Raw genomic sequence first — 57,671 nt, forward strand, 5'->3', positions numbered from 1 at the left:
ACGAATTTAATGTGTCGATTGAGCAATCACAAGCTGTATTGTTACTAGATAATAATAAATCATTAACTTTATCAGAGATTACAGAAAAACAAGGGGTCAATAAAGCGGCAATCAGCCGACGTGTGAAAAAATTGATTAAACTCGAAATGATTCAGTGGGAGAAACAAAATGCGAGTGTAGATCAGCGTTTGAAATATGTGCGTCTGACAGATAAGGGGCGCGAATATGTGGCACGTTCAAAAGCGATTATTAATGATGTAGCGACATATTTGCTGCAAGATTTGACAGAATCACAAGTTGAGGCGACTGCAGAAAATTTAGAAATTGTGGATCGCCGTATTAAAGAATACATTCAAAAAATTCAATAAGAGGAACAACTTTAAAAATCGGTGCATTGTGGTGATGCGCCGATTTTTAATATATATGAGGATAATGTTAAGCGCTAGGTCTAATTACTGATATAATAAAAAGGTCGAGTCTACTATAATAGAAGTATTCTAAATTTAAACCAACAAATTTGCAGATATAATTTTACATTTATGTAAATTACGTGTAAAATTTGTGCGGGTAAAATATTAAGCAATCAATTTGGACATTTCCTAGGAAATAATAGTATAGAGAATAAACGAAAAGCGAGGTGAACGATAAATGGAGCAATCCGATAAAACTGAGACGTCAGAAAGCAGAAGCTGCGAACAGCGTATGAAGACCAATCAGAGTCTGCGTAAAATTGTGCCATGGGGTATCGGCATCTTTATTGTTATTTTATTAATCATATTGTTTTTCTTATTAAGAAATTTCAATACGCCAGAAGCACAAGCCAAGATTTTAGCGAATGCGATTAAAAATAATGATACGCAGCGCATTGCGACCATTTTAAGTACTCGCGATAATAAAGTAGGCACTGATGAGGCAGAAACATATATCAAATATATTAAAAGCGAAATCGGGATGAAGAAGTTTGATAAGGAGCTGCAAAAGACGGTGGACGAATTAGAACGTAATGAAAAAGACGCCAGCTATATTAAAACGCCTGATGGCAATAAAGTGCTGCGGATTACTAAAAACGGCCGTCGTTTTATCTTCTTTGATAATATCAGTTTCCAAACAATTACGAAAAAGCCGATTATCAAACCTAAAACAAAGACAACTTATATCTTCAGAGCAGATGATAAGAAGCGAAAAGTCATTGCTGAAGCGAATGAATCGACAATGCTGGGTAATTTCATTCCAGGAAATTATAAACTTCCGGCAACGAAAGAAAATTCAAATGGGAAATTCAACGGCTATTTAACGTTCTCATTCAAAAACAGCAACAGCGAAACAGTGGATGTACATGAAAACTTCCCTGAAGCCAACTTGAATATTAAGTTGGATGGTGCGGATAAATTAGATGATAAACATACAAAAGTGAAGATTAACGGCAAGACGTATAATTATGATAATTCACGTTTATACGGTCCGTATCCGGTAACGGCTAACATTGAGGTTTCAGCTGAAGGAAAAGCGAAAGGCAAAACATTTAAATCAGATTCGGTGAAATTGTATCCGAACGATTTGAAATCTAATACACCTGTTACGCTGCGCTTTGAGAAAGATAAGATCAACAAATATGTAGAAGAAAAGGAAAAAGAAGAAAACAGCTTGAAAAATAAACTTTCTCGTTTCTTTAATAAGTATACTTCTGCATTGAACGAGGCATCATTCGGCAATAATTTTGCGAGTGTGTCAAAGTATCTTACACCCGGCACCAAAAACTATGACAACATCAGATATCAAATCCAAACAGGACAAGGCGTACAAAATTGGTACCAAAGTCCGCAAGTCATGGATGTTTCTACTGAAGGCGTGCATGTTTATGCCAAAGTGCTGAATTTAAACAGCCAAGGTGTCTGGGTGACTTCTACGTATAAATTACAAGATGTTAACCATAAATCAGGTCAAATACCTGAAGAAGATGATTTGAAAATCATCAGTTATAAAGAATAATAGAGAAGAATTCGAAATACCCTTGCAAATGGGATACGATGTAGCGTATCGCTGATGCAAGGGTGTTTATTTTATCTGTGCCGGTGTTTCAAACGTTGTATTATTTTGATACTAAGTATAATATGAGATTATCAGCTTAATCGAAAGAGAGAAAGAGGTGATTGGGTGAAGCAGAATCATACATACCAAAAAAAGCTGCCCATCTTTTTAATTATAATATTAGGTGCACTGACCGCAATCGGCGCACTTTCTATAGATATGTTCTTGCCTGGACTGCCGCAAATCAGAGCAGACTTTAATACAACCGCATCTGCATCGCAATTAACCTTAACTTTATTTATGGTGGGGTTGGCCTTCGGCAACCTGATCATGGGACCTTTATCAGATGCTTACGGCCGCAAACAGCCTTTAGTCATTGTAATGGTGATTTATACCATCGCAAGTATCGGCATTGTCTTTGCCACGAATATCACCATGATGATCAGTTTAAGATTAGTTCAAGGTTTATGTGCAGGTGCAGCAGCAGTGATTTCACGTGCGATTGCGAGTGATATGTATCACGGCAAAGCACTGACAAAGTTCTTAGCAGTATTAATGCTGGTGAACGGTGTCGCACCGGTCATCGCGCCTGCAATCGGCGGGGTAGTCTTGATGTTTTCAACGTGGCATATGGTCTTTATTTTAATGACGATTTTCGGTGCTTTTATGATATTTTGTACCACAGTGCGTGTACCGGAATCTTTAAGCAGACAGTCTCGTCAATCTGCAGATATCCGCAGTATCTTAGCACAATTTAAAGTGCTGCTCAAACAGCCGCGTTTTGTGCTGCCGATGCTGCTGCAAGGTATGACGTTCGTTATATTATTCAGTTATATTTCAGCTTCGCCTTTTATTACACAAAGGATCTACGATTTGTCTCCGCAAGCATTCAGTATTATGTTTGCGGTCAATGGTATCGGTTTGATTATTTCATCGCAGCTTTCAGGAAAGCTTGTAGATTACTTTTCACCGCTGTCTATTATGCGCGGCTTTACGTGGGTGCAGCTTGCCGGTGTTATCATGATTACAATCGTATTGACACTGCATTTGCCGATAGTGTTTTTATTTATCGCCTTCTTTGTTTTGGTCAGTCCTGTTACAGGGATTGCGACACTCGGCTTCTCAGTTGCTATGGATGAACGTACCGGAGGCGGCGGCAGTGCGTCGAGTTTATTAGGTTTGGTTCAAACATTAATCGGCGGCATCAGTACTCCTTTAGTGGGATTGATGGGGGAGAAGAGTTATATTCCGTATTTGATGATTATTATGACTGCGGCTGTTGTGCTGATTATTCTGCATATCATTACAGTGAAGGCCTTTAGAAATAAGGCAGCAAATTGACATCAGCGTATACAATGTAAAAAGGAAATGTCCTCATGTATTGGACATTTCCTTTTTTAAATTCAAAATTATTTTCTCATTTTTATAAAGACATCCCAAATGTGGAATGTCTGATGGGTTATTTAATGCGCACACGGCGGTTTCTAAAGAATAAGCTGATAAATAAGAGTGCAAAACAACAAGCGAGTAAGATTGTCGCATTGTTTAATGCATCGCCGGCAATTAAGATTTTATCGGGTTCTACAGTAATGAAATATTGTTTCAGAGTTTCTGAAATACGTTGTGCTGTTTCATTCACAATGTAAGTTAACCCAAATGGGATGACAAACATAATCGCGATTAAAACCATATTTACAATTTTAATTGCGGTACGGTTGAAAATCAGTGTCAAAATCGTAAGCAATATACTGATTAAGCCGACAAAGAAGAAAGCGATGAATGCGAATTTGATTTTGCTGATGTTGTCTTGCAGCTGATGCAGCTGTGTTAAATCAAAGTTCTGGCTCGAGATATTCTGTAATGTTTCTTGGAAGTTTAAGAGCTGTGAAAAGTGAATCGGTTCATTAACCAAAACAATCGTGAATATGGATTCTTTAAACATGCTGTATAGTGAAATAACAGTAAGAATCAATACGATAATTTGAATAATCAAGCTCACATAGGAGCGTTTTCTTTTTTTAGCGAAATATTTTCCGCGCTGCAAAGTACCGCGTTCTAATGGTTCCTTCGCATAAGGTGCTGCCGCAGTGTCATAGTTTTGAGGCATGGTGATACAATTCTCCCTTCAAAATAAGCATCATTCATAAGTTGTGCTTATCATCTATCTTCAGACTGTATTGCTTTTATTTTAGCACCAATACTTTGAATTATATAGGCTTTTCCCTGTGTTTCATAAAAGTCGGCTAAAGCTAAGGCTTCATGATAATAATCATGTTGTGCTGTATGTTGCGGCTTTAAACTTTGTACAGCAGCTGCGATGTCCTCTTGGTGGGCTGCGACAGTTTCAAGCAAAGCTGCATCAGAAGGTGCTGCTTGCACCTCGATTTCAAGCGCATGTATCATTTGGCGTTTGCCTTGAATGACAGCAAGTTGAATTCCTCGTTCGAATAATTTATAGTCAGGTCCTTTAGTGACATTTTCTTTTTGCTGATTAAGTTCACTGAGTTCTGCTTTGACTTCATCTGATAGATCCAAAAGGTGTATTAAAAGCGGTGATTGTAAAGATTGAGACATAGTTATTCTCCTTTTTGCGGGATATCGATACGATGTCCTAATTGTTTCGGCCATTCTATATCAGGTTGAATGCGATAGTAATGGGCCACATTGTCTTTGTAGGTGTCTGGGAAAGGGGCGGATTTTTCAGTGCTGCGATCTATGCCCATCATCATTTGTTCATTCGTTGCGACCATATCGCCGTCTGCATTGCGCATAATTAAAAAGAAATGGACACGTTTATAATCATAGTTGTAAATATAAATATCGACTTGATACGTATCATCCAGTTTAAGCTGTTTCATAAATGTTGTATGTTCTTCTAAAGTGAAGATAGTATAATTTAATTCATTTCGTTCTTCTAATGACAAACCGCTTTGATAATTGAATTGATTCGTTGCTTGACTGAAAGCTTCGTTGTATTCAGAATCATGCATGTGCTGATTGTGGTCAATCATAGAAGCTTCGACTTTGCCGTGAACTGTAAATAAATGTTCCATAAAACAAAACTCCTTTAAATAGATAAGTCTATCATACTAAAAAAATCTATAGGCGACATGGAATTGAAACATGGTAAAATAAGCGTATGTTGAAAAAGGGAGGAAAGCCGCATGAGCATGTCGATTTATTATCAAACGAAGTCGCAAGGCCTGACAAAGGCACCAACAAGTCAGGCAGTGCCGAAAGATGCGACAGTTGTTTGGTATGACATTAATGAACCGACAAAAGAAGATAACCAATGTTTATTAAATGATTTTGATTTTAACCCGTTGGAAGTGGATGATACGATTCATGCAAATCCGCGGGCAAAATATAAAAACTACCAAAGTTATCAAAACGTTGTCTTTCATCGTATCAACGCTGATGACTTTAAAATTCAAGTCCTGAATATTTTCATTAAAGACAACTTGTTAATTACGTATCATCATCATAAAATCGAAGAGATTGATACTGTATTGAAACAAGTTAAAGCCCATTATGATCAAGATTTAGATTGTGAAGATATTGTATTGTATATTTTAGATCATATCGTAGATAACTATTTCAAATATGTGGATGACCTTTCTGACAAGGTATTTACATTTGAGGATGAACACGGTACAGATCGTTCTAATAAATATATGATGGACCATTTGTTTGATTTGCGTTCCGATATGATTAAGATGAATCGTGTAATCATGCCGATGAAAGAACTGATAGATACATTAGAATATTCAAGCGGTTTAGTCCAAGATAAACGACATAAGATGTATATTCAGCATATTAAAGATCATATTGCTAAAGAGGAAAGTATGTTAAAGACGGCACAAGATATCACAAGAGAAATCAGGGATAATTTCGAATCCTATACGACATATCGTATGAACCGTGTCATGCAGATTTTGACAATTGTATCTATGATCTTTATGCCGTTAACTTTATTAGCTGGCATTTATGGAATGAACTTTGAATTCATGCCGGAATTGAAAAGGCATTACGGCTACTTTATGTGCCTCGGACTCATGGTCATTATCACGCTTTGGTGCATCTGGTTCTTCAAACGAAAGAATATGTTATAAAGAAGTGTGAAAATGAACGTAATAACTGGAACGTTTGTAGTGAGATTGATACACTTACACTAATATACGATAGAAAAGAAAGTAGGAAAGATGATGAGTGATTCTAAAAGAGAACAACGAAAAGATGATCATGTTAAAATTGCGATGGCACAATCAGACGCACAATTAACTGATTTCGATCGCATCAGATTTGTACACCACTCCATTCCAAGTGTGGATGTGGATCAAGTAGACCTTTCTGTTGAATTACCCGACTTCAAATTGAATTCACCGCTTTATATCAATGCGATGACTGGCGGCAGCGAATGGACAAAACAAATCAATGAGAAGCTTGCGATTGTCGCAAAGGAAACAGGACTTGCGATGGCAGTCGGCTCTACACATGCCGCATTGCGCAATCCTAAAATGGAATCTACCTTTACAGTTGCAAGAGAAATGAATCCGGATGGTATTATTTTCAGTAATGTCGGTGCTGATGTACCTGCAGATCTTGCGAAACAATCTGTAGAGATGCTCAAAGCTGATGCACTACAAGTGCATGTGAATGCGCCGCAAGAATTAGTAATGCCTGAAGGCAACCGTACTTTTTCTAACTGGATGGATAATTTAAACCGTATTGTAAAGACAGTGGATGTTCCAGTGATTGTAAAAGAAGTCGGCTTTGGTATGAGCAGAGAAACAATGGAAGCGTTGAATGAAATCGGTGTACATTACGTTGATGTCAGCGGCCGCGGAGGTACTAACTTCGTCAGTATCGAAAATGAACGCCGTGATTTAAAAGATATGTCTTATCTTCAAAATTGGGGACAATCTACAGTGGAATCTTTGCTTGAAAGCAAAATCGTTCAAAGTCATATGTCTGTATTTGCGAGCGGCGGTGTACGCAACCCGTTTGACGCAATAAAATGTTTAGCATTAGGGGCAGATGCGGTAGGCATGTCTCGTCCGTTCTTAGAACAAGTTGAAAACAACGGTGTAGAACAAACAATTGAGTATGTCGAAGCATTTATTGAACAAATGAAGAAAATTGCGGTAATGGCAAATGTGCCGAATATCGAAGCCATTCATAATTTAGAAGTAATTTATGATCAAAGTCTGCAAAATTGGATACAGCAGCGCAACTTAAATCAATAAGCACAACTTTTCGTTTAAACATAAGGAGAGCGGTTCAACTGGTAGAGGGTTGAACCGCTTTTTAAGTAACAAATTGGTTTTAGTATGGGCAATCACGAAGAGCAAGACAATGGTTTGCTCTGGTAACGCTTACACTAATTATAAGACATTATTTTGCGTAAAGCAATTAGAACATAAAAAATAAATTGAAAATATGAAATAAAAACACTGTAAAATAACTTAAAGGATAAATGCTTCAAAATAGTACAAAGTGGAAACATTTGGATATATTAAAGGTGAAAACTGACATTCAAATTCGTGAAAATCCATGTTAATTTTATGACATATATGATTTCTATGTCGTAAAGGAGGAGTTGAAGTGGGGCCGAGTTATTCACAATTAAAAGAAACTGTATCAGCCAAACCATTGTCTAAAGAGGAGGCACCTTTTCTGCACTACTATGATTTTAATGTGTCCGATCCAAGACGGGGTATCTGTGCAGAAAAGTTATTAAATAATTGGAACACAGCAGTTGGTGTCAATATCAACACAAATATTATTACGGCTGAACAGTACTTTTCTTTAGATAAGTTAGAAGATAATGTGAAATATCATTTAGTTGTTATAACACCTAAGACGAACACCGCTATGATTATTGACTTGAACAAAGAAATACGTTTTGAACTCGCAAATGCTGGGGAAAAATATATTTATGATGTTTCAGATTATCTTAAATGCGGTGAGAATCATATATATGCTGCATTTTTAAGCCGTCAACTTACGGACATTAAAATTAGAGATAAAGAAATAACAAACATAGATTGTTACATCTTAAAAGAATATTTAGGCCGATACGAAGAAGCACACCCATGTTAACAAGCGATGGCCTATATTATTGAACGTGACCCACTTCATGTCCGTAATTATTAACACATGTGTTTTCATGTAATTTGACAGTATAAAAAGATACAGCACTGCCGATTTATCGGGAAATAGGAGGTGATTGCTTACTGAAGCGGTCATCTCTTTTTTGTAAAACAAAATCCTGAAATAAATAGAATGGATGAAAATATAACCTTCATAATTAAGCCATAACATTTTGACATCTCTGTTAACAGTCATATTAAAACCTCCTAATTTCTACATATTGTGGTAATTTAGTATTTAGAACACAATATATAGTGAAGAAGGGGCGTTAATATGTTGAAGTTAGAAGAAAGCTTAAGTCGCTTAATCGATAAAGATCCGACTGTGGTGAATGAAAATGCGAATAAAGATAGTGCAACCTTTACAACGATGCGGGATTTGACTGCCGGGGTAGTTTCTAAATCTTATGCTTTAGAACATCTATTGCCAAAACATGTTGCAGAGGCGCACTTAAGCGGTGATATTCACTTCCATGATTTAGATTATCATCCATTTCAACCTTTGACGAATTGCTGCTTGATTGATATTAAAGGCATGTTGGATAAAGGCTTTGAAATCGGCAATGCGCAAGTAGATCCGCCGAAGTCTATCCAAACAGCGACTGCTCAAATTGTGCAGATTATCGCAAACGTCTCAAGCAGTCAATATGGCGGCTGTACAGTTGATCGTATTGATGAAGTATTGAGCCGATATGCAAAATGCAATGCAGACAAACATCGCAAAATCGGAGAAGCATTTGTTTATCCGGACAAATTAGAGGCTTATGTCCAAAAACAAACAGAAAAAGATATTAAAGATGCGATGCAAAGTTTAGAATATGAAATTAATACATTATATACCTCAAATGGGCAAACACCTTTTGTCACATTAGGATTTGGTTTAGGCACGGATACATATAGCCGTATGATTCAAAAAGCGATTTTAAAAACGCGTATCCAAGGTTTAGGACATCATCACGTGACTGCTATTTTCCCTAAACTCGTATTCTCGATTAAAAAAGGTGTCAACTTTGCGCCTGAAGATAAGAACTATGATATTAAACAATTAGCTTTAGAATGTTCAACGAAACGTATGTATCCGGACATTTTAAATTATGATAAAACAGTAGAAATTTTAGGCGACTTCAAAGCACCGATGGGCTGCCGTTCATTTTTACCGGCATGGCGCAATGAAGAGGGCGAACTTGAAAACAGCGGCCGATGCAACTTAGGTGTTGTGACGTTGAATATTCCGCGTATTGCGTTAGAAACAAAAGGCGATATGGCTGCGTTTTGGCGTTTATTAGATGAACGTATGGCACTCGTACATGATGCTTTAGTTTATCGCATTGAACGTATTCGTTCCGTAATTCCTAATAACGCACCGATATTATATAAAAGCGGCGCATTCCATCGACGTTTGACTGAAGATGGAAATGTCATGGATTTATTTACAAAGCAGCGTGCAACTATTTCAATAGGTTATATCGGTTTATATGAAGCCGCAACAGTATTCTATGGACCGAATTGGGAAACAAATCCAGAAGCGAAAACATTCACATTGGATATTTTGCGCCGAATGAAAGATTTCCAATATCAATGGACAGAAGAGAATGATATCTTCTTCAGTCTGTACAGCACACCAAGCGAATCATTGACAGATCGTTTCTGTCGTTTAGATACAGAGCGCTTCGGATTGATTCCTGATATTACCGGTAAAGGATATTATCAAAACTCTTTCCATTATGATGTCCGTAAAGCTGTATCACCGTTTGAAAAACTAGATTTTGAAAAAGACTATCCGTTCTTAGCGAGCGGAGGTTATATTCATTATTGCGAGTATCCTAAATTAACACATAATACCAAAGCACTAGAAGCAGTATGGGATTATGCTTATGATAAAGTCAGCTATTTAGGTACGAATGCGCCGATAGATAAATGCTACGAATGCGGTTTTGAAGGTGAATTCGACACTACAGCACACGGTTTTGAATGTCCGCACTGCCAAAACCATAATCCAGATACAGTAGATGTAGTTAAAAGAACGTGCGGCTATTTAGGCAATCCGGTTCAAAGACCTACGATTGAAGGCAGACATAAAGAAATTGCGGCACGTGTCAAACATATGAAAGGTACAGAGTAACAATGCTGTATGCACAAGTTGAAACAGGAAAAGGGTACATTGCTAAGATTGAAAAAGAGTCTTTTGTCGATGGCGAAGGAGTGCGATGCAGTGTTTATGTTTCCGGCTGTCCATTTGCATGCGAAGGTTGTTATAACAAAGCAGCACAGAACTTTACTTATGGTACGCCGTATTCAGAAACAACACTTGAAACTATCCTTGATTACTGTGAACCGGAGTATATTTCAGGCTTAAGTATTTTAGGCGGCGAGCCTTTCTGCAATATGGACATTGTTCTGCCGCTGATTGAAGCGTTCAGAGCACGTTTTCAGCATAGTAAGAGTATTTGGGTTTGGACAGGTTTTATGTATGAAAATTTAAAAGAAAATACAGAACAGCGAAAGAAAGCATTAAGTATGATTGATGTTTTAGTAGATGGTCCGTTTGTTCAATCACTTTATCAGCCTGGCCTTGCATTTAAAGGGTCTTATAACCAAAGAGTGATTGATGTACAAGCTTCGTTAAAAACACACTCTATCCGAACACTCGAAGCTTAAACTATTCAGTACAGCGAAGTTATTTTATGCAACTTAGGAAATACAAATACTAAAAACACAAAAGAAGCGGTCTTGCTCGATATTTGGGCAAGACCGCTTTTATTCGTTGTGGATTAAGATTGCCATGTCGTTTCAGAAGGGCGCATCTCTGATTTCTTCATGCGGGAGACATAAGGATTGCCTTCCACTGTAAAACGTAAAGGTTTATGTGTCCATTCGCCTTTATTAGGAATACCGATACGCGGACTTTCGACAATATGTTTAGGATATTTGCGTTCTTTTAAATTGATGGACAGAGGACCTTCATTTAATTTGAATCCATCTAAGGCCATGGTCATATTAAAGGCACGTGTCCATTTACCTGGACCATTGGTTAAATCAATGCCGTCTTTGCCGTTTCTGTTTTCAACCATCTGATCCGTAACAAATTCAGGTTCCACCGCACGAATAAGAACGCCTTGCGGCTCACCTGCAAGCTGTGTTACAAAATTGATAAGTAAATGGGTATGCATGACATGGGCGTAAATCGTGCCTCCTTCTTTATACATGGATTGTACGCGCGGGGTATTACGGCGGTTATAGCTGTGAGCAGCTTGGTCTATTGCGCCTAAGTAAGCTTCTGTTTCAACGATGTAACCAGAAAATTGATGTGTACCATCATCAAATTCAATTTTTACCCCAAGTAAATCTCGCGCAATTTCTGGTGTTGTACGATGAACAAAATCCATGTTCTGCCTCCTTGATTTGTGAATGTAGTACTTCTTATTGTACGAGAAGTGAACAAGGAAAGACAATGTTTCAGTTCAAAAATAGGTTTTGTAAAATTTGTAAAGTTATCTAAAAGGAATTTTTATTTTTAATCAACTCTGTTATGATAAAAAAGACTAGTTTTAGTTAACTATTAGTTTTTAAAATGCTTAATAGTAAAGTAATGTAATACATAAATCGTAACCGTAATAAAAAATAAGAGGGGGTAAATGTAATGATAAAACGTGTGGGATTCAAAGAAGCTTTTAAACGCTTTTGGAAGAATTATGTCAATTTCAAAGGAAGGGCAACACGTTCTGAGTATTGGTATATGGCACTCTGGATATTAATTATGTATATTCCAGCCTTTGTCCTAGGGTTCTTTGCATTTATTTTTATATTTTCAGGGGCAATTGGAGATTCTGGCGGTATTGCATTGACAGGCTTTATCTTCTTAATCATTGCGCTGATTTTATATATAGGGCTGGCACTCGCTTTATTTATTCCATCCTATGCACTGTTAACCAGACGCTTCCATGATACAGGAAGAACAATGGTAATACCGATTATCTTTTTTGTGATGAGTATCATCATTAATTTTGTAAATTATTTTGATAGTTCATCAGCGCAGTCATCAGATTTTACGGCGGGTACAATTTTTTATTTGATATTTACAGTGGTTTACTTAGGTATTTCAATTTATGTGCTTGTAATTGCATGTTTACCAAGTAAAGAACAAGATAATAAATATGGCCGCAGTCCTTATATTCGACCAAATCATGTACCTCAAAACGAATCTGATCAAGCACATACTCGCAGCAATACATCAGATTTATAAGATTTATATATTTGAGCTGCCAGTTGTTTCAAGCTGTAAAGGGAACAATAAATAGAGCTTTGAACCGATTGGACAGTGATGCACCAGTATGATAAACCTATAACATACAATGACATAAGGCGATGTTTTCGATGAAAACGTCGTCTTTTTGTTCATAAATATATTTAGGAGGCTAATAATGGAAGAACAAGCAAGTAAACGTGTAGTCTTCGTTGAAGCCTTTAAATTATTTTTGCAAAACTATTTTAATTTTCAAGGCAGATCACGCAGATCTGAATATTGGTTTTGGATATTATGGATGTTAATATTCGAGCTGGTACTTGGCGGTATTGATGGGGTGCTCATCGCTGCTAAAATAGTAGAATCAGGTTCTGGTTTAAGTGTGGTATTGATTTTTGAACTTATTACATTGATTCCGCTGTTTGCGCTGACGACAAGACGCTTTCATGATACAGGAAGAAATATTGTTGTACCGGCAATCTATTTTGTTGTATGGCTGATTTCATTATTGATACAACTCTTTTTCCAAGGCCAAGTGAATGTTGTGATTGATCGTATTATTGATATTATAATGATTATCTTTGGTATCTATATTTTAGTAGTATCATTCCTTCAAAGCGATAAGGGACAAAACAAATATGGCTCTGAGCCGGTAGGACAAGGTTACCGCAAACCTTCACATCAATAATTAAATACAATGATGAACTATAGACGGTGTTCTCTTCGGAGAATAGCGTCTATTTTTAATGTTTTTGATTACTATTGATGTCATTTTGACTAATATAGTTGTTAAAATGACCAATATCATATAGTATTTAATGTGACGGAGGTAAAGTAAATGAAAACAAGAGTAAAAGAGTTGCGGGCGCGAGAGGGGTTGAATCAAACCCAACTAGCGAAAAAAGCAGGTATTTCTCGTCAAACAGTATCTTTGATTGAGCGAAATGAGTTCATGCCTTCCGTACTTACAGCAGCTAAGATTGCACGGATATTCGGTGAAAGTATTGAAGACATATTTATTTTTGAGGAGGATTATGAGTAAACACACTAACACATTAATCAATGCGCTTAAGTTCATATTTGGTGGTGTCATGGGATTTTTTGTAGTTTATTATTTTGAGTATTTAAGTAGGCAATCTAGAACACAAATGTTCGATTTTAAATGGACGATTATTTTAACTATTGTGACAATTCTGATTGTCTTAGTTTTAGGGAGTTTGATGATTAAACAATTACATCAAGCGCGAAAATATAAACAGTTAACGGTCGATGAGGAAGAGCGTGCAGATCAATATGATTCACTTTTTAATCGTACATTCTATAATACATCTATTTCTTATTATACAGGTTTAATTATTTCACTCATCAATTTGATTTTAGCAACTGCTTTAAAAAGCGAAGATATGGGGTGGCAATTTTCAGTTATTCCTTTTATAATCCTATCGATATTTATTACTTATTATCAATCTTATATCCCTAAAATAGATGATAGATTTCCAAAAGGAAATGATAAGAATTATATGGATAAATTAATCAACATTATGGATGAAGGAGAACGTCATATAACATTTGGTGTATTGTTTAAATTATTTCACTTTAATATCAGTGCACTCGTCATTATTATTATCGTACTTTCCATTTATACGGCAATGACAGGTGATAATCAGACGTTGGCACTCATTATATTAATGGGTCTATTGTTATTTAACATATTCTTTTATTATTCAAAGGTAAAAAAATATTATAAATAAAACGAAGTTAAGTCATAATCATATTGATTTGAAGTGTAAATACCAGTATTTGTAAAATCTTCATGTATTTTTTGAAAATAAATGATAATGTTCAAATAATAGATTGTATAATCATTTTAATCATATCAAACGCTAGGAGTGACTGTTATGTCTTTAGAATTAAAAGATGTCACGAAACAGTATGGTGATAAAACTGTTGTGAATAATATCTCTTTGTCTTTAGAAAATGGAAAAATGTTAGGTTTTTTAGGACGAAACGGTGCAGGCAAGACGACGACGTTTCGTATGATATTAGGTTTAACCCCTTTAACACAAGGAGAAGTGACGTATAATGGCCGTAAAATGGGAGAGCATATGTTTAATAAAGTGGGCTATCTTCCGGAAGAACGCGGACTGCATCCGAAAATGAAAGTAGCGGATGAATTACGCTATCTTGCGACACTAAAAGGAATGTCGAAAAAAGATTTTAATCAAGCATTGGATTATTGGCTGAATCGTTTTGAGATTACAGAGAACAGAGATAAGAAAATCGAATCGCTTTCTAAAGGGAATCAGCAAAAGATTCAATTGCTTGCGAGTTTGATACATCAGCCTGAACTATTAATATTGGATGAACCTTTCAGCGGTTTGGATCCAGTGAATGTAGAATTATTAAAATCAGCTGTAAAAGATTTGAATCAAAAAGGGACGACGATTATCTTTAGTTCGCATCGCATGGAACATGTGGAAGAATTATGCGATGACATTTGTATTTTGAATCAAGGCAATCTTGTATTGCAAGGCGATATTCAAACGATTAAAGACAGTTTTGATTTGAAGAAGATTGTGATTGAAACAGAAAAGCCTTTAGAAGTCTTAGATACCATTGAAGGTGTAACACATATTGAACGTGCAAAACGTATGATTACATTATCTGTTGAGGATGAAGCAGCTGTAGAACGTGTCTTCAACGCAGTGGCGCAAAGCGGATTTGTGAAACGGTTCCAAGTTTTAGAACCTTCTATTCAAGATATCTTTATTCAGCAAGTAGGTGAAATTCATGGATAAATTCTTAGCGACTTTTAAATTAACGTATAAAAATAAAGTGACATCTCGTGCATTTATTATTATGACAGCTATTTTAGCTATTATTATAGTTGCTGCGGTGAATGCGAATAAAATTATAGATTTATTTGACGACGGACCTGACAAGATCGGGATTGCGGCCAATGAACCTAAAATAGCGCAAATGGTTCAAGCACAAAGCAAGCAAATGGAAGAAAAAGGAACAGAATTTAAAATTTTATCTGAAGACCAAGCAATCAAAGAAGTGAAAAAAGGAAAATTAGATAAAGCCTATCTCGTTCACTTAAAAGGGCAGCAGCTTGAAGGTGAAATTGTCAGCAAAGATACACCTTCTGAAGAAGCAAAACAAAAGCTTGAAAGTATGTTAACACCGATTCAAACACAAGCGATTGCTAAGAAGATTAATTTGAATCCTAAAGATTTAGCCGCTATCCAGCAAAAAAGCAAAGTATCAGGCAAATCAGTAGGAAAAGATACAGCAGAGCAATCAGAGAGTAATAAAGTGTTGAATATGATTATTTTATATGCCGGTATCATGCTAATGTTTATTGTCATCATGAATTATGCGAATCAAGTTGCAATGGAGGTTGCGACTGAAAAGACATCGCGTGTGATTGAAATGGTCATCACTAGTATTTCGCCGGTTAAACATATTTTAGCAAAGATACTGGCGATTATCTGTGCAGCATTTACACAGGTGTTTGTCTTAGCATTGATTACTGCTGTCGCAATCTATTTCTCAGATGCGAAAGATTTAATGAGCAAATTCGACATTACTATTACACCGCTGACAACGCAATTGATTGTAGTAGGTATTATCTGCATCATTATCGGAATTATTACTTATACTGTGTTAGGTACTATTCTTGGTGCTTTAGCAACACGAATTGAAGATTTGAACCAAGCATTGATGCCGATGACTATTATCAGTTTTATTGCCTTCTATATTGCAATTTTCAGTTTGTCTGCACCGAATACGACATTAACTAAAATTACAAGCTTTATCCCGCTGCTTTCACCATATGTGTTATTCTTGCGTGCTTCGACACCAGAGCTTCAAATGTGGGAAATTGTTGTCAGCTTATTATTGTCGCTTGTTGTCTTAGTCCTATTAGTTTGGATAGCAGTCAGAAGCTATCGCGACTCTGTACTTACGTTTGAAAAGGGAATTTTCAAAGCGTTGAAACGTACATTCAGAAAACAATAATACAATATTATAAAAATATTTATAAATGGCGCACCTTTACTCCTTTTCCATCTAGTAAAGCGTGCGCCTTATTGTTAAAATATAGAGTAAGGAAAGTAATATAGATATATAGGTGGCAATCCAAATATGATGTATCCAATCGTAATTTTTATTTTAGCAGGGCTGTGTGAAATCGGCGGCGGTTATTTGATTTGGTTGTGGTTAAGAGATGCGCAATCACCGTTACTGGGGTTGCTTGGAGGTATCCTTTTAATTGCATATGGGATCATCGCAACATTCCAAGCATTTCCGACATTCAGCCGAGTATATGCGGCATATGGCGGTGTATTTATCGTCATGAGTATAATATGGGGGTACGTTTTTGATAAACAAGTACCGGATAAGTATGATGTCATAGGAGGCATTGTATGTATCATCGGTGTCTTGATTATGTTGCTGCCTGACAGAGGTTGATTCTGGCTGAATCAACGAGGAAAGGGTGTATTGAAATGATGTTTACAGAAGTGGAGCACCAAAGAAACGGTTTAGATTTAATTAAAATTGACAATGATCGCGCAAAAATTGTCTTTTCAAACTATGGAGCACGTATTGTGTCTTGGAAATATGAGGATAATAATATTGTACTCGGTAATGTGGTAGAAGCGGATGAGTTTTATTTTGAAAATCCATTTTACTTCGGTGCGAGTGTAGGACGCTACGGCGGCCGTATTGAAGAGGGACGATTTGAACTTGACGGCCAATCATATCAATTAGAACAAAATGACCCGCCGCACCATTTGCATGGCGGTCCGCAAGGAATGAACCGACATTTCTTCGACTATGAAATTAAAGATGATAATGGCGGATTTATCCAAATTATTTTCACTACGACACTTAAAGCAGCAGAAGACCATTACCCTGGAGATATTAAAGTAAAGATAATACATACGTATGATATCGACAATAGATGGACGATTGAATATGCTGCAGAAGCAACAGAAACAACTTTATTTAATCCAACGAATCATGTCTATTTCAACTTGAATCGGGATAATAAAGAAATAGATAATCATTATTTATCAAGTTCAGATTTGAAAGTGCATCTCTTGAATGATAAAAACTTGCCGAGTGTCGATGATGTTGTAGATTTAAATGCATTATCTGATCATCAACCCATCAGTTTCAAAGAAATCTTCGATAACGAGGAGACACCTTTGCACGCACAAATCGAAAAGTATCAAGGATTAGATCATCCGTTTACAATCGGTGATAAACTGATTGTTGAAAACAAACAATTTTTGTTGAAAATGGAGACGGATATGCCGAATGTGGTAGTCTTTACGTTTAATGAAACAAACAACTGGGATAGCGATATGAATATATATAAACCCCACTCAGGTTTTACTTTGGAAGCGCAAAGCTTGCCGAATGATATCAACTTGTTAGGGGAAGAAGCACCCTCGATTTTACGCAAAGGCGATGCTTTCTTCTCTAAAACAACGTATCAAATCATAGAAAAATCAGAGTAATACGATGACAAGGAGTATTCAGCATGGATGTTAGAGAGTTAAAATTACAAACAGTAAAAGATGCAGTATCAGAAATTAAAGATGGTATGGTTGTAGGCATTGGTACAGGCAGTACGATTGAATTATTATTACCGCATATTGCAGCGCTGCTGGAAGATGGGACCACAAAGATTACAGGTGTTTGTACATCCAATAAAACAGGATTAGCTGCGAAAGAATTAGGAATTACGATTGTAGATGTAAATGATGTGGATCATATCGATGTCGCAATCGACGGTGCTGATGAGTTCGATCCTGATTTGAATCTTATTAAAGGCGGAGGCGGCGCATTGTTTCGAGAAAAAGTAATTGATGAAATGGCTGAACGTTTTGTGGTTATTGCTGATGAAACGAAACAAGTAGATTATTTAGGCCAAACGTTTAAATTGCCGGTTGAAGTCGATCGCTTCAATTGGATGCTTGTCGCAAAGAAAATCGAAGCACAAACGAAAGCGAAAGTGACACGCCGAAATGTTGAAGACATTACGTTCGTGACAGATAACGGCAACTATATTTTAGATATAGAATTACCGCCGAACACAGATCCATACGATATGCATAACTATTTAATCAACTTAACAGGTGTATTAGAAACTGGATACTTCTTAGATCTTGCAGATCGTGTCATAGTAGGCAAGCAGCAAGGTGTAGAAATTATCGATAAAGCGTAAATAACATAGATAAAATAAAGGCTCTTTAATAAATTCGGTTGATGAGATAACTGATTGGTTATTTCTCAATCGAATTTTTTGCATCAGGTGAATTTGATGTAGAGTTAAAATAAGAAGCGCACTGGCTAACAGTCAAATGACCGTATGAACTGCTCCCTGTCAAGTAGACAGGAAAAAAACAAAAAATAATTTATTGGGAATCTGATAAACAAATTTTAAGTTACTGTACAAATGAGTTGATAAATCTCGTTTGTACAGTTTTTTTATTCTCCTAGCGCACTATCGTTTGCTTGATCTGGTAAAAAAGTGGTGCGCTACGCACACTACTTCTTTTACCAGATTATTTAGGGTAGACATTAGTTAGAAGTTAAGCAATTAATCTTTCCATTTCCAAAGTAATTCTCTCATTGTTGTAAAAATCAATGTATTCTTTAAACTGCGAGCGTGCAGTTTTTATATCCTTGAATTTATAATGTCTATTACCGCGATAAATTTCTGATTTCATTATTCCCCAAAATGATTCCATTGGACTATTATCTATGCATCGTCCGACTCGTGACATGCTTTGAATAACACCTTGCTCATCGAGCAAGAATTTAAAATGTTTGCTTGTATATTGAAAACCTCTGTCGCTATGTAGTATTAAGCCGCTTATATTTTTCACTTTCTTTAACGCTTTATTGAAAGTATTAAAAACCAGCTGATTGTTATTTGAGTAACTTATATCATAGCTTACAATTTTACCTGTTCCGAGATCTCTGATAGCGCTTAAATAAAATTTCCTTCCATTTTCTAAAATAAGTTCTGTCACATCTGTTACCCATTTTTTGTTAGCTTCCGTTTCACTAAATTCTCTATCTAATAAATTCTCGGCAGTAATAGTAGGTGTTGAGGGTCTATATCTTTTTCTTGCAGCACGTATGCAAGATTTTAGACCTAATTTTTTCATTAAACGATATACTCGTTTACGACTTACTTTTTTATCCAGTCTTAAACAGATATATATACGAATACGACGATAACCATATATACCGTTGTATTTATTGAAAATCCACAAGATTTCTTTCATTAATATTTCATCTTCAATTTCACGCTGTGTTTTAAATTCTCTTCTCTTTCTCCACTTATAATAACTGGCTCTAGAAATTCCAACCACCTTACATAACAGAGTTATTGGATATTCATTTTTTAAGTCTTCTATTACAAGGTACTCAACTATTTGTCTAAACGGCGATTGATCAGCTCTCTTTCTTTCTCCTTCAACTTTTTTAAAATCTTGTTTTCCATTTCTAAGTATTTGATTCTTTCTTCAAGAGCTTTTGTTTTAGCTAATGCTTGTTCTTCATCAGTCATTGTCTGAGTTGGCTTACCTTTACCTCTTCCGTCTACAAGACCGGCACTTCCAAATTGTTCATATTTTTTAACCCAACTATATACTTGGCCATAAATAACATTATATTTTAAAGCTGTTTTCTTATAATCGTTTTCTGACTCAATACATGCTTCTACTATTTCTACACGTTCTTCGAACGTTGTTTTTCTCGCTTTCATTGAATACACCCCCTAGTAATGGAGAATATGAAACATTCTCTTTTCCTAAAGTATATCGTTTTATCCAATCCCTAACAGTAGAATATGCTGGAATATTATATTTTATTGCTAAATCAACAGCAGAAACACCTTCAGTTAAGTATTCCTGAACAATTGTTTCTTTAAATGCTTTACTATAAGTATTATTGCTTTTCTTTGGTAATAGTACCTCAACGCCATGTACTTTATATTGGTGATATTTAAACATCACCTGTTTACGATTTAATTCTATACCACTCTTTTCTATAGCTTCATTACAACTATAACCTTCATCTATTAAACTAAATGTTAAGAGAAATAATTTAATGTCACTTTCGAGATATTTAGACATAAGAATGCTCCCCCTATAGTTTTGTTTTTTTAGTGTCTACTATAGGGGGAGCATATCAGTATTGCCAGTGCGCTTTCTTTAACTTATTCTTTATGTTCTCTATCTTCTTTTGTATCCTTTAATTCGTTGTGTGTATCTGTATCGTTAATGTTCTTGTCTTCAGGATGTATGTCATCTTCTTTTGTTTCTGTAACAGGTGCGTCTGCATCTGTTTCGTCTTCATGTTTCGGATAATCGAAGTAGTTATTCGGTTCTACTTCTTCAAGGGTATCTTTGGTGAAGAAATAGAAACATGCTCTGATAATCAGACTCAGTATAATGAAGATTGCGCCGACAAGTGTCGTACTTAAAGCAATGACTTTCATTGAGAAGACATCGCCTAATTCTTCGCTGAAGAAGAAGACAAGTCCAAATGACATAATGGCATGGAAGACTACTGCGATATAAATCGTACGGCCTTTAGTACCTCTAATCAACTCACCGATAATCATTGAGAAAGCAAAATGATAAAGCAAGTTATAGAGTGTATATTCCATACTGAATGAAGCATTTGCACTCCATAGTGCATATAAAATACCTACGATAATAGAGGCAAACAATGTGTTGGTTTTATTTTCTACCACATTTTGCAAATAAGAACGAAAACCGAACTCTACAAAGAATGCCATTATAATATGTCCAATCAGAATAGAAATGACTGACACAGATAAGTTTTTAGATTGTAAAATAATAAAGCTGTCCGCGTATGTATTAAAGGCATACATACAAATAATACAAATTACTGACGGCAATATTGCGGCTAATAATATTCTCTCAATGACTTTAAAACTGATTGAGAGTTTTAAACCGGCAATTTGTGCACGTTTATTTCTAAATACAATTAAGCAGATCACAGCTGCGATAAATGGCGCAAGTGTGCTTAAGTCGAAGACAAAGCGTTTAAATGGTACTTGGCCTTGAAAATCTTTCAGGATCAATGGGAGCGCATATGCGAGTACATAAAAGACGAAAATTGTCATAGCCCATTGGAAACCAGATATGCGTTTCGTGTTCATTGAGAAACCTCCAATAATTACGGCAATATCCATACAGTTGTAATTAAACTACTATCATATAATACATATGGTTTTACGTGAACCCTTATTATGTATTGCGTATCTTAATTCTTATTAATCGTATGGACATACATAATAACCTAATAGTATTATACATCTCCATAATAAAGAAATAAATTACTTCCCCTGAAATGACTCATAAATGAAATATCATTGTAAAGGTTGCATGCGATAATCTTAAGTGAAAGCGTTTTAATATTTTTAAGAAAGGGGTATGTAAAAAGCACATGCAATGTTTAGTATGCATATATAAATTGCATGCTGGCATATGACAACTTTAAGGAGGATGTTGTGAGATGTATAAGCAAGCCAACAAAGATTTATGGACAGGCAGAGTAGATAGTGAATCGGATGAAACACAATTTAGACATTTCCAAACTATTGAACTAAAAGATATCAATGAAACAAAATTGGATAAAAAAGAAGGTACAGGTATTTTAGGCTACGCTGTAGACAAAGGGGTAGAACTGAACAACGGCCGTGTAGGTGCACAAGAAGGACCGGATGCAATCCGTAAAGCATTCGCTAACTTGTCTGTGCTAACACCATGTCCAGTTTATGATTACGGCAATGTTTATCATGACCACGATCATTTAATCGATACACAAGAAGAGTATGCGGATTTAGCAGCACAAATGTTTAACAATCATTCTTATTCATTGTTAATCGGCGGCGGTCATGATATTGCTTATGCACAATATCTTGCGATGCGCAAAGCCTATCCGAATGAATCTATCGGTGTCATTAATATTGATGCGCACTTTGATACAAGAGAAGCAGAATCTTCTACATCAGGTACAAGTTTCAGACAGATTTTAGAAGGCGATGATAATGCGAATTACTTCGTATTAGGTATTCAACCTGCCAGCAATACGAAGCATTTATTTGATTACGCAGAACAGCGCGGTGTTGAATTTGTGACGGTAGATGAAATTCTGCATGAAATATCACCGACTATCAAAGATAAAGTCGACCATTTTATCAACAGACATGACATTATCATGCTGACAATTTGTATGGATGTTGTAGACAGTGCATTTGCACCGGGTGTCAGTGCACCTGCTGTGAACGGTCTCACACCGCATATCATTTTAGAATTGACGAGACGTATAGTCGGACATGAGAAATTAGTATCAGTCAGTGTCGCAGAAACGAATCCGCTGCATGATGTGGATAATCGTACTGCCAAACTGGTTGCCTTGTTCTTGCATAACTTTATTCATTAATCAATCGAAAGCAGAAACGGATACCTCCATTTTGTTGGAAGTATCCGTTTCTTTTGCTTTATGGCTTTTCCGTTTTCCAATAATTGATGCATTCATTAATCAGTGCATTGGCAGGTTCTGATAATTTACGATGGTCGATATAATTAATGTACAGTGTACGTTCGATTCCCGGCTGCAGTTTGACAGCATTTAAATCGTTGGCAGAAAAGGATTGGTAGTAGAAGCGGGGGATAATAGTGTGCCCTAAACCGCGATGTACTAATGTGGTCGCGGTTTCAAAACGATCCACTTCTAATATAATGTTCGGGTGAATATTCATATGCTTAAAGTATTCATCAACGTGCTTTCTGACTTGATATTGCCGGTTAGGCAGAATAAGCGGCAAATGCTGCAAAGTTTCTGCTTTGACACGCTGTCTATTTGTAAATTCATCTTTAGGAGTAATCAATACATATGGTTCTTGATACAGTGGTACCGAGGTAATGCCTTCTCGTTGAATTTCTTCGTTGGATAAAGCAAATTGAACATCGAAGTTCAGCAAGCTTGAAATAATATGGCGCAAACTGTGCTGCTCGACAATCTGGTAGCGCTGATTATTGAATTTTAAGTGGTGATGCTGAATGACCATTGCCATCCATGCACTGGTAGATTCTAAGATTGAAAGTTTAATGCGCGGTTCATCACTGATATTCAAGTCATACATTTGATCTAAAGTCCGGTGGTACGTATCGACTAAATCTTTAGCATACTTATAAAATTGAATCCCTTTTTCAGTGATTTTCAATTCTTTTGTGGTTCTGATAAACAATAAATAGCCTAAATCACTTTCTATTTTTTTAATCGCAGTAGTTAAGGAAGGCTGACTGATATGTAAAAATTGTGCAGCTTTGGTAAAACTATTGTACTTAACCACAGCTAAAAAATACTCTAATTGTAATATTTTCAACGTCTCATCCCCTTGTTTAAGATTTCGAAAACCATTGAAGTTAAAGCATTCCTACACATTTATAGCTTCAAGCTATGAGTAGTTAGTTTATTTATATTTGAAGTTTATAGCAATGACCCCTTATACTTAATGTGTAATGCAAGTTATTCCTCAACAATTTTTGTTGTTATTTTTTTGACATAGAATATTTAGAATTTTCAAGAAATGGTAAATATTCGATTAATCATTTAACAATTTCTTGAACACTTAATTTATTATAGCATGATGAGAAGTGTTTAACTTGCGAGTTTATTGAAGGAGGACTTTCATTCAAACAAAGGGGCGGCAATTAAATGGTGAAGGGGACATCGTCAATCAATTGTCGCAATTTTACAAAAACTTCATAAAAATGAGAACGGTATGATACGAAGCTTAAGTCATCGAGATCTAGTCAGAATCAAAACAGCTTTGATGTACTTGTTAAACAAAGGGGTGTACCAAGTATGAAAACTGAAGCAAATTTGTTATCTGGAGAGATGGAATTCCAGCCCGACGGAAAGCCGAACAAAATCACAGGGGTAAAAATGTGGCGGTTTTACGTTTTCAGTATTATCGGGATTCTGTGTTTCTTCGTACCGGTGACAATTAACGGCACAAACACGATTATTGTCGACCACGTTCATTTATGGATTCGCGCAGCACTTGGACCAGCAATGCCTTATGTGGCATTACTATTAATTCTTGCCGGAGCAGGCTTGCCTGTAATTCGACAAGATTTTAAAAAGTCAGTAACTGACTTTATCATTGTACTCTTTAAAGTCGTTGGGGCAGTGATCGGTATCATGTATGTATTTAAGATTGGACCAGGATTATTATTCAATCCGAATTACGGCCCATTTTTATTCGATAAATTATTAACACCATTAAGTATTTTGATTCCGGTCGGTGCAGTCGCATTGTCATTACTAGTCGGCTACGGCTTATTGGAATACATCGGTGTCATTATGCAGCCGATTATGCGACCTGTCTTTAAGACACCAGGCAAATCAGCAGTCGATGCGGTAGCTTCTTTCGTAGGAAGTTATTCACTCGGATTATTGATTACTAACCGTGTTTATAAAGACGGCATGTACAACAAAAAAGAAGCAGTGATTATCGCAACAGGATTCTCAACTGTTTCAGCAACATTTATGGTAATTGTCGCAAATACATTAGATTTAATGGGACACTGGAACTTATTCTTCTGGAGTACCTTAGTCATAACATTTGTAGTTACAGCAATTTCAGCACACTTGCCTCCGATTCGCAATGAGTCGGAAGAATATTATCAAGGTCAAGAAGGACAAAAAGAAGTTGAAGTTGAGGGGAACCGCATTGTCGCTGCATATGATGAAGCGAAACGTCAATCTCATGATTCTTTACCATTATTAAAGAATATCTGGGTGAACGTTAAAGATGGATTAGAAATGACGATGGCGATTTTACCATCTATTTTATCTATCGGATTCTTCGGATTGATTTTAGCTAACTTCACACCGATTATTGATTGGTTAAGTTACATTTTCTATCCGTTTATCTATATCTTCCCGATAGCAGATAAACCATTGCTTGCGAAAGCATCAGCAATTTCATTGATTGAAATGTTCTTACCTTCATTATTAGTTGTGAAGTCGACAATGGCAGTGAAGCTGGTAACTGCAATTACTAGTATTTCAGCAATTATCTTCTTCTCAGCATTAGTACCATGTATTCTTGCTACGGATATCAAGATTCCGATTTGGAAATTGGCATTGATTTGGTTCATCCGTGTGGCATTAACATTATTGATCGCAATTCCATTTGCATTGCTTATCTTCGGGAATTAAAGTTAAGCAAACAATGGACCAAGGGGTAATTTCAAGTTTTAAATTTCATAATTAAACAAAGGAGAGATTTATTATGACTAAAGATGTAACAGAACAAGGCAGACAAATCCGCGCTAAAAAAGGTTTAGAAATCGAATGTAAAGGATGGGAACAAGAAGCAGTACTTCGAATGTTATACAACAACCTAGATCCAGAAGTCGCAGAACATCCTGAAAAGTTAGTCGTGTACGGCGGTATTGGTAAAGCAGCACGCAACTGGGAAGCATTTGATGCAATTGTAGATACATTGCGCCGTTTAGAAAGCGACGAAACAATGTTAGTACAATCAGGTAAACCTGTCGCAGTCTTTAAAACACATGAAGAAGCACCGCGTGTATTATTATCTAACTCTGTATTAGTACCTAAATGGGCTAATTGGGAACACTTCCATGAATTAGATAAAAAAGGCTTGATGATGTATGGCCAAATGACTGCTGGAAGCTGGATTTACATCGGCTCTCAAGGGATTGTACAAGGGACTTACGAAACATTTGCGGAACTTGCGAATCAGCATTACAACGGTTCATTAAAAGGTACAATCACATTAACAGCAGGTTTAGGCGGCATGGGCGGTGCGCAGCCATTAGCTGTTACTATGAACGAGGGTGTAGTCATCGGGGTAGATGTTGACCCGTCTCGTATCGAGAAACGTATCGATACACGTTATTGCGACATTATCACTGATTCTTTAGATGATGCTTTAGAAAAAGCACAAGCAGCTAAAGAAGCAGGCGAAGCACTAGCAATCGGTTTAGTCGGCAATGCGGCTGAAGTACACCATGAAATTTTAAAACGTGATTTCAAAATTGATATCGTAACAGACCAAACATCAGCGCATGACCCGTTAAACGGTTATGTTCCTGAAGGTTATTCTTTAGAAGAAGCTGAAGAATTACGCGAACAAGATCCTGAACGCTACGTGGTACTTTCTAAACAGTCAATGAAAAAACATGTTGAAGCGATGTTAAAATTCCAAAAACGCGGTGCAGTCGCATTCGACTATGGTAATAACATCCGCCAAGTGGCATTTGATGAAGGTTTAGACAATGCCTTCGATTTCCCAGGTTTCGTACCTGCATATATCCGACCATTATTCTGTGAAGGTAAAGGGCCTTTCCGTTTCGCAGCATTAAGCGGCGACCCTAAAGATATCGAAGTTGCAGATAAAGCAATGCGCGAACTGTTCCCTGAAGATGAGAAGTTATTGCGCTGGTTAGATATGGCAAGCGAGAAAATCGCATTCCAAGGTTTACCATCTCGTATCGCATGGTTAGGTTATGGCGACCGTGCAAAAATGGGCTTGAAACTTAACGAATTAGTACGTACAGGCGAAATCTCAGCACCGATTGTTATCGGACGCGACCACTTAGACTCTGGTTCAGTGGCTTCACCTAACCGTGAAACAGAATCAATGAAAGACGGATCAGAAGCAGTGGGCGACTGGGCAATCTTAAACGCATTAGTGAATACAGCTGCAGGCGGTTCATGGATTTCAGTGCACCATGGCGGCGGTGTAGGTATGGGTTATTCATTACATGCCGGTATGGTCGTTGTCGCAGATGGTTCAGAACGTGCAGACGCACGCTTAGGACGTGTACTTACATCAGATCCGGGTATGGGTGTAGTAAGACATGCTGATGCAGGTTACGATATTGCGATTGATACTGCGAAAGAAAAAGGTGTCGATATTCCAATGTTAAAGGAGCAAGATTCTAATGAGTAATGATGTTGTTATCCAAAATATTGCACAATTAATTTTACCTAAAAAGACGGATAAACCGTTAAAAGGCAAAGAATTGAATGATTTGAATGTAATAGAAAATGCTACATTAGTTGTAAATGACGGTAAAGTTGTTTATGCAGGTGAACATACTGATTTGTATGAAGGGAAAGAAACGGTTGATGCGACGGGCAAAGTCGTTTCTCCTTCACTTGTAGATGCACATACGCATCTTGTATTCGGCGGTTCAAGAGAACATGAAATGGCATTAAAACAACAAGGTGCATCCTACCTTGAAATCCTTGAACAAGGCGGCGGAATCCTTTCTACTGTGAAAGCAACACGCGAAGCGACTGAAGAAGAATTGTTCAAGAAAACAGACAAAGCATTGCGTGAAATGATGTCATATGGTGTCTTAACAGTTGAAAGCAAGAGCGGTTATGGTTTGGATAAAGAAAACGAATTGAAACAATTAAAAGTTTCACACGAATTAGAAGATAAATATGGTATTACAATGAAACATACTTTCTTAGGACCGCACGCGGTACCAAAAGAAGCAGAATCTAATCAAGCATTCTTGCAAGAAATGATTGATTTATTACCGGAAGTTAAAGAGTATGCGGACTTTGCGGATATCTTCTGCGAAACAGGTGTATTTACAGTAGATGAATCTCGCGAGTATATGAAAGCGGCTAAAGAACAAGGTTTCGATGTAAAAATCCACGCAGATGAAATCGATCCGTTAGGCGGTTTAGGTGTCGCAATCGAACAAGGTGCGATTTCAGCAGACCACCTTGTAGCTTCTAGCGAAGAAGACAAACAAGCCTTAAAAGACAGCGATACAGTTGCGGTGGTACTGCCAGGTACAACATTCTACCTAGGCAAAGATCAATATGCGGATGCACGCGGTATGTTAGAAAACAACGGTGCAGTAGCGATTGCATCTGACTTCAACCCAGGCAGCAACGTTACGAATAACTTGCAAATGGTGATGGCGATTGCTGCATTGAAATTAAAATTAACACCGAATGAAATTTGGAATGCAGTAACAGTCAATGCCGCTAAAGCTATTGATGCAGATGCAGGTACACTTGAAAAAGATGATCGTGCAAACTTCGTCATCTGGAACGTACCGAACTATGAATATGTACCGTACCATTATGGTATCAACCATGCAGAATACGTTTATAAAGATGGTAAATTATTCATCGATAATCGTATTAACGTACAGCAATAAGCCAAAGTATTATTAGTATAGGTTAAATTATTTTTTTAGCTATATGCTTGTCATCAGACAGGTATATAGCTGTTTTTTTATTTTTTAAATTTGGTAGCAATACAAAAAGGCAGTTTTTAGTCTCAAGAATTATCTGACAACTATGTTAAGATAAGTGCATAGAGAAAAAGGGGCGGATGAACCATGTTTTGGCAGAACTATATCAATCAATGGAAGGGCGATATCAAAGATAATGTATTGGCAGGTATATTGATCGCATTATCAGCCTTGCCAGGTGCCATTGCTTATTCTTTTATTGTGGGGATGAATCCTTCTATCGGTTTGTTAAGCATGGGCGTCATGATGATTGTCTTAAGTATAACGGCTGGCCGTCCATTGATGATTACCGGACCCAGCAGCGGTATTGCGCTGGTTGCGGCACCTTTAGTTGCACATCACGGTGTCGGCTATTTGATTTGTGCTTCAGTTGTGATGGGGTTATTGCAGCTGCTGATGGGTGCCTTGAATATCGGCAAGCTTATTCAGCGTATTCCGACAGCAGTAGTCATCGGTTTTATGAATGCTTTAGCATTGCTGCTGATGTCATCGCAAATTAATAATATATTCGGTATCTCTTTTGCTACATATATTTTTGCGATCATTTCATTTTTAATTATTGCATATGCGCCGAAAGTGATTTCATTTTTGCCGGCACCTTTAATTTCCATTGTGATTTTAACGATTGCTGCACATTTTTTTCATCCGAAATTAAAGTATGTGCATGATTTAGCAGATATTTATGTTGTTTTGCCGAAACTGCAAATCAAAGATTTTCACTTATTTGCCCATAGCGAAGCACTTTTGATTATTTTAGGCTATGGGATAACGATGGCAATTGTCGGTACGCTGCAATCACTGCTGACAGCGCAGTCATTAGATGTGATGACACATCAAAAAAGCAGTTTAAACCAAGAATCTGCAGCACAAGGACTTGCCAATCTAGCGGCTGGTTTAGTCGGAGGGTTTGGCGGCAGTGCCTTAGTAGGACAATCTAAATTCAATGTCAAAGTCGGCGCAACAACACGATATGCGACCTTGGTAACAGCTTTGTTTCTGTTGTTGACGATTTATGTCTTAGGACCGGTGATTGCTTTAATTCCGATGGCAGTTTTAGCAACAGTACTTGTATCCATTGCATTCAATACGTTTGATAGAAGAACGCTTCAAGCCATCCGCCAAGCACCCGTACAAAATACAGCTACCATTGTTATCACGATGGCAGTCACCTTAACAACGAATAATTTAGCTTTTGGTGTCGCATCAGGCACACTTATCTATTTCATGATACATTTTGCAGTAAAAGGAAGGATAAAACATGAGTAATACAGAACAATTAAAACAGTGGAGACGTTTATTTCATCAGCATCCAGAAGTGTCTTACCAAGAATATTAAACTACAAAGCGATTAAAAGAAATTCTAAAAGCACATGATATTAAAATGGTAGATTATCCATTAGAAACCGGAGTTGTCGCAGAAATCGGACAAGGGGATGAGATTGTCGCATTGCGTACAGATATCGATGCTTTGCCGATACTAGAACAAGTCGACAGCGACATTACCTCTCAAAGTAAAGGCGCTATGCATGCGTGCGGTCACGATATACATATGGCAAGTATTTTAGGGGCTGCTTTAATATTAAAAGAGAAAGAAGCAGACTTGCCGGGACGAGTACGTATTTTATTCCAGGCTGCTGAAGAATTAGGCAGCGGTGCGCAGCAAATGATTGATGCCGGTGTGTTAATGGGGGTCAAAGCTGTGACTGGTTTCCATAATGATCCGACGTTAAAAGTTGGAGAATTCTCGATTAAAGCAGGTGCAATGACTTCAGCTGTAAACCGATTCTTTATTCGTATCCAAGCTAAAGGCGGCCATGCGGCTAAACCAGAAGAAAGCAACGACCCGATGATTATCTTAGGACAATTATTAACGAGTGTGCAATCTATTGTGAGCCGTAATGTCTCTGCGTTTGATTCTGCAGTTGTGACAATCGGAGAAGTATCAGCCGGCAATACATGGAATGTGATTCCGGATACTGCACAAATACAAGGGACAGTGCGTACATTTGATCCGAAAACACGCGCACATGTTGAACACAGACTTCAAAGTATTTGCGACGGTTTAGCGCAAGCGTTTGATGCTAAGGTCGAATTAGATTATATGCATTTGCCGAATGCAGTGATGAATGATGCTGACTTAACAGAAGTTGCGAAAAGTACTGCACAAGAAGCGGGTTATCAAGTGTATGATTTGAAACAGCCGAAAACAATCGGTGAAGATTTCTCAGCAATGAGTGATACGGTACCAGGTGTATTTGCTTTTATCGGTTCTGAATCAGATTATGATCTGCATCATCCGAAATACAATCCGAATGAAGGTATTTTAGAAACAGCACCTGTGTATCTCGCGAATTTAGTTCAAAAATTATTTTAATTTGCTCATGAATGAAATAGGGATTTTGTGGTATAGCATTAATATGACTAATAACGAGGAGTGATAGATAATGGCACCACAAGATCCGCGCAAGAAATTCTCAGATGAAGATTTTCCAAAGCAAGAACAAGAGTGGCCAGGTCTTCAAGCAGATATGGAACCAAAACCTGATTGCGGCGAAACTTCTTATAAAGGACACGGCCGCTTAGAAGGTATCAAAGCACTTGTGACTGGCGGAGATTCAGCAATCGGCCGTGCTGTCGCAATTGCTTATGCACGTGAAGGTGCGTCAGTGGTGATTAACTATCATCCGAAAGAAGAACAAGACGCACAAGAAGTTAAAAAAGTAATTGAAGATACTGGCGGTACAGTTTATCTGAAACCAGGAGATCTTTCAAACGAGTCTTTCAACTATGAATTAGTCGAATATGCGAATGAACAACTCGGCGGTTTAGATAATGTGACACTTGTAGCTGGACATCAGCAATATCACGAAGGCTTCGAAAACTTCAAAACAGAAGATTTCACACAAACCTTTACAACAAATGTGTACTCATTATTCTGGACAGTACAAAAAGCACTGGATTATTTAAAACCAGGCGCAACTATTACGACAACAACATCTATTCAAGGTTATGATCCAAATCCAGTATTGCATGATTATGCGGCTACAAAAGCAGCCATTATTTCATTGACGAAAAGTCTTGCTAAAGAATTAATTGATAAAGGTATCCGTGTCAATTCAGTAGCACCTGGACCATTCTGGTCACCATTACAAATTTCAGGCGGACAACCGCAAAGCAAAATTCCAGAGTTCGGTCAAAGTTCATTGATGGGACGCTGCGGACAACCAGTTGAACTTGCAAGCACCTATGTCTTGCTTGCATCAGATGAATCTAGTTATACAACAGGCCAAGTCTATGGTGTAACTGGCGGTAAACAAATCAACTGATTCAAACATGCAATTTTGCAAGTAACCAATAAATCTGACCCCTCGCTGAATAAAGTGAGGGGTTTCATCATTTGTGATATAAATTCTGGGTAAATGTGAAATGAAAAACACAATATTCGCATTTTGGTAAGCAGTTGCTTATGATAGAGACACTTCAGATAAAGTATAGAAAGGAGATAACAATGAAACATTTTAATCCGAAAGATTTAACGCAAAGAGAAAATTATAAATTATTAAGCGGCAGTGTTTTGCCGAGACCAATCGCATTTGTGACATCCCAAGATAAAGACGGCAATTTAAATGCGGCACCTTTTAGTTTCTTTAATGTGGTAAGCAGCCAACCGCCGATGATTATGATTTCGACAGGCCGTACTAATGGTGTACGCAAAGATACAGCGCAAAATATCATTGATACCGGAGAATTTGTAGTACATATCTCTGAACTGTCAATGATTGAAGGGATTAACAGTACTGCAGCACCGATTGACCGTACAGAAAACGAATTAGAGCGTACAGACTTTAAAACGATTCCTTCGCAAGTAGTAAATGTACCGAGTATCGAAGGTGCAAGTATTACGTTTGAATGCAAATTAGATCGTGTAATTGAACTAGGCAATGATGAAGTCGGCAACGATTTGATTTTAGGCGAAGTTGTACAATATCATATCGCAGACGAAGTCTATATCGAGCCGCATAAAATTGATGTCAAAGCCTTGCATCCTGTCGGTCGTCTTGCAGGTAATGATTATGTGAGACTTGGCGAAGAATTTGTATTAGAGCGCCCAACAGAATAATTGTAAAATTAAATTTTTTCGTTTTCACGATTGACTAAAGCGGACAATCATGATAGGTTTAAAAAGATTCGGAAAATAAAAATAAATAGTACTTATCAAGAGAGGTGGAGTGAAGGGCACTTTGAAGCCTCGGCAACATGGATCGCAGAATTTCTGCGACGCGTGTGCCAATTCCCGTAGCAAAATTGATTGCTAAGAGATAAGAAACAAGCATTGTATCCTTTTTCTTAGCAGGAAAAAGGATTTTTTTAATATATGAGCGAGGTGTTTGAATCATGTCCGAAGAAAGACAAAAAGGGAATGCTTTGGCACTTATTCCTTTGGTTATATTCGTAGGTTTATTCTTAGGTGTCGGTATTATTACAGGCGACTTTACGAAGATGCCGTTGAATATTGCGATTACGATTGCGGTTGTTATCGCATTAGTTATGAACCGTAAACAAAAGTTTGCGGATAAAGTTGAAGTTTTCACTAAAGGTGCAGGTCATTCGAATATTATTTTAATGGTCTTGATTTTCGTTTTAGCCGGGGCATTTTCTAAAGTAACTGAGGAAATGGGCGGCGTTAAATCAACAGTTAACCTTGGGTTGACGTTAATTCCCAGCAACTTATTAATCGTAGGTTTATTTATTATTTGTATGTTCGTCTCTATTTCAATGGGGACATCAGTCGGAACTGTTGCGGCGATTGCGCCGGTTGGTTTCGGTATCAGTGAAGCCACAGATATTTCAGCAGCAATCGCAATGGCAACAGTGGTCGGCGGGGCAATGTTCGGCGATAACTTATCTATGATTTCTGATACAACTATTTCTGCAGTCCGTACACAAAATACACGGATGAGCGATAAGTTTAAAGTGAACTTCAGAATTGTCTTGCCGGGTGCGATTATCACCATGATTATTTTAGGGTTCTTAACGCACAGTGCAACGGTAAGCAGTACAAAAGATTATAGTTTCGAATTTATCAAAGTCATTCCTTACTTATTAGTATTGATATTAGCCTTAATCGGCATTAATGTCATTATCGTACTGATAGGCGGAACTGTCTTGTCAGGCATTATCGGCTTGATTGATGGTTCGTTTAATTGGATTGGATTCTTAAAAGCAGCATCAGAAGGTATGATCGGTATGGAAGATATCGCAATCATCGCTTTAATGATCGGCGGCTTAATCGGCTTGATTCAACACTATGGCGGTATCACTTGGCTTCTGAATTTTGTCCGCAGCAAAGTGAAATCAAGACGCGGGGCAGAATTCGGTATTGCTGGTTTAGTCAGCGCTGCTGATATTTCAACTGCGAATAATACGATTTCTATCTTAATGGCAGGGCCATTAGCGAAGAACATTGCGGATGAATATGATATTGACCCAAGAAAATCTGCTAGTATCTTAGATATCTTCGGCAGTTGTTTCCAAGGGTTGCTGCCGTATAGCCCGCAAGTGATTGCAGCAGCTGGTGTCGCAGGTATTTCACCGTTTAGGCTGGTTCCTTATTCGATTTATCCGATTGTCTTAGGTATCAGCGGTCTGATTGCGATTGCCTTTAACTTGCCGAGACTTAACAAAAGCAAGCAAAAAGCGAAATAACTTTTACTTTCACGCTTGAAAAATGTTAAAGTAATCTTGTTGTGAATTACTATGTTTGTAAGCGCGATTGCTTTGGCTTATATTCTTAAATGCGTTAAAATAATAGAGAGTGTGAAAGTAGGTGACGACAGAGTGGCAAGATATAACATTGAAAACGACGTAGTAGTCATATCATTGGAACGTTTAATGCGTATTCAACCTGAGTTGATTTATCAAGCTTGGACGGATGCTGATATTATGAAACGCTGGTTTATGACTTCTAACCGTTCAAATCAATCAATTGATTTGATTCCTGAAGAAGGCAGACGTTATGAAATTGTAGATGAACGTAACGGCAAAAAGAACAGAGTGACAGGTGTCTTCCAAGAATTAGAAGCACCAAGCCGTATTGTCATGACAATCGGTATGCCTGAATTGAGCGATAAAGAAGATACGATAGAAGTAGAAATCTTCGAACGCGAACCAGGTTCGGATATGACACAAATGAATTTCCGATATACTGCTGTTGTTCCGAAAGAAAGAAGATGGACAACTTTGGAATATAAACAGCAAAAGAAAGAATATCATGATGCGACTGCACATGGTTTTGAAAACATGTTCATTAAACTACAAGAAATTTTAAAAGAGATACAAGAAAACCAAGAAGAATTCTAAAAGAAAAGCAGCGGCACTGAAATATAATTTTCAGTACCGCTGCTTTTATACATATATGAAAATGTTTGAGGAATTATACTGTTTCTTGCCCCCGTTTATTCCAAGTTAAGATGAAGCTGAGCATTGCCAGCAAACTAATACCAGTCAATAAAATGAAGCCGACATCCCATCCGAAGTGATCTACTACAAAGCCGAGTACAATGTTGGCCATCACCGCTCCGAATAAATAACCGAATAAACCAGTTAAACCTGCTGCAGTGCCGGCTGCTTTTTTCGGAACATAGTCTAATGCTTGCAGACCGATCAACATTACCGGACCGTAAATTAAGAAACCAATCGCTACGAGTGATAAATTATCTACCCATGGATTGCCTGCCGGGTTGAGCCAATAAATCAGAACGAAAATTGTTACGCCTAGCATGAAGAAGAAGCCTGCAGGACCGCGGCGGCCTTTAAAGACTTTGTCGGAAATCCATCCGCAAAGCAATGTACCTGGGATACCTGCCCATTCATACAAGAAGTAAGCCCAACCAGATGCTTTCAAATCAAAGTGCTTTTCTTCGCTTAAATAGACAGGTGCCCAGTCTAATACACCGTATCTCACGAAGTAGACAAAGATATTCGCAAATGCAATGGCCCAAATCCATTTGTTGTTGAGGACATAGTTGAAGAGGATTTCTTTTGTAGTTAATTCTGTCTCGAGGGTTGTTCTTGATGCTGTTGGATAGTCATTGCGGTACGCTTCAATTGAAGGCAGACCTTCAGATTGAGGTGTATCGCGAATCAATACATAAGAAATAATCGCAATGATAATCGCTAAAAGTGCGGGATAAATGAAGACGCCTTCGAATCCTTTGAGGTAACCGAAGTTATATAAAGCGGTCATTGAAATACCCCAAGTCGCAATCGGAGCCATCAAACCGCCGCCGACGTTATGGGCAACGTTCCAAATAGCAGTTTTGCTTCCCCGTTCGCTGACACTGAACCAATGGACTAATATTCGACCAGATGGCGGCCAACCCATGCCTTGGAACCAGCCGTTTAAGAACAGCATGATGAACATAATCAAAATGCTGGAAGTAAAGAATGGTACGAAACCAAGCAATAAGTTGACGATAGCTGTTAAAATCAGTCCCAAAGTTAAAAACATGCGCGCATTACTGCGGTCGCTGACAGTTCCCATAACAAACTTGCTGAAGCCGTAGGCAATAGAAACTGCTGATAACGCAATACCTAATTGTCCTTTGCTGAAGCCTTGTTCAATCAAATCCGGCATCGCAAGCGAGAAGTTCTTGCGTAAAAGATAATACCCCGCATAACCGATAAAGATTCCTAAAAATACTTTAAGACGAAGTTCCTTGTATGTAGGATCGACTTGGTCTTTTGAAAGCGGAGCAATCGGTTTCGGCGGTTTTAAAAAGTTAAACATGAAAGCGCCTCCTTAACAAATTATTAACATAATGTTAATACTAAATTTACAAAAAGGCAATATGGGATTTAAAATATAACAAAATAAAAAGACATTCCATATCAGAATGTCTTAGGCGCTTACCTTAATTTAAGAAATCGTACTATGTTTATGCTGCGCAACTCTTGGTTTGTAGTTTGCACCAAGTACATCAATATTCTGCGTAGCAAGTGCATGAATTAATTTCGCAATGACATGCGGTGTACATGAAATATCGATATGATGCGGTGTTAAAACATAATTGACACCTTCTTGGTGTTTAAAATATTGCATGATATCGATGATTTTATCTTTGATAAACATGTCAGACAAACCGTCGACTTTCAGTTTAAAGTGCATTGTCGCTTGGATACTCGGTGCGAATTGATAAATGAAATCTTTCTCTGCATAAGGCAAAATTTGGTATATAGGATAATTGTGATAACTTAAGAAGCTGATGAAATAGGGTAAGTTGCATTTAGGGATTCGAACTTTCAATACAGGATGCTGCTTGATTTTAGTGAATTCAGCTTGAACCGCGTGGCTGTTTTGAAGCTGCCGGCATGCTTTCATTAATTGTCTTCGTTTAAGCCATGTTGATAGATGCCCTATATTAATAATAAATGTGTCATATTTATCTATGAACATAGACAATTCCTCCAGAAGTTTAGTGTAGATTTGAGTGGCAAAAGATAGATGGATGACGTGCTGTTTCAAATTCATTGTAAATTGTATCACGCTTTAAACAATTTTTCACTAGGACTTTTGGACGAAATAATGTATTTGTAATTTCATTTAATTATCAAATATAATGAAATCATTGTTGATTAATTATAGAAGGGGGCATACACATGAAATACAGAGCAGTTGTTTTTGATTTTGACGGTACTATTATCGATACAGAACAGCATCTATATGATGTGATTAATGAACATTTAAGTGCGCATCAAAAAGCACCGATTTCTTTAGATTTTTATCGGCAATCAATCGGTGGTGCAGCATTAGACCTGCATCGTTATTTAGAAGATGAGATTGGGGAAGATGCGACTATAAAATTGTATGAGGATCACCATCAAAAGAGCAAAACATTGCCGATGATAGAGAATATCAGAAAGTTGATGGATGCGTTAGAAAAAGCACAGATTCCTATGGCCATTGCGACCAGCAGCAGTATCAATAATATCCGACCTGCATTAGAACACTTGAATTTAGTTGAACGTGTGCCGGTAATTGTCGGCAGAGAAGATGTTGAAGAAGTCAAACCTGCACCTGACTTGTATTTAACAGCTGTACAACAGTTGAACTTGAATCCTGTCAGCTGTTTAGCGATTGAAGACTCAGTGAATGGCGCGACTGCAGCTCAACTTGCAGGCTTAGGTGTCATTGTGAATACAAATGTGATGACAGAAGCGATGGACTTTAGTACGTTAGACTTAGAAGCTATGAATGTTTCGGCTGAAACAATTATAGAACGTTATTTTAAGTCTTAAGCGGGTGAACACATGTTACTACTTTTCTTTTTAGCAGGTCCGATTATTATCGCAATCGGCAACTTGGTATTAGGACCGATTTTTAATAAAACTATTCCTATGCATGTAAGGTTTCGTGCTTTCATGATAGGTTCTATGATTTATTTGATTTCTGCTTATTTGGTCTATCATTTTATATTAAAAGGGCAAATATAAAAGCTGAGCTTTTGATGAAAATACATCAAGTGCTCAGCTTCTTTCGTTCTATTGAATTAAAAAATACTTACTTCATCATAAAGACAAGCCCAACAACAATGATAACTAATAAAATTGCGTCGACTCCGATCATTAAAGCACGACGGTTGGCTTGTTCGCCTTGTGCTTTCAAACGACGATACATAATATAGTTAGGTATAAAATTAATGATAAGGAGTACAATAACAATAATGACTAAGGTTAACTTCACTCTGATTCTCCTTTGCTATCTTTAGATAGAAAATCCCACAAAAAGGCAATTGCCAATCCTGCTATCAGACCAGCACCTATTCCGATTTTCATATGATTTGTAATTTGTCCGATAATAATACCTAGAATCAATGTAATAGGCAAGACGATACCGACTTTCATCTTTCTCGCAGGAGAAGTCAAAGCACTAAACAATGCGATATAACACACACCGAATACGACTGCCGCAACGACAGAGAGTATCAGAGTATTCGAGATTGTTTCATGACTTGCCATTCTGTTCAAGAAAAAGAATAACGCACCAAAGATAAATGTATAAAGGATGGCACGTGAGACTAATTGTTTAGACAATGTTGACGTCTCCTTTCAATTAAGGTCATCCAAATTATAACATAGTATCTTGGTGCGTCGTATGCACAACGTTAGAGTTCGTCTTTGAATTGCTTATGATCATTCAGGTAAGCGTAGAATAAACCGATGATCAATCCGCCGCCGATATAGTTGCCGATAAAGGCTGCGACAATGTTGATAACTGCAGGCCAGAAATGCAATACATCTGATTGATAGATTGCACCGCCGATGAATAAGCAAGCATTATAAACAACGTGTTCGTATCCCATGAATGCGAAGATAGCAACACCGAACATCATAACGAACATTTTAGCTAAGATATCTTCAATCTGCATCGCAATAACTAATGAGATATTGATGAAGAAGTTAGCAAAGATAGCTTTAGCAAGTAATTCAGTCGGACTTGCTGTCAATGTTTTATGATGCAAGATGACTTCAAGCTGTTTCATCATTTCCGGTGTGACGACGTCACTGAAACGCAAGATGATAAAGAATACTAAGGCACCCAACATATTACCGATAAAGCACAGCATGAAGATTTGGAATGCACGCCAAGGACTGATTACTTTGTAATAAAGACCAACTGTGAAATACATAAAGTTACTTGTCAAAAGCTCTGAGTTGGTAAAGAGAATCAGGACTAAGGCAAAACTGAAGGCAACCGATCCGACAATATTGATAATGCCTGTATTGATTTCTCCTGTATGTACTTCTTGTACAAACCCTGCTTTAATTGCTAACACAAATACTGAGATAATACTGATGATAAAACCGGCCATCATGGCACGTAATAAATACCGCTTAAAATATGTAGCTTGTAAGACGTCTTTAGTTTGGATTGTTTTTACAACTTCTTTAACCCACTTGCGTCCGTAAAATACATTATCCCAACGGATATACTTTTCACTGTTCATTTCTAAAAAACTCCTCGCTCTAGGCTTTAATAATTAACTGAGTTAAAGGTGAGAGGGTGGTCTCAACTTCTGCAATGAATATAGTATAATCGCTTTCGTTGAATTTGTGAATGGTTTCACAATAAAAGTTTTGGTAAAGTTTCATTTTTTGAACGAAAAGTGAAAATTATATAAAAGGTAGCGCTTACATTTTAAAGTATAATTAAATTCATGTCATTTTCGAAAAGGTTATAACAAAACATTATGCAGAAAATTCAAAAATGTAGATTGCGCTTAAATTAAGCTCCATGCTATAATGTTCAAATAATATGTATTTCTTAAATAGACAGCGTTCATTGTGAAATGAATGTATCCCATGAAACGTAAAAGTTCTAATAAAAAATACAATATTTATTTTGAGTGCGAAATGCATTAAAATGCGTGATGATTGCTTTCTTACGTCGTTTAGAAAAAAATAAATGAAAGCGCATACATAAAAGTGTAATTTTTATGTTTTCATCTTAGAATTTTATAGTATAATAGCCTCAATGGGCTTAGCAGAATAGAAATCGATAGGAAAAAGAAAAAAGTGTTTAATTTTTCGCAATCTTCTTAATCTTGGTAAATTGGGATGCTGAGATTTGGTTGACATCATTATGGGGCTGATTATCGATACCAGAACAAACTAAGCCTGGAAATTATGAAAGAGAAGGGGTATTTTCTAATGGAAGAAACTCAATTACACAGGGGATTAAGCTCTAGACAGATTCAAATGATTGCACTCGGAGGTACAATCGGTGTTGGTCTATTCATGGGAGCGACAAGTACAATTAAATGGACTGGGCCATCAGTTATCTTCGCTTATCTGATCGTCGGCTTATTCTTATTCTTAGTCATGCGTGCAATGGGAGAAATGGTTTACTTGCATCCTACTACAGGGTCATTTGCGAACTTCGCAAGCGACTATATTCATCCAGTAGCAGGATATTTAACAGCTTGGAGCAACATTTTCCAATGGGTTGTTGTTGGTATGAGTGAGGTTATCGCAGTAGGCGAATACATGCGCTACTGGTTCCCGGAATTACCGGACTGGATTCCTGGCGTTATCGTTATTGTTTTATTAGCTTCAGCGAACTTAGTATCAGTTAAAGCATTCGGGGAATTTGAATTCTGGTTTGCGATGATTAAAATTGTCACAATCGTCTTAATGATTATTACTGGTTTTGGATTAATCTTCTTCGGATTAGGCAACGGCGGCAATGCAATCGGTTTATCTAACCTTTGGGAGCATGGCGGATTCTTCCCTAATGGTTGGCTTGGATTCTTCTTCGCATTATCAATCGTAGTAGGATCTTACCAAGGTGTAGAATTAATCGGTATTACAGCAGGGGAAACTAAAAATCCTCAAAAGAACATTAAAAAAGCAGTTAACGGTGTTATCTGGCGTATTTTAATCTTCTACATCGGTGCTATCTTTGTTATCGTAACAGTTTATCCTTGGGATGAATTAGGCAACATCGGAAGCCCGTTCGTAGCAACATTTGCGAAAGTCGGTATTACAATTGCAGCTGGTTTAATCAACTTCGTAGTATTAACAGCAGCAATGTCTGGATGTAACTCAGGTATCTTCAGTGCCAGCCGTATGATCTATACATTAGCACAACACAAACAATTACCTAAGTTCTTCTTGAAAGTTATGAAAAACGGTGTACCTTTATACACTGTACTTGCGATTTCACTTGGTATCTTTATCGGTGTTATCTTAAACGTAGTTTTACCTTTATTCATTAAAGGTGCAGACAGCATTTTCGTATATGTATATAGTGCATCGATTTTACCAGGTATGATTCCATGGTTCATGATCTTAATCAGTCACATCCGCTTCAGAAAGCTTCACCCTGAACAAGTGCAAGGCCATTCTTTCACTATGCCGGGCGGCGCACCTGCAAGCTATGTAACGATCGCATTCTTAATCATGGTATTAATCGGTATGTTATTCAATAAAGAAACAGTTATCTCTGTTGTTATCGGATTTATCTTCTTAGGCTTTATGACAGCATTCTACTTCATCAGAGGCTATCATAAATTACCATATAAAGATCAACATTTAGAATAATGACAAAATGAAAAGAGTTGGGCGCAAGCTCAACTCTTTTTTAATGCTCAAATTTAATTTTAGATAAATGCTTCTTGTAGTTATTTAAAGCCATTTTAGATTGGGTAATCGTATCAAGCGAATTAGAAAAGTCCATAGATAAATAACGATAATACAAGACATTAATCGTAAAGAGCTGTGCAACGAGAGATGTCGTCGCAGCCATACGAAACTCGCTTTCCTCCGACTCGCTGTAGAGCAGATTAATATCGCTGTAGCATGCTATCGGATTATCTGCATTGCCCATCAATGTAATGAGGAATAAATGATAATCAGATGCTACACGAACAATGGCTTCCAGTTCATTGTGTTCACCGCTGTTGGATATTACAAATAAAGTATCTCTGGCATCATGTGTTGCGATTAAACTGATTAAAGTATGTACACTCTCGATACACTGTGCATTCAATCCGACTTTAGACAGCTTTTGTGTCAAATCCAAAGCAGAAATATAAGATGCGCCGAAACCGAATAAAAAGATAGTGCGAGAATTTTTCAGTCTTTCGCAGACATGTTCGATTTGTTGTTCATCGACATCATTAGACGCATTGCATAGTGTTTGCGTGGTACGCGAAAGCATTTTGCGTTTAATCGAGTCGATGGATTCATTCGGCTGCAGTTCTAATGGCTTTGGCTGCGTACGTTGAGACAAGTACTTCGCAACTTCAGTTTTTAAAGCTTGAAATCCGCCTTCTGTAATTTTATAGCCGAAGCGGACAACAGAAGAAGGGCTGGTATTGGTGCTGTCAGCTAAATCCGAAGTGGTCATATTGATGACCTGGTGCGGCCGTTGTAAAATAAAATCCGCAATTTTCCTCTCGCTTTTAGTGAGTGTGCTGTATTTTGTTTCAAGTGTAAATAATATATTTGTCATCATAACCACCTGCTTCTTGATCTATTTTAAGATGATAGATAGCGGTAAACAATTTCCCTTAATTGTTTCAGCAAACTGAATTGAAAATCAGATAGCCTCCCAGATATCTGCTAACCGTAACAATGGTTTTAAGTTTACTATATGACACGCACTAAAACAATTGAGGATTTAATTAACTATTACTACAATACCAATATTATTAATGTTTAAACAGTTTACTAATAAAAATAAACAATCTATCAAAATATTAGTGTTCTTGATGATGAAACAAGTGAAGAACCTCATGGATTTGAGCTTCAAACGTATCGATTAAAGTATAATAGTTGCCGGTAGTGAGCGGCAGCAATGGTTGATGTATGAGTTTTGAAAGCAAGTCGCAATAACGTACAACGAGAAATGAGGGGTGTGTCTCTATTAAAGCTACAGCTTCATGATGTGCGTGTGCTACCCATGTTTGAATGGACGCACGATGCTTTTCAACTTGTTTGGGCCGGTTGAGCAATAAAGCGTGGCGATAGTTTCTGCTTAAGGATAAACCGAATACGAGTTGTTCATACAGCTGTGCTTCTATTGAAGGTGTTGTCATAAGAATAGGCTCCTTTAAAGAAAATGATTTGTGATTTTAAACCGAATAACATAAGATAAATGCATGAGAAAATAATTTTGTGTTAAGAGGAGAGCATTATGGAATTAAGAAATCATAAACCGGCATGGCGTGACTTAACGTTAATCCCGATAGGTATTGTACTGATCTTTATTTTTACATTTATACAGACATTGATCGCAGCTAATTTTAATGTAGCGTTGACAGAATCAACATTGATACCCATTTCAGCAATCGGACAAATCAATACATATATAGCGTTATTAATCATTTACTACTACTTCCATTACAGTGAAATGCCGCTGAGGTTCTCTTTAGGATGGCAATATGTGAAGCGGCACTGGCTGTTTCTATTGATTATGCTGGTTATCGCGATGGGCGCAGAAACACTTTACAATCATTTGATGACTTTATTGCCGGAAGGCTTCGGCTATACTGAGACACAAAATGAAAAAGAGTTAGATGCATTGTTTCATAATCCTGCTTTCTTGCCGTTCACCTTTATCTTTGTCGTGATACTCGGTCCTGTCGTTGAAGAATTGTTCTTCAGAACGATTTTAATCGGAGAGTTAGGCAAGAAATTCAATTATATTGTCATGGGCATTATCTCAGTGATTGGTTTTACATTGATGCATGTGACAGGTGCCAATTCACCGTTAGAATTCGGTTCCTACTTAATTATTGCATTGGTCATTGTGTATGTATATTTCAAATCCGGTAAAAATACTGCATCCACAATAGCGATTCATATGGCTAACAACTTAGTATCCTTTATTATGTCGCTATTTTTCTTATAAGCCGCAAAAATAAACTCCAACTGATGGTTTGTGCCATTAGTTGGAGTTTAAAAATTGCTGATAATTATAAATGGTAATGTCATGTGTTTTGACAGTTTTATGGAATGAATAAGAAATATCATGAATCGCATCAATTGCGATTTCTTTTGTATGTCCGTGCCCGATATCAAACGTTACGACACGCCACTCGGCATGGCGGCAGACTAAGCCGATAAAGATGACATTTTCAGTGAAGGTTTGCTGATTCATTTCATATTCAACCAGCATGACATTGCGTTCGGCACAATAAATTAATAAGTCCGAAAATGTTTGAGGAAGTGTCGGATTTGGATTAGATTCGAATTTAATGTAGCGATCCATACGTTTTAGGATACGTCTTATATGTGTGGCAGGTTGGTTTAAACATTTCTTGATAAGCTGTTCGATTTCCTTTTTATATGGGAGTTGAGAATAAGATTGGCTTTCATTCAATGTCATAAACAGTGCCAGCATTTGATCTTCGGTCAATTCAAGGGTAATAGGGGCATGACTTTGCTGGATACGATAGCCGCCGAGCATGCCTTGTTTTGCGATAATCTGTACCCCTTGCTGTTCTAAATCTTGAATATCGCGCAAGATAGTACGCTTAGAAACTTTAAGTGTTTTCGCGAGCTGAGATGCAGTAAGCTGATCATTCGTTTCAATTGCTTGTACAAGTTTATTTTGACGTTCTATTTTGTTCAATCATGCCACCTCCGAAACATTACATATTACAATCATTATAGCATATGTATTTAATTTTGATATTTATAAACGGTGCTTTTGAAAAAAAGATAAAAAATTCTCGAATTTTTTCAAGTAAACGCTTACATTTTCAAAAGTTATGTGCTACACTATCATTAGTAACTAGGAGATAGCACTTAGTGAACAAAGGGGTAATGATAAATCATAGTCGTGTGATTTATTAGAACGTGCAAATCACTAGTTAATTAACATCTTCAATATTATTACTTACTTTCCTTTCTATGCCGACTAGTTAAGCTAGTCGGTTTTTTATTTTTTTCAAGGTTATTAACAGTCGAAGGGTGTAACGTGCTAGAATGTAAACATACATAAGATATTAAGGATATGAGGTGTGTATTTTGAATCAACAGCAACTATTAGAATTAGATCAAGCAATCAGACATTGGTTAAAAGGTTTAGATGACATTATTCCGAATTTAATTGCAGATATGCATACAGAGACTAAATTAAATAAATTCGACTTAGTGACGAATGTCGATCGAATGATACAAGATCAGTTTGAAGCATTTATTAATGAACATTATCCTGACCATCAGTTATTCGGCGAAGAAAAGAACAATGATTTAGTCGATGCGAAACACGGTGATGTATGGGTCATGGATCCTATTGACGGTACAGCGAATCTTGTAAAACAAAAGACAGATTACTGCATTATTTTAAGCTACTTCTCTGAAGGAGAACCGCTGCTTGCTTATATTTATGATTATCCGCATCACACATTATATAAAGCAATCAAAGGCGAAGGGGCTTTTGAAAATGAAGTCAGAATGCCGAAAGTTGCGCCGCTCCATATTAATGATGCGATATTGTCTTATAATTTATATGTTATTAATGAACAGACACAAGCAGATTTGAAAAATGCGGCATTCAGTTATCGTTTAATCGGTTCTTGCGGACTGGATTCTTTACGTGTAATGAAAGGTCAATTCGGAGCACATATCAATACCAATGCAAAGCCATGGGATATTTCAGCACAGTTCTTATTTTCTGAAGAGTTAGGTTTGAAGATGACGAATTTGAAAAATGAACCTATCGATTTTGCGCTTGGCGGACCATTTATCATCAGCAATTTCGGCTGCCACGAAGCTGTCCTTGAAATTTTAAACCGCGACGGCGGTTATGAAGTCAATAAAAATTCATAAGACTTAAGGACCATTTCAAATAATTTGAGCTATAATATAATTGATTTAAATAAAGACAGAGGAGTGGTTGGGTGAAAAGAGCAGATAAATCTGGTCGCAAAATGGGGCTGGTGCCTAAAATTTTGTTATGGGCATTTGGTATTTTAGTCCTGCTTGCATTAATCGCTGCAATTTATTTAGCGGTTAAAATTTTTGCGGTAGGCGGCAAGATTCATAATCCGTTAGACAGAGATAAATCCGAATTAAGAAAAGAAAAAGTTGATCTAAATAGAGGCGACCCGTTCACGATTGCCTTATTCGGTGTAGACAGCAATGCTCAGCGTAAGAGTGAAGGAGACGGTCAGCGTTCAGACTCTATTATGGTGTTATCGATCAACCCTGATAAAAAGACAACTGAAATTGTCAGTATCCCGCGTGATACACAAGCTGAAATTGTAGGACACGGTTCAACAGAAAAAATCAACCATGCTTATGCTTACGGCGGACCGAACATGGCAGTCAAATCATTAGAGAAATTGTTAGATGTACCGATTGATCATTATGCGACAGTTGATATGGATGGCATTAAAGGCATGGTGGATGCTATCGGAGGCGTAGATGTTGTCAGCAACGCAACATTCAGCTTTGACGGCAATCATTTTGTTAAAGGCGAGAAAACGCACTTGAACGGCGACCAAGCACTGGCATTTATCCGTTCTCGTAAAGAAGAAGGCGCAGGAGGCGACTTCGGCCGTCAAGAGCGTCAGCAATTAGTCTTGCGCGGTATCGCGGATGAGTTGACAAGTGTTAAATCACTGACAAACTTTAATGGTGTGACAGATCAAATCGAACAGAATGTAAAAACAGACTTATCTTTAGGCGAGTTGAATACAATCCGTTCTAAATATAAAAAAGCGAATGAAAACGTAAACCGTCTTCAATTAGAAGGCAGCGGCGGTATTCAAAATGATGGACTCTATTATTACGTTCCAGATGAATCATCATTAAATAATGTATCGAATGCATTAAGGGAAAACCTGGATTTATAATGACAAATTGCCAAGTTGAACTAAAGTTCAGCTTGGTGTTTTTTTATTCTAAAATGTTAGTTTCTACGCAAATAAAATAATAAAATTCGGGTAATATCAAGGAGAGGGGGAATATCTTATGACAAACAATCGTGAAGAAAACCAAGTAGATAATCAAGAAGTACAAGACGTATCTGAAATGGTAGATGAAGGCGGCTTAGGTGCAGATAACTATTATGGTATTACTGAATACCAAGCTAACGGCAATGCTGTAGAAGTCGGTATTGATCAATTCAAATTAAAAGCCAGCGAATACAATGATGTTGATTTAGTGAACGCACTTGTATTGCATGCAGATGCGAACCACAATGAATCTAAATTCGATGAAGCTATCAATATTCTTAAAGAGGAATTATTAGGTAGATTACATGATAAGTAAGAACTAATGCCGGCATGTCATGTGTCGGCATTTTTTTTCTCTTTTAATCGTTTTTTGGCAATAATTAGATTTATATGACGAAGCTATCTAAACTTTTATGGAAAAAAGATGTGGAAAATAAAAAATAATGAATAAAAGGTTTAATATGTCAACTTTAGAGTGAATATATAAGTATGGGTCTTAACATTTATGACAATAAGTATTAGAATTAACAGTAAGACTATTTTTTTATTGCGTGGGCCAAAAAAGACTAGTCTTCAATATTTACGGTTTATATAAAAAACAGAGGTTATGGAAATGAGTTGAATCTTTAGAGACTTTTTCGTTTCTAAAGGGAGTGAGATGCAACCGCAATATTGTTGCATTGTTCATCTAAAGATTGCTTAATTTCAAAGACTATTATGTTTTCTACATACTTTCGTATAACAGAGAACATAGCAGCGTGACATCGTGAGTGCGTGCGACCCTTGCATGACCGCCAACCCTCATCAATTGGCCAGGTATGCATTAGTCGGTATGTCATCAGCTTAAACACATTTGCTAGACCTCAGAATATAGGGGTGATTATATGCAAGACCATCTTGTCCTTACATTAGACGGGAAAGACTATCTTGTGGAACCAGGTACGAATCTTCTCCAGTTCATCAAATCTAGAGATACATTTGTGCCGTCAATCTGTTATAACGAATCGTTAGGGCCGATTGAAACTTGTGACACATGTGCGGTAGAAATCGATGGTAAAATCGAACGCGCATGCGGAACAACAATTGATCGACCAATGGTCGTTAACACGACAAACAGCGATGTGAAAGCATCTCAAAAGGAAGCTTTAGATCGCATTTTAGAAAAACACGTACTTTATTGTACAGTGTGCGACTACAACAACGGTGACTGCGAAATCCATAATACTATGGATGAATTCGGTGTTCAGGAACAATCATATGAATATAAAGACAAAGGTTATGAGAAAGACTTCGGTCCTTTCTACCGTTATGACCCAAGTCAATGTATTCTATGCGGCCGTTGCGTAGAAGTTTGTCAAGATGTACAAGTCAACGAAACGCTATCTATCGACTGGGAACGTGAACAACCACGTGTTATCTGGGATAACGACGTATCTATCAACGAATCATCATGTGTATCTTGCGGACAATGTGCGACAGTATGTCCATGTAACGCAATGATGGAAAACCACATGGTGGGCGAAGCTGGTTATATGTCAGATACTGAACCAGGTACTTTAGCAGACATGATTGACTTGACTAAAAAAGCAGAACCAGGTTACGGTCCGCTATTTGCTATTTCTGACTCAGAAGCAGCAATGCGCGAAGAACGTATTGAGAAAACGAAAACAGTATGTACATACTGTGGTGTGGGATGCTCATTCGACGTTTGGACAAAAGACCGTGAAATCCTTAAAGTTCAACCGCAGCACGATTCGCCAGCAAATCGCATTTCAAGCTGTGTGAAAGGTAAGTTCGGTTGGGATTACGTCAACTCAGAAGAACGTTTGACAAAACCATTAGTACGTAAAGGCGACGAGTTCGTAGAAGTTGAATGGGAAGAAGCATTGAATGTAATCAGTGAAAACTTCTTGCGTATCAAAGAAGAACAAGGTGCTGATGCATTATCATTCATCGCTTCATCTAAAGGTACTATTGAAGAATCTTACCTAATGCAGAAATTATCAAGACAACTTGGTACAAATAACGTCGACAACTGTTCACGTTATTGCCAAGCACCTGCGACAAAAGGTTTATTCCGTACAGTAGGCCACGGCGGCGACTCAGGTTCAGCGGATGATTTAATGATTGCGAAAATGGTTGTTTTAGTAGGTACAAATACAGCTGAAGCACACCCTGTTATCGCATCTAAAATCAAACGCGGACACAAACTTTACGGCAACAAATTACATGTCTTCGACATTCGTAAGCATGAAATGGCAGAACGTGCCGACAAATTCTATCAACCTAAACCAGGTACTGACTTAGTTTGGATGGCAGCTGTCACAAAATACATCATCGATAATGACCTTCAAGATCAAGCATTCATCGATGAATGGGTAGACAATTTCGATGAATACTACAAATCATTAGCACCATTCACAATGGAATTTGCGGAAGAAGCAACAGGTATTCCTAAAGAAGACTTGATTCATTTCGCACATGAAATGGTAGATTCTGAAAGTGTAAGTATTGCATGGGCTATGGGTGTTACACAACAAGACATCGGTAGTGATACAAGTACTGCAATTTCAAACTTATTGCTTGCGACAGGCAACTACAGAAGACCAGGTACAGGTGCATATCCGTTACGCGGACACAACAACGTACAAGGCTGCAGTGACGCAGGCAGTATGCCGGATAAATTCCCTGGCTACCAAGATGTGACAGATGATGAAATCCGTGCGAAATTCGAAAAAGCATGGGGCGTTGAAATTCCAGCACATGTCGGACGCGACAACCATCAAATGATGGACGGAATTCATAAAGGTGAAATCGACGCAATGTACATCTACGGTGAAGATACTGGTATCGTAGATTCAAACATTAACTATGTACAAGCAGCACTTGAAAAAGTCGGCTTCTTAGTTGTTCAAGATGCTTTCTTAACACAAACTGCACGCTTTGCGAACGTAGTATTGCCGGCAGCGCCGTCACTTGAAAAAGATGGTACTTTCGCTAATACAGAACGTCGTATCCAACGCTTATACAAAGCAATTGAACCGCTTGGCGATTCTAAACCTGACTGGGAAATCATTCAATTGATCGCAAACAAAGTCGGCTTAGATTGGAACTATACACATCCAAGCGAAATCATGGATGAAATGGCAAGCTTGACACCATTATTCGCAGGTGTAAACTATGAACGTTTAGAAGGCTACAAGTCATTACAATGGCCAGTACATGAAGACGGTACAGACGAACCGACATTGTACTTGAACGGATTCAACTTCCCTAACAAACGTGCGAAGTTCTATCCATTAACATTCGATAACTTCTTCAAACAAGATGAAGAGTACGATATCCATGTGAACAACGGACGTATCTTAGAGCACTTCCACGAAGGCAACATGACTTATCAAGTGCCTGGTATTAAATACAAAGTGCCGAATGTCTATGTAGAAATTTCACCTGAATTAGCGGAAGACCGCGGTATTCATGAAGGTGCTGAAGTCAAATTGATTTCTTCTACAGGAGAAATTCAATTAGTCGTTCACGTTACAGATCGCGTAAAAGGCAAAGAAATTTATATTCCTATGAATAACAATGCGGATGAAGATGGTACTGCAGGTGCAGTGAACATGTTAACAAACAGTGATGTGGATAAAGACACAGATACACCATCTTACAAACGTACATCTGCACGTATGGAAGTTATTACAAGAAGAGGCAAATCACCATTGAACCCTGCTAACTTCCGTGTAGATACAAAACGCAACCCGCAATATAGTGTTCAAGTTCAGAAAAAATGGGAACGTCCAGACTACGTGTTCCCAGGAAATCAGGTGAGACACGATGGCTGAAAATATTAGAAAAATTAGACGTATGGAAGTTTCGCACGAAGAGCAAAAAGCAAAAGACATCAATGAAGTGACGGATGCAATTGCGGAAAATAAAGATGTTATTTTAAAAGCAATTCGTTTAGTTAAAGTCTTAGATGACGCAAAAATCTTAGACGCTGGTATTGGCGCAGTCGAAAAACGCGGTGTCATCACTAAGAAAATCACAAATGAATTGAATAAAGAGCACTATACAGGTCTTTTAAACAACTTAGCACCGCTTGTATTTATGCTTGGCAAAGTTGACGTTGCAGGCACAGAAGAAATGTTGGAGAAATTAAATAAAGGACTTAAAAATGCGAATCAAGCAAGTCCGAACCAACGTACGTCAATCGGCAGCTTAGTCGGTTTATTGAAAGATGATGAAGCAAACAGAAGTATTACTTACTTCTTAAATATTTTAAAAGGAATGTCTCGTTAATTTGGGAGATTGCTTTATAAGGGCTGTTCTAAGTAAGAACAGCTCTTTTTTATACATAATAGAAACCTTGCACCTAAAGGGTGCTGATTTGTGATAAACTTTAATAGCATTGATGCGTATTGAAATAGAAAGCAGGTGTTTTGATGATTAACCCTAAAATACTAAAAGGGTTGGCCATTATATCGAATGTGTTTGTGGTACTTGGTTTCATCTTTTTGATTATGATGAAAGTAGTACTTGCGATTACGATGTTCGTTATAGGCTTAACGATAAGTTTAATGATGTTTAATGTTTTATTCCGCGACAGAACAGGAATGAAGTTAATTATAAATCTTTCTTTCATAATCGTAATGATTGTCATTATCGCGGCATACTTTATGTTGAAATAGAAATAATACATGAGGAGTACACTATATGAATCGAGCAGTACGAAACCGTATTTTCAAGTTGTTCGTCGGTTTGATTTTAGTCATATTTATTATTTTATTAATTGTTAATGAAACCGGCTTATTCCATAAAGACCGCAATTATACGTTTGATGAAGCGGTACAACTTCAAACACAAAAAGGTGTATTGAATACTAAAGAAGACAAAGGACGTTTTGTGAATGCATCTGATGAAGATGTTGCACAAGCCATGAAGATCAAAAATCAGCACCAGAATATCAGTTATATGGATATCTCTGAAGAGGTGCCGATGGATGAAGCAGAAGTCAATCAAATGTTAAAAGGCAAAGGTGTACTTGAAAATAAAGGTGATGCCTTTTTAAAAGCACAAGAAAAATATGATGTGAATGTAATTTACCTTGTGAGTCACGCTTTGATAGAAACCGGACATGGCCGTTCAGAACTTGCAAAAGGTATCGACTATAAAGGCAAGACGTATTATAACTTTTACGGTATCGGTGCTTTTGATGAAGATGCGATGAAGCATGGACACAGCTATGCGAAAAAACAAAAGTGGACTTCACCTGAAAATGCTATTATGGGCGGTGCGCGTTTTGTACGCAAAGAATTCTTCGATCGCTATCAAATTTCTTTATATCAAATGCGCTGGAATCCAGCACATCCTGGTCAGCATCAATACGCCAGCGATATCGGATGGGACCAAAATATTGCAGGGATGATGGAGCATTATTATCAAAAATACGGCATCAAAAAAGACGATGTACGCAAAAATTTCTATAAATAACAACAAGAGGGCAGCAGCCCTCTTTTTTGTAACGTAAAAGCATAGTAAACAGGGAATATGATATGATAAATAAGAAGTGTTAAAAAGAGGTGGATTTTGAGATGAAAATAGCTATTGTCGGCGGCGGCATTGGCGGATTAACCGCAGCTGCCTTGTTGCATGAACAAGATCATGAAGTTCATGTATTCGAACAACAAGAGGAAATCAAAGAAGTGGGTGCCGGAATCGGTATCGGCGGCAATGTTTTAGAAAAATTAGGCAACCATGATATGGCAAAAGGGATTAAAAATGCAGGACAAGTTATCAAAGAGATGGAAATCTTAGATGATAAAGGACATACATTGAATAAAGCTGTGATGAAAAAAGGGACAGTCAATTTAACTTTGGCGAGACAAACATTAATTGAGATTATCGCTTCTTATGTACCGGATTCTGTGATTCATACAGGTACTAAAATTATCAACTTAGTACAAAACAGTTCGAAAGTTACATTGACAACTGAGCAGGGCGAAGCACATCATTTTGATTTATGTATTGCGGCAGATGGTCTGCATTCTATAATTCGCCAGCAAGTGAATCCGAAAGCAAAAGTGAATTATCAAGGTTACACATGCTTCAGAGGATTAGTAGAAGATATCAGCCTGACACAGCAACACACCGCAAAAGAATATTGGGGTGCTAAAGGCAGAGTAGGGATTGTCCCATTATTAAACAATAAAGCCTATTGGTTCATCGCAGTGAATGCGAAACAAGGCGATCCTAAATTCAAAGATTTCACTAAGCCTTATATCCAAGCTTATTATAATCATTATCCGAATGAAGTACGCCGCATCTTAGACCAGCAAAGCGAAACAGGTATTATCCGTCATGATATTTATGACTTAACACCGATGCAGTCATTTGTGTACGGACGCACATTGCTTTTAGGCGATGCTGCACATGCGACAACACCGAATATGGGTCAAGGTGCAGGACAAGCTATGGAAGATGCAATTGTATTAACGAACTGCTTAAGCAAATACGACTTCAGAGAAGCATTGTCGCGTTATGATGCATTGCGTGTCAAACACACTGGAAAAGTAATCAAACGTTCACGCAGTATCGGTAAAAAAGCACAGTACCAAAACGGATTGATGATCGGTTTGCGCAATTTTGTCTTAAAACGTATTCCGTCTAAGCTTATTTCTAACCAAGCAAAATTCTTATACAAAACTAAAGCTGAATAATAAAGCACTCTCAATAGAGTTGAGGGTAAGCTATAACAGAAAATAGAAAACAGAAGGACAGATATCAGAAAAGCAAAAGAGGTTGGGGCCGTTTGGCCTCAACCTCTTTTAACATTCATCGATAATGCATCGAATTATTATTGTAATGATGGTTTATTCTACATCATTAACGACGAATTTAGGTGCTTTGTTTTCTTTTAAGACGTCAACTGTGTTATTCGCAACAATTTTTGCCATGCCGTCACGTGCTTCAAAAGTTGCGTTGCCGATATGCGGTGTGATAACCACATTATCTAGTGATTTCAAGTCTTCTGTGATTTTTGGTTCGAATTCGTAAACGTCTAATGCTGCACCTTCAATAACTTTATCTTTCAATGCATCAGCAAGTGCTTGTTCGTTAACGATAGGTCCGCGTGAAGCATTGACTAAATAAGCAGTCGGTTTCATTTGTTTGAATTGTTCTGTGTCGAACATATGATGCAAGTTATCGTTATATGCTGCGTTGATTGTTACAAAATCAGAGTTTTCTAAGAGTGTATCAAAGTCAGCATATTTCACACCTAATTCACGTTCTTTATCTTCTTTGCGGTGAGGACCAGTGTAGAGAACATCCATATCGAAAGCTTTGGCACGTTTTGCGACTGCTGAACCGATTGCACCTAAACCTACGATACCGATTGTTTTGCCTGAAACTTCTCTGCCTCTGAAGAATAGAGGTGCCCAACCGTCAAAGCCTTTTGTACGTGAAAGTTGATCGCCTTCAGGAATGCGGCGTGCTACTGCAAGGACTAATGCGAAAGTAAGTTCTGCAGTAGAACGTGTTGAAACTTTTGGTGTATTTGTAACATAGATACCTTTTGATTTTGCAAAATCGATATCTACGTTGTTGAAGCCAGCGCCGTAGTTTGCGATGACTTTCAGATTTTCTCCTGCTTCAATCACATCTTTGTCTACGTTTGTAGATAAGATACTGATTAATGCATCTGCATCTTTTACACCGTTTTTCAATGTTTCTTGGTCCACGACACCGGGACCGTCATACATATCTACCTCAATATTGTTTTCTTTTAGGATATCTAACCCTACTTGAGGGATGGGTCCTGCAATATAGACCTTAACCATACAAAACACTCCCTTTCTTTGCTTATATATTAAGTATATTAGAAGGAAGGACGATAAACAATTAATACACTGTGATTAACTTTTGCATTATGAAATTAATTTTAATCCGACAGAAGAGACAACAATTAAACCGATACAAAGAATGCGCCAGAAGTTTTTAGATTCATTGTAGAAAATCATACTGATAATCGCACCGCCGCCGGTACCGATACCTGTCCATATAGCATAAGCTGTGCCCATCGGTATAGATTTCATCGCAAGAGATAAGATACTGAAGCTGAAGATAAACGCAATACCTAATAAGACGATATAGAATTTTTTACCGGTACGATTTAATTCGTTTAATAAGATAACGCCTGCTATTTCGAAACAACCGGCGATAAATAAGAAAAACCAAGCCATTATTGTGAACCCTCGCTTTCTGTGTCATCTGTGGAGAGTTTCAGTCCGATAATACCAATCAGCAGTAATACTATAAAGAAGAGTTTGGTAAAACTGAAAGGATCTCCGTAAAAGACCATATCGATAATAATTGTACCGACAGTTCCGATACCGACGAAGATGGCATAAGCCGTTCCGACAGGTAAGGATTTGCAGGCATTGATGACGAGCGCGAAACTAATAGCAATCATAATGAATGTGACGCCCCAGCTTAAGACAGAATCCGCATTTTTAATACAATTGACCCAAATGATTTCAACAAGACCTGCCAAGATAACTTTGAACCAGCGCATGTCGATTCCTCCTCATTTTTTTAATCAGTACTGTCCATTCTCTCAAATTAGGCATAACCTTACAATCAACATGTTTTTAATTTATTGATATCTGAACAAAAGAAAAAACAGCACAATGTGCTGTTTGAAATTATTTGATGAAGCGGATAGTCAATGGAATGACATAATCTTCTCCATTATATGCTTTCACGGCTGCGATAATTGAGAAAATAAAACTCAATAGTGCGATAATCGGCGCAATCACAAATCCTATCAAAACGAACATCAATAATAGAGAAACAAAAGACCATATTATATAAGAAATAAAATAATTGAAGTAATTTTTAGCCGTTTGATTAATAAACTCAGATTCTTGACCTTTTAACAACCAAATAATAAGCGGTCCGACAACGGTTGTAAAGAAACTGAGGACATAAATCAAGCATGCGAATGTACGTGCATCGGGTGTGGGAAACTGTTGATACTTTTCTGTAGTGTCATGGTGCAGCTCTGTTGTTTCGTCTTTCATCAAAGTATGCCTCCTAAGTATATGGTAGATTAAGTATAAAAAATTCATTTAGCAATATACTCTATTCATTATTATACCAGTATGACGAAAATGCGTATATCCATCACTAGAAATATGAGTATTTTAAAGATAACAGTCAGGAAACAAATTTATATTTTATTATTTGCTTAATCATGTTACGATACTTATAATACACCGTTTAACCGTCGCAGAAAACTGTTGTTGTGCATGTTCAGACAGACACAAGTTCCTTATGTTTTCTGTTTTATTTTTGTTAAAGACGGTTAGATAGTTAAGGCAATATTTTTTACTTCGAGAGCCGTACTTCACTTTATTTTTTGCAATAAAGCGCTTGTGCGGTTTTTCATAATCACGATAAAACAGAGAAAGAAGGTATACAGTTATGAAAATTGCTATTGTAGGATCAGGTAACGGGGCTGTTACTGCAGCGGTAGATATGACAAGCCAAGGACACGACGTTAAGTTGTATTGCCGCAACGCATCCATTGAAAAGTTCGATAAAGCTATTGAGCAGGGCGGCTTTCATTTTAATAATGAAGGGGAAGAAAGCTTTGTCAACTTTACGCAAGTCAGTGATGATATCGAAGAAGTAATCGAAGGGGCAGAAATTATTCAAATGATTATCCCTTCAACGTTCATCGAATATTATGCACGTATTATGGCGCCGTTTGTGAAAGATGAGCAGATTATCTTCTTCAATATGGCCGCAGCCATGGGCTCAGCACGTTTTATTAATGTATTGGAAGATGAATACATTGATGTACGCCCGCACTTCGCAGAAGCGAATACTTTAACTTATGGTACACGTGTTGATTTTGAAGAAGGTATTGTCGACTTATCATTAAATGTACGAAAAGTCTACTTCACATCTTATTATCAAGAATACTTAAGCGATGACTTTGAAAAAGTAGAAAAAGTTTATCCGCAAATCATCAAAGAAGAAAACTTATGGAAAACCAATTTAGAAAACGGCAACCCAGAAGTACATCCCGGCCCTACACTCTTAAATGTGGGACGTATTGATTATTCTGGCGATTTCTCTTTATATAAAGAAGGGATTACAAAACATACCGTACGTCTATTGCATGCGGTTGAATTAGAACGTTTATCTTTAGGCAGACGTTTAGGTTTTGAATTGCAGACGGCTAAAGAAGCACGTATTCAACGCGGTTATTTAGAAAGAAAACACGAAGATGAGCCATTGAACCGTCTGTTTAACGAAAGTCCTGTCTTTTCTCAAATTCCAGGACCGAATCACGTGAAAAACCGTTATTTAACTGAAGATATTGCTT

The 57,671-nt window shown here is 37.4% G+C and carries 57 protein-coding genes, 2 pseudogenes and 1 riboswitch (2 of these 60 only partly in view); of the genes and pseudogenes, 40 read left to right on the top strand and 19 right to left on the bottom strand.

Annotation, left to right across the window (positions count from 1 at the left end; all coding sequences use genetic code 11):
- The 3 genes from MUA90_RS03255 to MUA90_RS03265 form a co-directional block, all read left to right on the top strand.
- On the top strand, positions 1-368 hold the 3' portion of the coding sequence (locus tag MUA90_RS03255; protein WP_105993199.1) for a MarR family transcriptional regulator TcaR. 91 nt of this gene lie to the left of the window's left edge; the window shows 368 of its 459 coding nt (coding positions 92-459); its start codon lies beyond the left edge, outside the window; the stop codon is at positions 366-368.
- Between the two features lie 280 nt (positions 369-648).
- On the top strand, positions 649-1,989 hold the full coding sequence (locus MUA90_RS03260; RefSeq protein WP_262588317.1) for a membrane-associated protein TcaA: 1,341 nt from the start codon (positions 649-651) through the stop codon (positions 1,987-1,989).
- Positions 1,990-2,154: 165 nt separating this feature from the next.
- A complete protein-coding gene (locus tag MUA90_RS03265) occupies positions 2,155-3,369 on the top strand; it encodes a putative multidrug effflux MFS transporter TcaB (protein ID WP_262588318.1) in 1,215 nt (404 codons plus the stop codon).
- A gap of 118 nt (positions 3,370-3,487) precedes the next feature.
- Here the strand turns inward: MUA90_RS03265 and MUA90_RS03270 are convergent, their stop codons facing one another.
- The 3 genes from MUA90_RS03270 to MUA90_RS03280 are packed head-to-tail and all read right to left on the bottom strand — an operon-like array spanning position 3,488 to position 5,081.
- Positions 3,488-4,135, bottom strand: coding sequence for a hypothetical protein (locus tag MUA90_RS03270; RefSeq protein WP_114602771.1), 648 nt, complete (start codon positions 4,133-4,135; stop codon positions 3,488-3,490).
- A gap of 50 nt (positions 4,136-4,185) precedes the next feature.
- A complete protein-coding gene (locus MUA90_RS03275; protein ID WP_262588320.1) occupies positions 4,186-4,602 on the bottom strand; it encodes a hypothetical protein in 417 nt (138 codons plus the stop codon).
- A 2-nt stretch (positions 4,603-4,604) separates the two neighbouring features.
- Positions 4,605-5,081, bottom strand: coding sequence for a thioesterase family protein (locus MUA90_RS03280; RefSeq protein WP_262588322.1), 477 nt, complete (start codon positions 5,079-5,081; stop codon positions 4,605-4,607).
- Between the two features lie 111 nt (positions 5,082-5,192).
- Here MUA90_RS03280 and corA point away from each other — a divergent pair, with 111 nt between their 5' ends.
- The 5 genes from corA to nrdG all read left to right on the top strand — a co-directional run bounded on the left by corA (position 5,193) and on the right by nrdG (position 10,838).
- Complete coding sequence (corA, locus tag MUA90_RS03285; protein WP_262588323.1) at positions 5,193-6,140, top strand: magnesium/cobalt transporter CorA; 948 nt, start codon at positions 5,193-5,195, stop codon at positions 6,138-6,140.
- A 93-nt stretch (positions 6,141-6,233) separates the two neighbouring features.
- The gene (gene fni / locus MUA90_RS03290) at positions 6,234-7,274 is read left to right on the top strand and encodes a type 2 isopentenyl-diphosphate Delta-isomerase (protein ID WP_114602775.1); all 1,041 of its coding nucleotides are present in this window, start codon (positions 6,234-6,236) and stop codon (positions 7,272-7,274) included.
- Between the two features lie 358 nt (positions 7,275-7,632).
- Entirely contained in the window at positions 7,633-8,130 is a 498-nt protein-coding gene (locus MUA90_RS03295) for a hypothetical protein (protein WP_262588324.1), read from the top strand.
- Between the two features lie 324 nt (positions 8,131-8,454).
- Positions 8,455-10,302: an anaerobic ribonucleoside-triphosphate reductase gene (gene nrdD, locus MUA90_RS03300; protein WP_262588326.1), complete on the top strand. Its 1,848-nt coding sequence runs from the start codon at positions 8,455-8,457 to the stop codon at positions 10,300-10,302.
- A 2-nt stretch (positions 10,303-10,304) separates the two neighbouring features.
- A complete protein-coding gene (nrdG, locus tag MUA90_RS03305; protein ID WP_262588327.1) occupies positions 10,305-10,838 on the top strand; it encodes an anaerobic ribonucleoside-triphosphate reductase activating protein in 534 nt (177 codons plus the stop codon).
- A gap of 113 nt (positions 10,839-10,951) precedes the next feature.
- On the opposite strand, the gene MUA90_RS03310 is transcribed toward nrdG, so the two are convergent.
- A complete protein-coding gene (locus tag MUA90_RS03310) occupies positions 10,952-11,566 on the bottom strand; it encodes a DNA-3-methyladenine glycosylase (RefSeq protein WP_114602779.1) in 615 nt (204 codons plus the stop codon).
- 254 nt (positions 11,567-11,820) lie between these two features.
- Between MUA90_RS03310 and MUA90_RS03315 the strand changes: the two genes are divergently transcribed.
- The 9 genes from MUA90_RS03315 (at position 11,821) to MUA90_RS03355 (ending at position 18,664) form a co-directional block, all read left to right on the top strand.
- Positions 11,821-12,423 carry a DUF805 domain-containing protein gene (locus tag MUA90_RS03315; protein ID WP_262588328.1) on the top strand — a complete coding sequence of 201 codons (603 nt, stop codon included), beginning with the start codon at positions 11,821-11,823 and terminating at the stop codon, positions 12,421-12,423.
- Between the two features lie 178 nt (positions 12,424-12,601).
- Positions 12,602-13,111: a DUF805 domain-containing protein gene (locus MUA90_RS03320; RefSeq protein ID WP_262588329.1), complete on the top strand. Its 510-nt coding sequence runs from the start codon at positions 12,602-12,604 to the stop codon at positions 13,109-13,111.
- Between the two features lie 150 nt (positions 13,112-13,261).
- Positions 13,262-13,465, top strand: a complete 204-nt coding sequence (locus MUA90_RS03325) for a helix-turn-helix transcriptional regulator (RefSeq protein WP_262588330.1) — start codon at positions 13,262-13,264, stop codon at positions 13,463-13,465.
- Positions 13,458-14,174: a DUF3169 family protein gene (locus tag MUA90_RS03330; RefSeq protein ID WP_262588331.1), complete on the top strand. Its 717-nt coding sequence runs from the start codon at positions 13,458-13,460 to the stop codon at positions 14,172-14,174. The genes MUA90_RS03325 and MUA90_RS03330 overlap by 8 nt, the downstream gene beginning before the upstream one ends.
- A gap of 147 nt (positions 14,175-14,321) precedes the next feature.
- Positions 14,322-15,221 carry an ABC transporter ATP-binding protein gene (locus MUA90_RS03335; protein WP_262588333.1) on the top strand — a complete coding sequence of 300 codons (900 nt, stop codon included), beginning with the start codon at positions 14,322-14,324 and terminating at the stop codon, positions 15,219-15,221.
- On the top strand, positions 15,214-16,446 hold the full coding sequence (locus tag MUA90_RS03340) for an ABC transporter permease (RefSeq protein ID WP_262588334.1): 1,233 nt from the start codon (positions 15,214-15,216) through the stop codon (positions 16,444-16,446). The genes MUA90_RS03335 and MUA90_RS03340 overlap by 8 nt, the downstream gene beginning before the upstream one ends.
- 126 nt (positions 16,447-16,572) lie before the next feature.
- Positions 16,573-16,899: a YnfA family protein gene (locus MUA90_RS03345; protein ID WP_114602785.1), complete on the top strand. Its 327-nt coding sequence runs from the start codon at positions 16,573-16,575 to the stop codon at positions 16,897-16,899.
- A 38-nt stretch (positions 16,900-16,937) separates the two neighbouring features.
- Complete coding sequence (locus MUA90_RS03350; protein ID WP_262588797.1) at positions 16,938-17,954, top strand: aldose epimerase family protein; 1,017 nt, start codon at positions 16,938-16,940, stop codon at positions 17,952-17,954.
- Positions 17,955-17,977: 23 nt separating this feature from the next.
- Positions 17,978-18,664, top strand: a complete 687-nt coding sequence (locus MUA90_RS03355) for a ribose 5-phosphate isomerase A (RefSeq protein ID WP_105993219.1) — start codon at positions 17,978-17,980, stop codon at positions 18,662-18,664.
- 367 nt (positions 18,665-19,031) lie between these two features.
- Here MUA90_RS03355 and MUA90_RS14050 read toward each other — a convergent pair.
- Positions 19,032-20,585 (bottom strand): annotated as a pseudogene (locus tag MUA90_RS14050) (IS3 family transposase).
- Positions 20,586-20,668: 83 nt separating this feature from the next.
- Positions 20,669-21,640 carry a peptidoglycan release complex CPBP-like subunit SdpC gene (locus MUA90_RS03375; protein WP_262588340.1) on the bottom strand — a complete coding sequence of 324 codons (972 nt, stop codon included), beginning with the start codon at positions 21,638-21,640 and terminating at the stop codon, positions 20,669-20,671.
- A 356-nt stretch (positions 21,641-21,996) separates the two neighbouring features.
- Between MUA90_RS03375 and hutG the strand changes: the two genes are divergently transcribed.
- Positions 21,997-22,926 carry a formimidoylglutamase gene (hutG, locus tag MUA90_RS03380; RefSeq protein ID WP_105993221.1) on the top strand — a complete coding sequence of 310 codons (930 nt, stop codon included), beginning with the start codon at positions 21,997-21,999 and terminating at the stop codon, positions 22,924-22,926.
- 58 nt (positions 22,927-22,984) lie between these two features.
- Here hutG and MUA90_RS03385 read toward each other — a convergent pair whose 3' ends face one another.
- Entirely contained in the window at positions 22,985-23,872 is an 888-nt protein-coding gene (locus MUA90_RS03385; protein WP_114602789.1) for a LysR family transcriptional regulator, read from the bottom strand.
- 515 nt (positions 23,873-24,387) lie between these two features.
- Here MUA90_RS03385 and MUA90_RS03390 point away from each other — a divergent pair.
- The 9 genes and pseudogenes from MUA90_RS03390 to MUA90_RS03430 all read left to right on the top strand — a co-directional run bounded on the left by MUA90_RS03390 (position 24,388) and on the right by MUA90_RS03430 (position 35,168).
- The gene (locus MUA90_RS03390) at positions 24,388-25,716 is read left to right on the top strand and encodes a YjiH family protein (RefSeq protein ID WP_199790655.1); all 1,329 of its coding nucleotides are present in this window, start codon (positions 24,388-24,390) and stop codon (positions 25,714-25,716) included.
- A gap of 73 nt (positions 25,717-25,789) precedes the next feature.
- A complete protein-coding gene (gene hutU / locus MUA90_RS03395; RefSeq protein WP_262588342.1) occupies positions 25,790-27,478 on the top strand; it encodes a urocanate hydratase in 1,689 nt (562 codons plus the stop codon).
- Positions 27,471-28,712, top strand: a complete 1,242-nt coding sequence (hutI, locus tag MUA90_RS03400) for an imidazolonepropionase (RefSeq protein WP_262588344.1) — start codon at positions 27,471-27,473, stop codon at positions 28,710-28,712. The genes hutU and hutI overlap by 8 nt, the downstream gene beginning before the upstream one ends.
- A gap of 183 nt (positions 28,713-28,895) precedes the next feature.
- On the top strand, positions 28,896-30,074 hold the full coding sequence (locus MUA90_RS03405; RefSeq protein ID WP_262588346.1) for a SulP family inorganic anion transporter: 1,179 nt from the start codon (positions 28,896-28,898) through the stop codon (positions 30,072-30,074).
- Positions 30,067-31,182 (top strand): annotated as a pseudogene (locus MUA90_RS03410) (amidohydrolase). Before MUA90_RS03405 ends, MUA90_RS03410 begins: the two are co-directional and overlap by 8 nt.
- A 70-nt stretch (positions 31,183-31,252) precedes the next feature.
- Entirely contained in the window at positions 31,253-32,134 is an 882-nt protein-coding gene (locus tag MUA90_RS03415) for an SDR family oxidoreductase (RefSeq protein ID WP_262588347.1), read from the top strand.
- 182 nt (positions 32,135-32,316) lie between these two features.
- Positions 32,317-32,928: a flavin reductase family protein gene (locus MUA90_RS03420; protein ID WP_105993228.1), complete on the top strand. Its 612-nt coding sequence runs from the start codon at positions 32,317-32,319 to the stop codon at positions 32,926-32,928.
- A gap of 89 nt (positions 32,929-33,017) precedes the next feature.
- Positions 33,018-33,134, top strand: a riboswitch (SAM riboswitch).
- Between the two features lie 69 nt (positions 33,135-33,203).
- Positions 33,204-34,514, top strand: a complete 1,311-nt coding sequence (locus MUA90_RS03425) for a Na+/H+ antiporter NhaC family protein (RefSeq protein ID WP_262588348.1) — start codon at positions 33,204-33,206, stop codon at positions 34,512-34,514.
- 132 nt (positions 34,515-34,646) lie between these two features.
- Positions 34,647-35,168, top strand: coding sequence for an SRPBCC family protein (locus tag MUA90_RS03430; protein ID WP_105993230.1), 522 nt, complete (start codon positions 34,647-34,649; stop codon positions 35,166-35,168).
- A 73-nt stretch (positions 35,169-35,241) separates the two neighbouring features.
- On the opposite strand, the gene glpT is transcribed toward MUA90_RS03430, so the two are convergent.
- Positions 35,242-36,597: a glycerol-3-phosphate transporter gene (gene glpT, locus MUA90_RS03435; RefSeq protein ID WP_262588349.1), complete on the bottom strand. Its 1,356-nt coding sequence runs from the start codon at positions 36,595-36,597 to the stop codon at positions 35,242-35,244.
- A gap of 129 nt (positions 36,598-36,726) precedes the next feature.
- Entirely contained in the window at positions 36,727-37,263 is a 537-nt protein-coding gene (locus tag MUA90_RS03440; protein ID WP_262588351.1) for a hypothetical protein, read from the bottom strand.
- Positions 37,264-37,466: 203 nt separating this feature from the next.
- Between MUA90_RS03440 and MUA90_RS03445 the strand changes: the two genes are divergently transcribed.
- Positions 37,467-38,105, top strand: a complete 639-nt coding sequence (locus tag MUA90_RS03445; protein WP_262588352.1) for an HAD family hydrolase — start codon at positions 37,467-37,469, stop codon at positions 38,103-38,105.
- A gap of 12 nt (positions 38,106-38,117) precedes the next feature.
- On the top strand, positions 38,118-38,300 hold the full coding sequence (locus tag MUA90_RS03450; protein ID WP_105993234.1) for a hypothetical protein: 183 nt from the start codon (positions 38,118-38,120) through the stop codon (positions 38,298-38,300).
- Positions 38,301-38,367: 67 nt separating this feature from the next.
- On the opposite strand, the gene MUA90_RS03455 is transcribed toward MUA90_RS03450, so the two are convergent.
- The 3 genes from MUA90_RS03455 to MUA90_RS03465 all read right to left on the bottom strand — a co-directional run bounded on the left by MUA90_RS03455 (position 38,368) and on the right by MUA90_RS03465 (position 39,814).
- Positions 38,368-38,550, bottom strand: a complete 183-nt coding sequence (locus MUA90_RS03455) for a hypothetical protein (RefSeq protein WP_262588353.1) — start codon at positions 38,548-38,550, stop codon at positions 38,368-38,370.
- Positions 38,547-38,900 carry a hypothetical protein gene (locus tag MUA90_RS03460; protein ID WP_262588354.1) on the bottom strand — a complete coding sequence of 118 codons (354 nt, stop codon included), beginning with the start codon at positions 38,898-38,900 and terminating at the stop codon, positions 38,547-38,549. The genes MUA90_RS03455 and MUA90_RS03460 overlap by 4 nt, the downstream gene beginning before the upstream one ends.
- 71 nt (positions 38,901-38,971) lie before the next feature.
- Positions 38,972-39,814 (bottom strand): formate/nitrite transporter family protein, encoded by an 843-nt coding sequence (locus tag MUA90_RS03465; RefSeq protein ID WP_262588356.1) that lies wholly within the window; start codon positions 39,812-39,814, stop codon positions 38,972-38,974.
- A gap of 703 nt (positions 39,815-40,517) precedes the next feature.
- Here MUA90_RS03465 and MUA90_RS03470 point away from each other — a divergent pair.
- The gene (locus MUA90_RS03470; RefSeq protein ID WP_262588358.1) at positions 40,518-41,909 is read left to right on the top strand and encodes an amino acid permease; all 1,392 of its coding nucleotides are present in this window, start codon (positions 40,518-40,520) and stop codon (positions 41,907-41,909) included.
- Between the two features lie 40 nt (positions 41,910-41,949).
- Here the strand turns inward: MUA90_RS03470 and MUA90_RS03475 are convergent, their stop codons facing one another.
- Both MUA90_RS03475 and MUA90_RS03480 read right to left on the bottom strand, forming a co-directional pair.
- A complete protein-coding gene (locus tag MUA90_RS03475) occupies positions 41,950-42,822 on the bottom strand; it encodes a MurR/RpiR family transcriptional regulator (RefSeq protein WP_262588360.1) in 873 nt (290 codons plus the stop codon).
- A 247-nt stretch (positions 42,823-43,069) separates the two neighbouring features.
- Entirely contained in the window at positions 43,070-43,408 is a 339-nt protein-coding gene (locus MUA90_RS03480) for a hypothetical protein (protein WP_262588361.1), read from the bottom strand.
- Positions 43,409-43,506: 98 nt separating this feature from the next.
- On the opposite strand from MUA90_RS03480, the gene MUA90_RS03485 reads away from it, so the two are divergent.
- Entirely contained in the window at positions 43,507-44,223 is a 717-nt protein-coding gene (locus tag MUA90_RS03485) for a CPBP family intramembrane glutamic endopeptidase (RefSeq protein ID WP_262588363.1), read from the top strand.
- A 36-nt stretch (positions 44,224-44,259) separates the two neighbouring features.
- Here the strand turns inward: MUA90_RS03485 and MUA90_RS03490 are convergent, their stop codons facing one another.
- Positions 44,260-44,946, bottom strand: a complete 687-nt coding sequence (locus MUA90_RS03490) for a helix-turn-helix transcriptional regulator (protein ID WP_105993242.1) — start codon at positions 44,944-44,946, stop codon at positions 44,260-44,262.
- A gap of 398 nt (positions 44,947-45,344) precedes the next feature.
- Here MUA90_RS03490 and MUA90_RS03495 point away from each other — a divergent pair, with 398 nt between their 5' ends.
- The 8 genes from MUA90_RS03495 (at position 45,345) to MUA90_RS03530 (ending at position 53,994) form a co-directional block, all read left to right on the top strand.
- Positions 45,345-46,148: an inositol monophosphatase family protein gene (locus tag MUA90_RS03495; RefSeq protein ID WP_262588366.1), complete on the top strand. Its 804-nt coding sequence runs from the start codon at positions 45,345-45,347 to the stop codon at positions 46,146-46,148.
- Positions 46,149-46,219: 71 nt separating this feature from the next.
- Positions 46,220-47,176, top strand: coding sequence for an LCP family glycopolymer transferase (locus tag MUA90_RS03500; protein WP_262588368.1), 957 nt, complete (start codon positions 46,220-46,222; stop codon positions 47,174-47,176).
- 118 nt (positions 47,177-47,294) lie between these two features.
- Complete coding sequence (locus MUA90_RS03505; protein WP_262588370.1) at positions 47,295-47,594, top strand: hypothetical protein; 300 nt, start codon at positions 47,295-47,297, stop codon at positions 47,592-47,594.
- 568 nt (positions 47,595-48,162) lie between these two features.
- Entirely contained in the window at positions 48,163-51,120 is a 2,958-nt protein-coding gene (gene fdhF / locus MUA90_RS03510; RefSeq protein WP_262588371.1) for a formate dehydrogenase subunit alpha, read from the top strand.
- A complete protein-coding gene (locus tag MUA90_RS03515; protein WP_105993247.1) occupies positions 51,113-51,577 on the top strand; it encodes a helical membrane plugin domain-containing protein in 465 nt (154 codons plus the stop codon). Before fdhF ends, MUA90_RS03515 begins: the two co-directional genes overlap by 8 nt.
- Before the next feature lie 143 nt (positions 51,578-51,720).
- Positions 51,721-51,966, top strand: a complete 246-nt coding sequence (locus MUA90_RS03520; RefSeq protein WP_105993248.1) for a hypothetical protein — start codon at positions 51,721-51,723, stop codon at positions 51,964-51,966.
- Between the two features lie 25 nt (positions 51,967-51,991).
- Entirely contained in the window at positions 51,992-52,768 is a 777-nt protein-coding gene (locus MUA90_RS03525) for an N-acetylglucosaminidase (RefSeq protein ID WP_262588374.1), read from the top strand.
- Between the two features lie 101 nt (positions 52,769-52,869).
- The gene (locus tag MUA90_RS03530) at positions 52,870-53,994 is read left to right on the top strand and encodes an FAD-dependent monooxygenase (protein ID WP_262588376.1); all 1,125 of its coding nucleotides are present in this window, start codon (positions 52,870-52,872) and stop codon (positions 53,992-53,994) included.
- Between the two features lie 153 nt (positions 53,995-54,147).
- On the opposite strand, the gene MUA90_RS03535 is transcribed toward MUA90_RS03530, so the two are convergent.
- The 4 genes from MUA90_RS03535 to MUA90_RS03550 form a co-directional block, all read right to left on the bottom strand.
- Entirely contained in the window at positions 54,148-55,116 is a 969-nt protein-coding gene (locus tag MUA90_RS03535) for a 2-hydroxyacid dehydrogenase family protein (protein ID WP_262588379.1), read from the bottom strand.
- A gap of 87 nt (positions 55,117-55,203) precedes the next feature.
- Positions 55,204-55,518 (bottom strand): DMT family transporter, encoded by a 315-nt coding sequence (locus tag MUA90_RS03540; protein WP_262588390.1) that lies wholly within the window; start codon positions 55,516-55,518, stop codon positions 55,204-55,206.
- Positions 55,518-55,850, bottom strand: coding sequence for a DMT family transporter (locus MUA90_RS03545; RefSeq protein WP_114602812.1), 333 nt, complete (start codon positions 55,848-55,850; stop codon positions 55,518-55,520). The genes MUA90_RS03540 and MUA90_RS03545 overlap by 1 nt, the downstream gene beginning before the upstream one ends.
- Positions 55,851-55,980: 130 nt before the next feature.
- Positions 55,981-56,358 (bottom strand): DUF4870 domain-containing protein, encoded by a 378-nt coding sequence (locus MUA90_RS03550; RefSeq protein ID WP_114602813.1) that lies wholly within the window; start codon positions 56,356-56,358, stop codon positions 55,981-55,983.
- 403 nt (positions 56,359-56,761) lie between these two features.
- Between MUA90_RS03550 and MUA90_RS03555 the strand changes: the two genes are divergently transcribed.
- A protein-coding gene (locus tag MUA90_RS03555) for an NAD/NADP-dependent octopine/nopaline dehydrogenase family protein (protein ID WP_105993255.1) crosses the window boundary here: on the top strand, positions 56,762-57,671 show its 5' portion. It continues 161 nt past the right edge of the window; 910 of the gene's 1,071 nt are visible here — the first part of the coding sequence; its start codon is at positions 56,762-56,764; its stop codon lies off the right edge, out of view.

The sequence above is a fragment of the Staphylococcus sp. IVB6181 genome, assembly GCF_025561445.1.
GTDB classification, from domain to species: domain Bacteria; phylum Bacillota; class Bacilli; order Staphylococcales; family Staphylococcaceae; genus Staphylococcus; species Staphylococcus simulans_B.

Excerpts from the sequence above, each read along its gene's own strand:
- MUA90_RS03275 (WP_262588320.1), bottom strand. The coding sequence starts at position 4,602 with ATGTCTCAATCTTTACAATCACCGCTTTTAATACACCTTTTGGATCTA.
- MUA90_RS03525 (WP_262588374.1), top strand. The coding sequence starts at position 51,992 with ATGAATCGAGCAGTACGAAACCGTATTTTCAAGTTGTTCGTCGGTTTG.
- MUA90_RS03540 (WP_262588390.1), bottom strand. The coding sequence starts at position 55,518 with ATGGCTTGGTTTTTCTTATTTATCGCCGGTTGTTTCGAAATAGCAGGC.
- nrdD (WP_262588326.1), top strand. The coding sequence starts at position 8,455 with ATGTTGAAGTTAGAAGAAAGCTTAAGTCGCTTAATCGATAAAGATCCG.
- MUA90_RS03440 (WP_262588351.1), bottom strand. The coding sequence starts at position 37,263 with ATGTTCATAGATAAATATGACACATTTATTATTAATATAGGGCATCTA.
- MUA90_RS03530 (WP_262588376.1), top strand. The coding sequence starts at position 52,870 with ATGAAAATAGCTATTGTCGGCGGCGGCATTGGCGGATTAACCGCAGCT.
- MUA90_RS03480 (WP_262588361.1), bottom strand. The coding sequence starts at position 43,408 with ATGACAACACCTTCAATAGAAGCACAGCTGTATGAACAACTCGTATTC.
- MUA90_RS03470 (WP_262588358.1), top strand. The coding sequence starts at position 40,518 with ATGGAAGAAACTCAATTACACAGGGGATTAAGCTCTAGACAGATTCAA.
- MUA90_RS03390 (WP_199790655.1), top strand. The coding sequence starts at position 24,388 with ATGGAATTCCAGCCCGACGGAAAGCCGAACAAAATCACAGGGGTAAAA.
- MUA90_RS03350 (WP_262588797.1), top strand. The coding sequence starts at position 16,938 with ATGTTTACAGAAGTGGAGCACCAAAGAAACGGTTTAGATTTAATTAAA.
- MUA90_RS03550 (WP_114602813.1), bottom strand. The coding sequence starts at position 56,358 with ATGAAAGACGAAACAACAGAGCTGCACCATGACACTACAGAAAAGTAT.
- hutG (WP_105993221.1), top strand. The coding sequence starts at position 21,997 with ATGTATAAGCAAGCCAACAAAGATTTATGGACAGGCAGAGTAGATAGT.
- MUA90_RS03320 (WP_262588329.1), top strand. The coding sequence starts at position 12,602 with ATGGAAGAACAAGCAAGTAAACGTGTAGTCTTCGTTGAAGCCTTTAAA.
- MUA90_RS03330 (WP_262588331.1), top strand. The coding sequence starts at position 13,458 with ATGAGTAAACACACTAACACATTAATCAATGCGCTTAAGTTCATATTT.
- corA (WP_262588323.1), top strand. The coding sequence starts at position 5,193 with ATGAGCATGTCGATTTATTATCAAACGAAGTCGCAAGGCCTGACAAAG.
- MUA90_RS03415 (WP_262588347.1), top strand. The coding sequence starts at position 31,253 with ATGGCACCACAAGATCCGCGCAAGAAATTCTCAGATGAAGATTTTCCA.
- MUA90_RS03425 (WP_262588348.1), top strand. The coding sequence starts at position 33,204 with ATGTCCGAAGAAAGACAAAAAGGGAATGCTTTGGCACTTATTCCTTTG.
- MUA90_RS03345 (WP_114602785.1), top strand. The coding sequence starts at position 16,573 with ATGATGTATCCAATCGTAATTTTTATTTTAGCAGGGCTGTGTGAAATC.
- MUA90_RS03475 (WP_262588360.1), bottom strand. The coding sequence starts at position 42,822 with ATGACAAATATATTATTTACACTTGAAACAAAATACAGCACACTCACT.
- MUA90_RS03355 (WP_105993219.1), top strand. The coding sequence starts at position 17,978 with ATGGATGTTAGAGAGTTAAAATTACAAACAGTAAAAGATGCAGTATCA.
- MUA90_RS03450 (WP_105993234.1), top strand. The coding sequence starts at position 38,118 with ATGTTACTACTTTTCTTTTTAGCAGGTCCGATTATTATCGCAATCGGC.
- MUA90_RS03315 (WP_262588328.1), top strand. The coding sequence starts at position 11,821 with ATGATAAAACGTGTGGGATTCAAAGAAGCTTTTAAACGCTTTTGGAAG.
- MUA90_RS03260 (WP_262588317.1), top strand. The coding sequence starts at position 649 with ATGGAGCAATCCGATAAAACTGAGACGTCAGAAAGCAGAAGCTGCGAA.
- MUA90_RS03505 (WP_262588370.1), top strand. The coding sequence starts at position 47,295 with ATGACAAACAATCGTGAAGAAAACCAAGTAGATAATCAAGAAGTACAA.
- MUA90_RS03375 (WP_262588340.1), bottom strand. The coding sequence starts at position 21,640 with ATGAACACGAAACGCATATCTGGTTTCCAATGGGCTATGACAATTTTC.
- fni (WP_114602775.1), top strand. The coding sequence starts at position 6,234 with ATGAGTGATTCTAAAAGAGAACAACGAAAAGATGATCATGTTAAAATT.
- MUA90_RS03515 (WP_105993247.1), top strand. The coding sequence starts at position 51,113 with ATGGCTGAAAATATTAGAAAAATTAGACGTATGGAAGTTTCGCACGAA.
- MUA90_RS03545 (WP_114602812.1), bottom strand. The coding sequence starts at position 55,850 with ATGCGCTGGTTCAAAGTTATCTTGGCAGGTCTTGTTGAAATCATTTGG.
- MUA90_RS03310 (WP_114602779.1), bottom strand. The coding sequence starts at position 11,566 with ATGGATTTTGTTCATCGTACAACACCAGAAATTGCGCGAGATTTACTT.
- MUA90_RS03535 (WP_262588379.1), bottom strand. The coding sequence starts at position 55,116 with ATGGTTAAGGTCTATATTGCAGGACCCATCCCTCAAGTAGGGTTAGAT.
- nrdG (WP_262588327.1), top strand. The coding sequence starts at position 10,305 with ATGCTGTATGCACAAGTTGAAACAGGAAAAGGGTACATTGCTAAGATT.
- MUA90_RS03485 (WP_262588363.1), top strand. The coding sequence starts at position 43,507 with ATGGAATTAAGAAATCATAAACCGGCATGGCGTGACTTAACGTTAATC.
- MUA90_RS03340 (WP_262588334.1), top strand. The coding sequence starts at position 15,214 with ATGGATAAATTCTTAGCGACTTTTAAATTAACGTATAAAAATAAAGTG.
- glpT (WP_262588349.1), bottom strand. The coding sequence starts at position 36,597 with ATGTTTAACTTTTTAAAACCGCCGAAACCGATTGCTCCGCTTTCAAAA.
- MUA90_RS03405 (WP_262588346.1), top strand. The coding sequence starts at position 28,896 with ATGTTTTGGCAGAACTATATCAATCAATGGAAGGGCGATATCAAAGAT.
- MUA90_RS03520 (WP_105993248.1), top strand. The coding sequence starts at position 51,721 with ATGATTAACCCTAAAATACTAAAAGGGTTGGCCATTATATCGAATGTG.
- MUA90_RS03465 (WP_262588356.1), bottom strand. The coding sequence starts at position 39,814 with ATGAACAGTGAAAAGTATATCCGTTGGGATAATGTATTTTACGGACGC.
- hutU (WP_262588342.1), top strand. The coding sequence starts at position 25,790 with ATGACTAAAGATGTAACAGAACAAGGCAGACAAATCCGCGCTAAAAAA.
- MUA90_RS03420 (WP_105993228.1), top strand. The coding sequence starts at position 32,317 with ATGAAACATTTTAATCCGAAAGATTTAACGCAAAGAGAAAATTATAAA.
- MUA90_RS03445 (WP_262588352.1), top strand. The coding sequence starts at position 37,467 with ATGAAATACAGAGCAGTTGTTTTTGATTTTGACGGTACTATTATCGAT.
- MUA90_RS03270 (WP_114602771.1), bottom strand. The coding sequence starts at position 4,135 with ATGCCTCAAAACTATGACACTGCGGCAGCACCTTATGCGAAGGAACCA.
- MUA90_RS03325 (WP_262588330.1), top strand. The coding sequence starts at position 13,262 with ATGAAAACAAGAGTAAAAGAGTTGCGGGCGCGAGAGGGGTTGAATCAA.
- hutI (WP_262588344.1), top strand. The coding sequence starts at position 27,471 with ATGAGTAATGATGTTGTTATCCAAAATATTGCACAATTAATTTTACCT.
- fdhF (WP_262588371.1), top strand. The coding sequence starts at position 48,163 with ATGCAAGACCATCTTGTCCTTACATTAGACGGGAAAGACTATCTTGTG.
- MUA90_RS03335 (WP_262588333.1), top strand. The coding sequence starts at position 14,322 with ATGTCTTTAGAATTAAAAGATGTCACGAAACAGTATGGTGATAAAACT.
- MUA90_RS03280 (WP_262588322.1), bottom strand. The coding sequence starts at position 5,081 with ATGGAACATTTATTTACAGTTCACGGCAAAGTCGAAGCTTCTATGATT.